At 61.7% G+C, this 57,159-nt stretch carries 48 protein-coding genes, 3 tRNA genes and 3 pseudogenes (2 of these 54 running past the window's edge); 28 read left to right on the forward strand and 26 right to left on the reverse strand.

Features of this window, described 5'->3' with window-relative positions; all coding sequences use genetic code 11:
- From BLO80_RS30725 to BLO80_RS22020, 16 genes and pseudogenes are all read left to right on the forward strand, one after another.
- Positions 1-484, forward strand: a pseudogene (locus tag BLO80_RS30725) (methyl-accepting chemotaxis protein) (its annotated part extends 44 nt beyond the left edge of the window); the annotation flags it as partial.
- A gap of 223 nt (positions 485-707) precedes the next feature.
- Complete coding sequence (locus BLO80_RS21950) at positions 708-1,154, forward strand: DUF411 domain-containing protein (protein ID WP_092330242.1); 447 nt, start codon at positions 708-710, stop codon at positions 1,152-1,154.
- Positions 1,154-1,588, forward strand: a complete 435-nt coding sequence (locus BLO80_RS21955; RefSeq protein WP_092330245.1) for a YqaA family protein — start codon at positions 1,154-1,156, stop codon at positions 1,586-1,588. Before BLO80_RS21950 ends, BLO80_RS21955 begins: the two co-directional genes overlap by 1 nt.
- 85 nt (positions 1,589-1,673) lie before the next feature.
- Complete coding sequence (locus BLO80_RS21960; protein ID WP_092330247.1) at positions 1,674-2,705, forward strand: alpha/beta fold hydrolase; 1,032 nt, start codon at positions 1,674-1,676, stop codon at positions 2,703-2,705.
- A gap of 11 nt (positions 2,706-2,716) precedes the next feature.
- Positions 2,717-3,679 carry a D-2-hydroxyacid dehydrogenase family protein gene (locus BLO80_RS21965; protein WP_092330250.1) on the forward strand — a complete coding sequence of 321 codons (963 nt, stop codon included), beginning with the start codon at positions 2,717-2,719 and terminating at the stop codon, positions 3,677-3,679.
- A 648-nt stretch (positions 3,680-4,327) separates the two neighbouring features.
- Positions 4,328-5,899 (forward strand): glycogen synthase GlgA, encoded by a 1,572-nt coding sequence (gene glgA, locus BLO80_RS21970; RefSeq protein WP_092330252.1) that lies wholly within the window; start codon positions 4,328-4,330, stop codon positions 5,897-5,899.
- A 7-nt stretch (positions 5,900-5,906) separates the two neighbouring features.
- Positions 5,907-7,709, forward strand: coding sequence for a malto-oligosyltrehalose trehalohydrolase (treZ, locus tag BLO80_RS21975; protein WP_092330255.1), 1,803 nt, complete (start codon positions 5,907-5,909; stop codon positions 7,707-7,709).
- Entirely contained in the window at positions 7,706-9,784 is a 2,079-nt protein-coding gene (gene malQ / locus BLO80_RS21980) for a 4-alpha-glucanotransferase (protein WP_092330257.1), read from the forward strand. The genes treZ and malQ overlap by 4 nt, the downstream gene beginning before the upstream one ends.
- Positions 9,781-12,567 (forward strand): malto-oligosyltrehalose synthase, encoded by a 2,787-nt coding sequence (locus BLO80_RS21985; protein ID WP_092330260.1) that lies wholly within the window; start codon positions 9,781-9,783, stop codon positions 12,565-12,567. Before malQ ends, BLO80_RS21985 begins: the two co-directional genes overlap by 4 nt.
- A gap of 20 nt (positions 12,568-12,587) precedes the next feature.
- On the forward strand, positions 12,588-12,947 hold the full coding sequence (locus BLO80_RS21990) for a DUF2934 domain-containing protein (protein WP_092330262.1): 360 nt from the start codon (positions 12,588-12,590) through the stop codon (positions 12,945-12,947).
- Between the two features lie 229 nt (positions 12,948-13,176).
- Positions 13,177-15,336 carry a glycogen debranching protein GlgX gene (gene glgX / locus BLO80_RS21995; protein ID WP_092330264.1) on the forward strand — a complete coding sequence of 720 codons (2,160 nt, stop codon included), beginning with the start codon at positions 13,177-13,179 and terminating at the stop codon, positions 15,334-15,336.
- Positions 15,337-15,585: 249 nt separating this feature from the next.
- On the forward strand, positions 15,586-16,350 hold the full coding sequence (locus BLO80_RS22000; RefSeq protein ID WP_092330267.1) for a PIG-L deacetylase family protein: 765 nt from the start codon (positions 15,586-15,588) through the stop codon (positions 16,348-16,350).
- Between the two features lie 332 nt (positions 16,351-16,682).
- Positions 16,683-17,447: an endonuclease/exonuclease/phosphatase family protein gene (locus BLO80_RS22005; RefSeq protein WP_219738694.1), complete on the forward strand. Its 765-nt coding sequence runs from the start codon at positions 16,683-16,685 to the stop codon at positions 17,445-17,447.
- Between the two features lie 181 nt (positions 17,448-17,628).
- A complete protein-coding gene (locus BLO80_RS22010) occupies positions 17,629-20,088 on the forward strand; it encodes an autotransporter family protein (RefSeq protein ID WP_092330270.1) in 2,460 nt (819 codons plus the stop codon).
- Between the two features lie 295 nt (positions 20,089-20,383).
- Positions 20,384-21,298 carry an autotransporter domain-containing protein gene (locus tag BLO80_RS22015; RefSeq protein ID WP_092330273.1) on the forward strand — a complete coding sequence of 305 codons (915 nt, stop codon included), beginning with the start codon at positions 20,384-20,386 and terminating at the stop codon, positions 21,296-21,298.
- Between the two features lie 240 nt (positions 21,299-21,538).
- Positions 21,539-23,164, forward strand: coding sequence for an NADP-dependent glyceraldehyde-3-phosphate dehydrogenase (locus BLO80_RS22020; RefSeq protein ID WP_092330276.1), 1,626 nt, complete (start codon positions 21,539-21,541; stop codon positions 23,162-23,164).
- A 15-nt stretch (positions 23,165-23,179) separates the two neighbouring features.
- Here BLO80_RS22020 and BLO80_RS22025 read toward each other — a convergent pair whose 3' ends face one another.
- On the reverse strand, positions 23,180-24,073 hold the full coding sequence (locus BLO80_RS22025; RefSeq protein ID WP_092330279.1) for a DMT family transporter: 894 nt from the start codon (positions 24,071-24,073) through the stop codon (positions 23,180-23,182).
- A gap of 133 nt (positions 24,074-24,206) precedes the next feature.
- Here BLO80_RS22025 and BLO80_RS22030 point away from each other — a divergent pair, with 133 nt between their 5' ends.
- Positions 24,207-24,644 carry an Lrp/AsnC family transcriptional regulator gene (locus BLO80_RS22030; RefSeq protein WP_003202176.1) on the forward strand — a complete coding sequence of 146 codons (438 nt, stop codon included), beginning with the start codon at positions 24,207-24,209 and terminating at the stop codon, positions 24,642-24,644.
- Positions 24,645-24,685: 41 nt separating this feature from the next.
- On the opposite strand, the gene BLO80_RS22035 is transcribed toward BLO80_RS22030, so the two are convergent.
- Positions 24,686-26,032 carry a hypothetical protein gene (locus BLO80_RS22035; RefSeq protein ID WP_092330281.1) on the reverse strand — a complete coding sequence of 449 codons (1,347 nt, stop codon included), beginning with the start codon at positions 26,030-26,032 and terminating at the stop codon, positions 24,686-24,688.
- A 383-nt stretch (positions 26,033-26,415) separates the two neighbouring features.
- Positions 26,416-27,087, reverse strand: coding sequence for a Bax inhibitor-1/YccA family protein (locus BLO80_RS22040; protein ID WP_092330284.1), 672 nt, complete (start codon positions 27,085-27,087; stop codon positions 26,416-26,418).
- Between the two features lie 124 nt (positions 27,088-27,211).
- Between BLO80_RS22040 and BLO80_RS22045 the strand changes: the two genes are divergently transcribed.
- Positions 27,212-27,299: transfer RNA gene (locus BLO80_RS22045), tRNA-Ser, on the forward strand.
- 283 nt (positions 27,300-27,582) lie between these two features.
- Here BLO80_RS22045 and BLO80_RS22050 read toward each other — a convergent pair.
- The 3 genes from BLO80_RS22050 to BLO80_RS22060 are packed head-to-tail and all read right to left on the reverse strand — an operon-like array spanning position 27,583 to position 30,365.
- Positions 27,583-28,584, reverse strand: a complete 1,002-nt coding sequence (locus BLO80_RS22050) for an NAD(P)H-quinone oxidoreductase (RefSeq protein WP_092330287.1) — start codon at positions 28,582-28,584, stop codon at positions 27,583-27,585.
- The gene (locus BLO80_RS22055; RefSeq protein WP_092330290.1) at positions 28,585-28,917 is read right to left on the reverse strand and encodes a carboxymuconolactone decarboxylase family protein; all 333 of its coding nucleotides are present in this window, start codon (positions 28,915-28,917) and stop codon (positions 28,585-28,587) included. It abuts the gene before it with no gap.
- Positions 28,918-28,928: 11 nt separating this feature from the next.
- Complete coding sequence (locus tag BLO80_RS22060; RefSeq protein ID WP_092330293.1) at positions 28,929-30,365, reverse strand: NAD-dependent succinate-semialdehyde dehydrogenase; 1,437 nt, start codon at positions 30,363-30,365, stop codon at positions 28,929-28,931.
- A gap of 221 nt (positions 30,366-30,586) precedes the next feature.
- Here BLO80_RS22060 and BLO80_RS22065 point away from each other — a divergent pair, with 221 nt between their 5' ends.
- From BLO80_RS22065 to BLO80_RS22075, 3 genes and pseudogenes are all read left to right on the forward strand, one after another.
- On the forward strand, positions 30,587-31,516 hold the full coding sequence (locus BLO80_RS22065) for a LysR family transcriptional regulator (RefSeq protein WP_092330375.1): 930 nt from the start codon (positions 30,587-30,589) through the stop codon (positions 31,514-31,516).
- Positions 31,510-31,740, forward strand: a pseudogene (locus BLO80_RS22070) (prohibitin family protein); the annotation flags it as partial. The gene BLO80_RS22065 and the pseudogene BLO80_RS22070, both read left to right, overlap by 7 nt.
- 264 nt (positions 31,741-32,004) lie before the next feature.
- Positions 32,005-32,389 (forward strand): annotated as a pseudogene (locus tag BLO80_RS22075) (DAHL domain-containing protein); the annotation flags it as partial.
- Positions 32,390-32,515: 126 nt separating this feature from the next.
- On the opposite strand, the gene BLO80_RS30360 reads toward BLO80_RS22075, so the two are convergent.
- The gene (locus BLO80_RS30360; RefSeq protein WP_092330295.1) at positions 32,516-32,707 is read right to left on the reverse strand and encodes a DUF2188 domain-containing protein; all 192 of its coding nucleotides are present in this window, start codon (positions 32,705-32,707) and stop codon (positions 32,516-32,518) included.
- Positions 32,708-32,808: 101 nt separating this feature from the next.
- Positions 32,809-33,708, reverse strand: coding sequence for a polysaccharide deacetylase family protein (locus BLO80_RS22085; protein WP_092330298.1), 900 nt, complete (start codon positions 33,706-33,708; stop codon positions 32,809-32,811).
- A gap of 239 nt (positions 33,709-33,947) precedes the next feature.
- Between BLO80_RS22085 and BLO80_RS22090 the strand changes: the two genes are divergently transcribed.
- The 3 genes from BLO80_RS22090 (at position 33,948) to BLO80_RS22100 (ending at position 35,127) form a co-directional block, all read left to right on the forward strand.
- On the forward strand, positions 33,948-34,202 hold the full coding sequence (locus BLO80_RS22090; protein WP_060742222.1) for a DUF6555 family protein: 255 nt from the start codon (positions 33,948-33,950) through the stop codon (positions 34,200-34,202).
- A gap of 150 nt (positions 34,203-34,352) precedes the next feature.
- Positions 34,353-34,583 (forward strand): hypothetical protein, encoded by a 231-nt coding sequence (locus tag BLO80_RS22095; RefSeq protein WP_092199408.1) that lies wholly within the window; start codon positions 34,353-34,355, stop codon positions 34,581-34,583.
- Positions 34,584-34,701: 118 nt separating this feature from the next.
- Complete coding sequence (locus BLO80_RS22100; protein ID WP_092330301.1) at positions 34,702-35,127, forward strand: hypothetical protein; 426 nt, start codon at positions 34,702-34,704, stop codon at positions 35,125-35,127.
- A 33-nt stretch (positions 35,128-35,160) separates the two neighbouring features.
- Here BLO80_RS22100 and BLO80_RS22105 read toward each other — a convergent pair whose 3' ends face one another.
- The gene (locus tag BLO80_RS22105) at positions 35,161-35,388 is read right to left on the reverse strand and encodes a PLD nuclease N-terminal domain-containing protein (protein WP_047698619.1); all 228 of its coding nucleotides are present in this window, start codon (positions 35,386-35,388) and stop codon (positions 35,161-35,163) included.
- An 83-nt stretch (positions 35,389-35,471) separates the two neighbouring features.
- The gene (locus BLO80_RS30730) at positions 35,472-35,801 is read right to left on the reverse strand and encodes a hypothetical protein (RefSeq protein WP_371914585.1); all 330 of its coding nucleotides are present in this window, start codon (positions 35,799-35,801) and stop codon (positions 35,472-35,474) included.
- 139 nt (positions 35,802-35,940) lie between these two features.
- On the opposite strand from BLO80_RS30730, the gene BLO80_RS22115 reads away from it, so the two are divergent.
- On the forward strand, positions 35,941-36,303 hold the full coding sequence (locus tag BLO80_RS22115; protein ID WP_092330303.1) for an NUDIX hydrolase: 363 nt from the start codon (positions 35,941-35,943) through the stop codon (positions 36,301-36,303).
- Positions 36,304-36,378: 75 nt separating this feature from the next.
- On the opposite strand, the gene BLO80_RS22120 is transcribed toward BLO80_RS22115, so the two are convergent.
- Positions 36,379-36,465 (reverse strand) — tRNA-Leu (locus tag BLO80_RS22120).
- A 193-nt stretch (positions 36,466-36,658) separates the two neighbouring features.
- Positions 36,659-36,732 (reverse strand) — tRNA-Cys (locus tag BLO80_RS22125).
- 362 nt (positions 36,733-37,094) lie between these two features.
- Between BLO80_RS22125 and BLO80_RS22130 the strand changes: the two genes are divergently transcribed.
- From BLO80_RS22130 to BLO80_RS22140, 3 genes are all read left to right on the forward strand, one after another.
- A complete protein-coding gene (locus BLO80_RS22130; RefSeq protein WP_175459537.1) occupies positions 37,095-37,916 on the forward strand; it encodes an SRPBCC family protein in 822 nt (273 codons plus the stop codon).
- Complete coding sequence (locus BLO80_RS22135; protein WP_072405698.1) at positions 37,916-39,088, forward strand: zinc-dependent alcohol dehydrogenase; 1,173 nt, start codon at positions 37,916-37,918, stop codon at positions 39,086-39,088. Before BLO80_RS22130 ends, BLO80_RS22135 begins: the two co-directional genes overlap by 1 nt.
- A 112-nt stretch (positions 39,089-39,200) precedes the next feature.
- Entirely contained in the window at positions 39,201-39,980 is a 780-nt protein-coding gene (locus BLO80_RS22140) for a TSUP family transporter (protein ID WP_092164354.1), read from the forward strand.
- Here BLO80_RS22140 and nudC read toward each other — a convergent pair.
- The 14 genes from nudC to BLO80_RS22215 all read right to left on the reverse strand — a co-directional run.
- On the reverse strand, positions 39,948-40,778 hold the full coding sequence (gene nudC, locus BLO80_RS22145) for an NAD(+) diphosphatase (RefSeq protein ID WP_092330309.1): 831 nt from the start codon (positions 40,776-40,778) through the stop codon (positions 39,948-39,950). The genes BLO80_RS22140 and nudC overlap by 33 nt on opposite strands.
- Before the next feature lie 6 nt (positions 40,779-40,784).
- A complete protein-coding gene (locus BLO80_RS22150) occupies positions 40,785-41,597 on the reverse strand; it encodes a crotonase/enoyl-CoA hydratase family protein (RefSeq protein WP_092330311.1) in 813 nt (270 codons plus the stop codon).
- Positions 41,598-41,831: 234 nt separating this feature from the next.
- Positions 41,832-43,307, reverse strand: a complete 1,476-nt coding sequence (locus BLO80_RS22155; RefSeq protein ID WP_092330314.1) for an efflux transporter outer membrane subunit — start codon at positions 43,305-43,307, stop codon at positions 41,832-41,834.
- Positions 43,304-46,408, reverse strand: coding sequence for an efflux RND transporter permease subunit (locus tag BLO80_RS22160; RefSeq protein WP_092330316.1), 3,105 nt, complete (start codon positions 46,406-46,408; stop codon positions 43,304-43,306). Before BLO80_RS22160 ends, BLO80_RS22155 begins: the two co-directional genes overlap by 4 nt.
- Before the next feature lie 178 nt (positions 46,409-46,586).
- Positions 46,587-49,682, reverse strand: a complete 3,096-nt coding sequence (locus BLO80_RS22170) for an MdtB/MuxB family multidrug efflux RND transporter permease subunit (protein ID WP_092330323.1) — start codon at positions 49,680-49,682, stop codon at positions 46,587-46,589.
- On the reverse strand, positions 49,679-50,992 hold the full coding sequence (locus BLO80_RS22175; protein WP_092330326.1) for an MdtA/MuxA family multidrug efflux RND transporter periplasmic adaptor subunit: 1,314 nt from the start codon (positions 50,990-50,992) through the stop codon (positions 49,679-49,681). The genes BLO80_RS22170 and BLO80_RS22175 overlap by 4 nt, the downstream gene beginning before the upstream one ends.
- Before the next feature lie 191 nt (positions 50,993-51,183).
- On the reverse strand, positions 51,184-51,684 hold the full coding sequence (gene tpx, locus BLO80_RS22180; RefSeq protein WP_018602018.1) for a thiol peroxidase: 501 nt from the start codon (positions 51,682-51,684) through the stop codon (positions 51,184-51,186).
- A 118-nt stretch (positions 51,685-51,802) separates the two neighbouring features.
- Positions 51,803-52,477 carry a DUF3313 domain-containing protein gene (locus BLO80_RS22185; protein ID WP_092330328.1) on the reverse strand — a complete coding sequence of 225 codons (675 nt, stop codon included), beginning with the start codon at positions 52,475-52,477 and terminating at the stop codon, positions 51,803-51,805.
- 92 nt (positions 52,478-52,569) lie between these two features.
- Positions 52,570-53,064: a hypothetical protein gene (locus BLO80_RS22190; RefSeq protein WP_092330331.1), complete on the reverse strand. Its 495-nt coding sequence runs from the start codon at positions 53,062-53,064 to the stop codon at positions 52,570-52,572.
- A 204-nt stretch (positions 53,065-53,268) separates the two neighbouring features.
- On the reverse strand, positions 53,269-54,249 hold the full coding sequence (locus BLO80_RS22195) for a LysR family transcriptional regulator (RefSeq protein ID WP_092330334.1): 981 nt from the start codon (positions 54,247-54,249) through the stop codon (positions 53,269-53,271).
- A gap of 200 nt (positions 54,250-54,449) precedes the next feature.
- Complete coding sequence (locus BLO80_RS22200; protein ID WP_092330336.1) at positions 54,450-55,394, reverse strand: peptidylprolyl isomerase; 945 nt, start codon at positions 55,392-55,394, stop codon at positions 54,450-54,452.
- Positions 55,391-55,870 carry a YbjN domain-containing protein gene (locus BLO80_RS22205; RefSeq protein ID WP_092330339.1) on the reverse strand — a complete coding sequence of 160 codons (480 nt, stop codon included), beginning with the start codon at positions 55,868-55,870 and terminating at the stop codon, positions 55,391-55,393. The genes BLO80_RS22200 and BLO80_RS22205 overlap by 4 nt, the downstream gene beginning before the upstream one ends.
- A 22-nt stretch (positions 55,871-55,892) precedes the next feature.
- Positions 55,893-56,540 carry a DNA repair protein gene (locus tag BLO80_RS22210; protein ID WP_092330342.1) on the reverse strand — a complete coding sequence of 216 codons (648 nt, stop codon included), beginning with the start codon at positions 56,538-56,540 and terminating at the stop codon, positions 55,893-55,895.
- 15 nt (positions 56,541-56,555) lie between these two features.
- On the reverse strand, positions 56,556-57,159 hold the final stretch of the coding sequence (locus BLO80_RS22215; RefSeq protein WP_092330344.1) for a putative porin. The gene runs 1,088 nt beyond the window's last position; the window shows 604 of its 1,692 coding nt (coding positions 1,089-1,692); its start codon lies beyond the right edge, outside the window; the stop codon is at positions 56,556-56,558.

Raw genomic sequence — 57,159 nt, forward strand, 5'->3', positions numbered from 1 at the left:
CGGACAGACCAACCTGCTGGCCCTCAACGCCGCCATTGAAGCCGCCCGGGCTGGCGAGCAAGGCCGTGGTTTTGCCGTGGTGGCCGACGAAGTCCGCGCCCTCGCCGCCCGCACCCAGGCCAGCACCTCGGAAATCAACGAAATGCTGACCCGCCTGACCCAAGGCGTGAGTTCGTCGGTCTCGGCCATGGAAAACACCCAGGCCAGCTGCCAGTCGGCCGCCGACGCAACCTCGCGCGTCAACTCGGGCCTGGACGAAATGGCCGGCTCGGTCAGCCAGATCAACAGCCTGAGCACCCAGATCGCCACGGCCGCCGAGCAACAAAGCGCGGTGACCGAGGAGATCAATCGCAGCATGGTGCAAATCCGCCACATGGTCGAGGAACTGGTGGAAAGTGGCCTGGCCAGCGAAACCAACACCCGGCAACTGCTGGAAGCCAACACACGGGTGAATGAGATCATGGGGCGGTTCAAGGTTCGCTAAAAACTCACCATCCCCCTGTGGGAGCGAGCTTGCTCGCGATAGCGTCGGATCAGTTGCAAGGTTGTGACTGACAAACCGCTATCGCGAGCAAGCACGCTCCCACAGGACTGTACTCGCCCTCCCAACCTGACAATTCTGTAATCCCTGCCTCAGCCCCCTGTCAGCTCGTGCTCGCCACTCTCTGTTATCCTTGCGCCAAACCGTTCGACACGAGACCTCCTTCATGGCCAACCCCCTGCACCTGCTCGCCTTGAGCGCCCTGTTCATCACCACCCTGGCCCAGGCCGCCGAACCGGTCACCATTGATGTGCACCGTGACGCCAATTGCGGCTGCTGCAAAAAGTGGATCTCGCATTTGCAAGAAAACGGCTTCAAGGTCAACGACCATGTCGAGGCCGACATGAGTTCGGTCAAGCAACGCCTGGGCGTGGCGCCGAACCTGCGCTCCTGCCACACCGCCGAAATCAACGGCAAATTCGTCGAAGGCCATGTCCCGGCCGACCAGGTGCTGGCGCTGAGCAAGCGCGATGACTTGCTCGGCGTGGCCGCACCGGGCATGCCCATGGGCTCGCCCGGCATGGAGATGGACGGCATGAGCGACGCTTATCAAGTGATCGGCCTGAAAAAAGACGGGACCCAAACCGTAGTGGCGGATTACCCGGCCCACTGATGGGCCAAGCCTATATCGGCTTGTTCCTGGCGGCATTTGGCGCGGCGACCTTGCTGCCGCTGCAATCGGAGGCCTTGCTGGTCGGTCTGCTGCTCGGCGAGCGCCACGCTGTCTGGTTGTTGCTGGGGGTCGCCACGCTCGGCAACGTCCTGGGTTCGCTGGTGAACTGGTGGCTGGGCACACGCCTGGAACACTTCAAGGACCGACGCTGGTTTCCGGTCAGCCCGACGCACCTGGACAAGGCTCGCATGCATTACCAGCGCTTCGGCCGCTGGTCGCTGCTGCTCAGTTGGTTGCCGATCATCGGCGATCCGTTGACCCTGGTGGCCGGGGTGATGGGTGAGCCGTGGCGCCGCTTCCTGCTGATCGTGACCGTTGCCAAAGGCTTGCGCTATGGCGTTCTCGCCCTGGCCACGCTGGGCTGGATGGGTTGAACATTCAGGCCGTTCGGTTGCCTGTGGTTAATGTCGCCATAATCGGGTCGCGCCAGGATCGGCGGCGGCCACAAGGAGATTGACCATGTCCCGAACCCCCACGCGCTGGTTGCCCAGCCTCTTGCTCAGCGCCGCCCTGCCCCTGCTCGCCCAGGCCGCCACTCCGCCGGAAGGCCCGGCCTACGGCGCCCAGTTGGAGGGCTTCGAATACCCCTATACCCTCAAGCACTTCGCCTTCCAGTCCCAGGGCCAATCGTTGCAGATGGGCTATATGGACGTGCCGGCCCAAGGCAAGGTCAATGGCCGCACCGTGATGCTGATGCACGGCAAGAATTTCTGCGCCGCCACCTGGGGCGATTCGATCAAGGTGCTGAGCGAAGCCGGCTACCGGGTCATCGCCGCGGACCAGGTGGGCTTCTGCACATCGAGCAAACCCGAGCATTACCAGTACAGCTTCCAGCAACTGGCGACCAACACCCAGGCCTTGCTCAAGACCCTCGGTGTACAGAAAGCCATCGTCCTCGGCCATTCCACCGGCGGCATGCTCGCCACCCGTTACGCCTTGCAGTTCCCCGATCAGGTCGAGCGCCTGGCGATGGTCAATCCCATTGGCCTGGAAGACTGGAAAGCCTTGGGCGTGCCCTACCGCACCGTGGACCAATGGTACGCCCGTGAGCTGAAAGTCACCGCCGAGGGCATTCGCAATTACGAGCGCACGACCTATTACGCCGGCCGCTGGAAACCTGAGTTCGACCGCTGGGTGGACATGCTCGCCGGTTTGAACAAGGGCCCGGGTCATACACAAGTGGCGTGGAACTCGGCGCTGATCTACGACATGATCTTCACCCAGCCGGTCTATTACGAGTTCAAGGACCTGACCGTACCCACCCTGTTGTTGATCGGTACCTCCGACACCACCGCCATCGGCAGCGACATCGCGCCGCCGGCGGTAAAGGCCAAGCTGGGCCGCTACGAGGTATTGGGCAAGCAGACCGCCGGGCTGATTCCCCGCTCGACCCTGGTGGAGTTCCCCAATCTGGGGCATGCCCCGCAGATGGAAGAGCCGGATCGGTTCCACAAGGCCCTGCTGGGCTGGCTGGACAAACCCATTCACTGACGAGGTGTTCCATGACGGTGCAAATAGCAGTCATAGACGATTGGCAAGATGTGGCAGGCAGTGTGGTGGATTGGTCGGTGCTGGACAGCGTCGGCCACGTGACCTTCCTCCACGACTATCCCGCCGACCGTGACACCCTCGCCGAACGCTTGCAGCGCTTCGAGGTGATCTGCGTGATGCGCGAACGCACGGTGTTCGACGAAGGCCTGCTGCGCCGCTTGCCCAATCTCAAGCTACTGCTCACCGGCGGCATGCGCAATGCCGCCCTGGACCTGAAGGCCGCCGCCGAGCTGGGCATCCAAGTGTGTGGCACCGACAGCTACAAGCATGCCGCGCCCGAACTGACCTGGGCGCTGATCATGGCCCTGGTCCGCAATCTGGTGCAGGAAGCCAACGCCTTGCGCGCCGGCCTGTGGCAGCAAGGCCTGGGCGGCGACCTGCACGGCAAGACACTGGCGCTCCTCGGCCTGGGCAGCATCGGTACACGGGTGGCACAGTTCGGCCAGGCGTTCGGCATGCGGGTCATCGCCTGGAGCCAGAACCTCAGCGCCGAACGGGCCGCCGAAGTGGGCGTGACCTACGTCAGCAAGCAGGCGTTGTTCGAACAGGCCGACATTCTCTCGATCCACCTGGTGCTCGGCGAACGCACCCGCGGCCTGGTGGATGCCCAGGCGCTGGGCTGGATGAAACCCGAAGCGCTGCTGGTCAACACCTCCCGCGGGCCAATCGTCGATGAAACCGCCCTGATCGAGGCCCTCCAGCAGCGGCGCCTGGCCGGCGCCGCCCTGGACGTCTTCGCCCAGGAGCCCCTGCCTCTGGCCCATCCGTTCCGCACCCTGGAGAACGTGCTGGCCACACCTCACGTGGGTTATGTCAGCCGACAGAATTACCAGCAGTTCTATTCCCAGATGATCGAAGACCTGCTGGCCTGGACGGCGGGCCAGCCGATTCGGTTGCTAACGCCGGCGGGCTGAACTCTACCCAAATACTCAGGACAACTCCTTCTGTGGAAGCGGGCTTGCTCGCGAATGCGGTGTATCCGTCGGGCAAATGTGTGACTGACAGACCGCATTCGCGAGCAAGCCCGCTCCCACGAAGCTGCGTGTTTCGAGCGCCCATAGCTGGCATCAAAACGCCATCGCTCCACCCGCCCTCCAATAGTGCATCGCGCCATTCCATCGCGCACGCCAATGAACCAACGCCCTCCCCCTACACTTTTTCCTTTGCAGGAAACTGCACTTCGTCGGTGCGTACTCCCCTTCGTCGTGTAAGACATTGCCGCTAAAAAACGTGATTGTCGGACAATGCGACGAACCGAGGCGCACCGCTCTAGGATATGACCTAGACTGCCAAACCGGGGAGAAAACCGACCGGTCATCCGGACGAAAAAAAGTCGAAACTTTTCGCAACGGCGACAGGTCAGGTTAGAGGTAGGGCAACAGCGACTGGTGCAGTCCTTGCACTGGTCATTGCAACAGCTCCTTCAGCTGATTCGCTTCGTCGCGTTTGGGTAGCCGTTCGCTTTCCTTGCGTAGCGCTTGTGCGCCTGGCCGCAGGATTCGGCCAATGAAACAACAGCTCTGGCGCGTGCCGGAAACAGATCGAGAAAATGGGAGATATTTATGATCAGTGCTGCCTTGGAACCACAACAAGTCCGTTCTCAATTACCGCCGGCGGCCGGATCGCCGACGGCCCCGGTGCTGGTCACCGGCGGCAAGGCACTGCTCCCTGTCGTTCGACAGAATCCCAATCGCAAGAAAGTCTTGTTCGTCACCTCGGAAATCGCCGACCTGGTCAAGACCGGCGGCCTGGGCGATGTGTCCTCGGCACTGCCTCGGGCCATGGCGGGGCTGCATGATGTCCGGGTGCTGATCCCTGGCTATCCGCAAGTGATGAACAGCGGCAATCCGATCCACATCGTCGGCGAACTGGGTGGCCACGCAGCCCTGCCGCCCTGCAAGATCGGGCGCATGGACATGGCCGACGGCCTGGTGATCTACGTACTGATCTGCCCGGAACTGTTTGCCCGCGAAGGCTCTCCCTACGGCGCCAACAACGGTCGCGACTGGCCGGACAACCACATTCGCTTCGCCCGCCTGGGCCTGGCCGCCGCCGACATCGCCGCCAACCTGGCGCAGATCCACTGGTGCCCGGACCTGGTCCACGCCCACGACTGGCCAGCCGGGTTGGCGCCAGCCTACATGCACTGGCGCGGGCAACGCACCCCGACCCTGTTTACCATCCACAACCTGGCGTACCAGGGCGTGGTCAGCCTGGCGTCCTGCCCGGAACTGGGCATCCCCGAGCACGCCCTGCAACAGGAAGGCATGGAGTTCTACGGCAAACTGTCGTTCCTCAAGGCCGGGATGGCCTACTCCAGCCATATCACCACTGTCAGCGCCACCTATGCCCAGGAGATCACCACCCCTGAGTTTGGTTGCGGACTCGACGGTTTCCTGGCTGCCAAGACCCAACAAGGCTTGCTCAGCGGCATCCCCAACGGCATCGATGAAAGCTGGGATTCGGCCACCGACACCCACCTGTTCCGTCAGTTCTCCATGGGCGACTGGGAAGGCAAGGCCGTCAACGCCAGCCATGTGCGTGAACTGTTTGGCCTCGACGACTCCACTGGCCCGCTGTTCGCCGTGGTTTCGCGCCTGGTCTACCAGAAAGGCCTGGACCTGACCGAAGCGGTCGCCGAGTTCATCGTCGAATCCGGCGGCCAGATCGCCATCATCGGCCGCGGCGAACCGGAGGAAGAACAGGCCATGCGCGAACTGGCACTGCGCTTCCCCGGCCGCATCGGCGTGCGCATCGGCTTCAACGAAACCGATGCCCGGCGGATGTTCGCCGGCAGCGATTTCCTGCTGATGCCGTCGCGCTACGAACCCTGTGGCTTGAGCCAGATGTACGCCCAACGTTTCGGCTCGCTGCCGGTGGCGCGCAATACCGGAGGCCTGGCGGACACCATCGAAGATGGCGTCACCGGTTTCCTGTTCGATGAGTCCACCGTGGAGAGCTACCAGCAGGCCTTGAGCCGGGCCTTCAAGGTCTTCGAGTTCCCCGACCTGCTCAACGCCATGCGCTGCCGGGCCATGTCGGCACCGTTCAACTGGCGCCAGGCCGTGGAACCCTACGCCGAACTCTACGAACAGCTGGTGGCGAAGTCACTGGGAAAATCGGCCAGACAATGAGGTAACAATGACGTCAAGGACGCCTGATACATGGACCCACGGGGCGGTCACGCTGGACGACGAGCACACCCGCTTCGCCCTCTGGGCCCCGGATGCCTTTTTTGTCAGTGTCGAACTCGACACTGGAGAGTCAATACCGCTACTGCCCCAAGCCGACGGCTGGTTCATGATCCAGACCCGTTGCCCCGCCGGCACCCGCTACCGCTACAACATCGATGGCGAGCTGGAGGTGCCGGACCCGGCCTCTCGCGCCCAGGCCGGCGACATCGACCGTCACAGCGTGGTGGTCGACCCCCATGCCTACCCGTGGCGGCACACCCAATGGTGTGGCCGTCCCTGGCACGAAGCCGTCATCTACGAATTGCACGTGGGCGCCCTGGGCGGTTTCAACGGTGTCGAACAGCATTTGGCCCGCCTGGCGGGGCTGGGCGTCACCGCCATCGAGCTGATGCCACTGGCGCAGTTTCCCGGCGATCGCAACTGGGGCTACGACGGAGTCCTGCCCTACGCGCCCCAAGCCTCCTACGGCACGCCTGAACAGCTCAAGCATCTGATCGACAGCGCCCACGGCCATGGGCTGTCCGTCATCCTGGACGTGGTCTACAACCACTTCGGCCCCGACGGCAACTACCTGCATCGCTATGCCAAGGGCTTCTTCCGCGAAGACAAGCACACGCCCTGGGGCGCGGCGATCGATTTCCGTCGCCGCGAAGTGCGGGACTTCTTCATCGACAATGCGCTCATGTGGCTGTTGGAATACCGCTTCGACGGCCTGCGCCTCGACGCGGTACACGCCATCGAAGACCCGGACTTTCTCCAGGAGCTGGCAGCCAGGGTGCGCGAACAGGTGGACCCGAGCCGGCATGTCTGGCTGACCGTGGAAAACGAGCACAACCAGGCCAGCCTGCTGGAACAGGGCTACGACGCCCAGTGGAACGACGATGGCCACAATGCCTTGCACGTGCTGCTGACTGGCGAGACCGACGCCTACTACGCCGACTATGCCGAGCAGCCGACGGAACAACTGGCACGGTGCCTGAGCCAGGGTTTTGTCTTCCAGGGCCACACCAATCGCCACGGCGAATCCCGGGGCGAACCCAGCGGTCACCTGCCACCGAGCGCATTCGTGCTGTTCCTGCAGAATCATGACCAGGTCGGCAACCGTGCCCTGGGCGAACGCCTGCATCAGCTCGCCCCGCCCCAGGCCTTGCAAGCGGCGACCGTCTTGTTGCTGTTGTCACCGATGATTCCGCTGCTGTTCATGGGCGATGAGGTGGCCGCCGAACAACCGTTCCTGTTCTTTACCAGTCATCACGGCGAACTGGCAGAACTCGTGCGCGAAGGCCGACGCAACGAGTTCAAGGCGTTCAGTGCCTTTGCCGATCCGCAGAAGCGCGAGCGGATTCCCGACCCCAACGCGGCCAGCACCTTCGAGGTTTCACGGCCAAGCCTGGAATCGCAACGCGCGGAGCAGCAGGCCAGCGAGGCGCTGTATCGCCAACTGCTGAAAATCCGCCGTGAAGAGATCGTCCCGCGCTTGCCCGGTGCCCAGGCCCTGGGGGCCGATGTGCTGGGCCATGGTGCCGTCAGCGCACGCTGGCGACTGGGCGATGGCAGTGTGTTGCGCATCGACCTGAACCTTGGCGACCAGCCCGTCGCACACCAAGCCCCGGAAGAGGCACGCATTCTTTTCGAACATCCGCAGCAGGTCGTGGGTCTGTTGCAACAGGGCGTCCTTGCCCCCCACAGCGCGCTGGTCAGTCTGACGCAGGCGACAACCTTGCCCAACATCACTGGAGAGCGCCTATGAGCGATGCGCAACTGGAAATCCTCGCCAGCCGAGCGGGCCTGGCGGTGGATTGGATCGATGCCAATGGCCGGGCCCAGAAAGTCTCGGCGGCAGTCTTGCGCTCGGTCCTCACGGGCCTCGGCCACCCAGCTGGAAGTGCCCAGGAAATCGACGCCAGCCTGCTGCAGTTGCAGAAAGATCAACAGAACCATCAACTGCCACCGCTGATCACCGCCGATGTCGGGGCCAGCCTGGACTTGAGCCGCTACTTCGAGGCCGGGACACCCTGCGAAATCAAACTCGAAGACGGCGCGACGCTGAATCTGAACCTCGATGCCGACGGCAAGCTGCCGGGCATGGTCCCGGTGGGTTATCAGCACGTCAACATCCGGGGCCAGCATTTCACCCTGGCCGTCGCACCTGCTCGCTGCTACAGCGTGGCCGATGCGGTGGACGACCCGACGCCCCGAGCCTGGGGCTTGAGCGCGCAACTGTATGCCCTGCGACGCCCCCGGGACGGCGGTTTCGGTGATACCCAGGCCCTGGAGGAACTGGTGCGGGTGGCCGGCGAACGCGGCGCCGACGCCGTTGCCATCAGCCCGATGCACGCGATGTTCAGCAGCGACACCGGGCGCTACAGCCCTTACTCGCCGTCCAGCCGACTGTTCCTCAACAGCCTGTACGCCGCCCCCGGCACCATCCTCGGCGAACGCGCCCTGCGCACCGCCATTGACGCCACCGGCTTGACCAACCAACTGCGCAACCTGGAAGAGCAGCCGCTGATCGACTGGCCAGTCGCCGCCCAGGCCAAGCAGAAAATCCTCCGCGCCCTGTACGACGGGTTCAGCCAGGGCTCGCACCCGCTGCATGAAGACTTCAGCAGTTTCCGCCACACCAGCGGCGAAGCCCTGGAAAACCATTGCCGCTTCGAAGCCTTGCAGGCCGAACGCGCCGCCCGGGGCGAAAGCCTCGACTGGCGGCAGTGGCCGGAAGAATGGCGCGATCCGCGCAGCGCGGTCCTGGCCCATTTCGCCGAAGAAAATGCCGACGAAATCGGTTTCTACGCCTTTTGCCAATGGTTGATCGCCCGCTGCCTGGAACGCGCCCAGAGCGCAGCCAAATCCAGCGGCATGGGCATCGGCCTGATCGCCGATCTGGCGGTAGGTGCCGATGGCGCTGGCAGCCAGGCCTGGAGCCGGCAGGATGAACTGCTCGCCTCGTTGACCGTGGGCGCACCGCCGGACATTCTCAATCGTTCCGGCCAAGGCTGGGGCATTTCGGCGTTCTCCCCGGAAGGCCTGGTGCGCAACGGCTTTCGCGCCTTCATTGAAATGCTGCGGGCCAACTTTGCCCACGCCGGTGGCTTGCGCATCGATCACGTCATGGGCTTGCAACGGCTCTGGGTGATTCCCAACGACGCCCCACCCAGCGACGGTGCCTATCTGTATTACCCGGTAGACGACCTGTTGCGCTTGCTGGCACTGGAATCCCATCGGCACCAGGCCATCGTACTGGGCGAAGACCTCGGTACCGTGCCGGATGGCTTGCGGGACAAACTCAGCGCCCGCTCGATCCTCGGCATGCGCGTGCTGTTGTTCGAACAGGACAACACCCACTTCAAACCCATCCTCGACTGGCCGGACAACGCCCTGGCCACCACCAGCACCCATGACTTGCCGACGCTCAACGGCTGGTGGCACGGTCACGACATCGACTGGAACGCCCGGCTGGACCTGATCGACTCCCACACCGAAATGGACTGGCGCAAACACCGCGAGCGCGAACGCGAAGGTCTGCGCCAAGTGCTGAATCAGGATCCGCAGAATTTCCGCGAAGAACACCGCGAGACCGATCAGGTGCTGGATGCCAGCGTGCGCTTCCTCGGCCACACCCGCGCACCGCTGGTGTTGCTGCCACTCGAAGATGCCCTGGGGATCGAGGAGCAGGCCAACCTGCCCGGCACCATCGATACCCATCCCAATTGGCGCCGCCGCCTGGCCCAACAGAGCCAGGCGTTGCTGGATCACCCGGACGCCGCCCGGCGTCTGGAAATACTCGCCTGCGCGCGACTTCAGGCGAACGAGCGTGACCGATGAAACAGCCATTGATCCAACCTCTGCGGGCAACATTGCGCCTGCAGTTCCATAAAGGCTTCACCCTGGACGATGCCATACCCCAGGTGCCGTACTTCGCCGCGTTGGGCATCAGCCACATTTATGCCTCTCCGCTGCTCAAGGCCCGGGCCGGTTCCATGCACGGCTACGACGTGGTCGATCCAACCCTGGTCAACCCCGAGCTGGGTGGCGAAGCCGCGCTCAAGCGCCTGGTTGCAGTCTTGCGCGAGCACCGGATGGGCTTGATCCTCGACATCGTCTCCAATCACATGGCCGTCGGCGGCAATGACAATCCCTGGTGGCTGGACCTGCTGGAATGGGGTCGACTCAGCCCCTACGGCGAGTTCTTCGATATCCAGTGGCATTCCCCCGACCCGCTGATGGAAGGCCAGTTGTTGCTGCCGTTCCTGGGCAGCGACTACGGCGTGGCCTTGCAGGAAGGCACCTTGCGACTTCGCTTCGATGCCACCGATGGCAGCTTCTACGTCGAACACTATGAACACCGCTTCCCGATTTGCCCGATGCACTACGGCGAGCTGCTCAAACCCGCCGAAACCCTGCCCGTCGAACAGGCCGAATCACTCAAGACCCTGGCTGAGCGCTTCACCACGTTGAATTACCAGACCGATGCCCACGCCCTCGCCCGCCCGCTGCAAACGGAGTTGCGGGACCTGGCGGCACACGCCGGCATCCTGGCCGCCATCGAGGCCAACCTGGCTGGCTACGACTCTACCCGGCCCCAGGGTTTCGAACGCCTGCATCAATTGCTGGAGCGCCAGAGCTACCGGCTCGCCAGCTGGCGCACCGCGGCGGACGACATCAATTGGCGGCGCTTTTTCGATGTCAATGAATTGGGCGGGCTGCGGGTCGAGCGTCCGGCGGTATTCGAAGCCACCCATGCCAAGATCTTCGAATTGATCGGCGAAGGGTTGGTGGATGGGCTGCGGATCGATCACATCGACGGTCTTGCCGACCCTCGTGGCTACTGCCGCAAATTGCGCCGACGCGTGAATTCGCTGTCGCCGACCCGACACCTGCCGATTTTCGTCGAAAAGATCCTCGGCGATGGCGAGACGTTGCGGCGGGACTGGAACATCGACGGCAGTACCGGTTACGAGTTCATGAACCAGGTCTCGCTGTTGCAGCATGACCCGGCCGGTGCCGCCCCCCTTGCCGAATTCTGGAGCCGGCACAGTGAGCGGCCGGCGCACTTCATCGAAGAAGCCCGCCTGGCTCGCCAGCAGATACTCAATGGCTCCTTGGCCGGGGATTTCGAAAGCGTTGCCCAGGCCCTGCTGCAAGTGTCCCGGGACGATGTGATGACCCGCGACCTGACCCTGGGCGCGATTCGGCGGGCCTTGCAGGAGCTGATCGTGCATTTCCCGGTGTATCGCACCTACATCACGCCGTTGGGACGCTCCGCCGAAGACGAGGTGTTTTTCAACCAGGCCCTGGAAGGCGCCCGGCAGACCCTCGGCGAAGCCGACTGGCCGGTGCTCGACTGCCTGGCCGGTTGGCTCGGTGGCATGCCTTGGCGGCAACGCCCCCGCGGCAGCCAGCGCAAACGCCTGCGCCACGCTTGCGTACGCTTCCAGCAACTGACCTCGCCGGCCGCCGCCAAGGCCGTGGAGGACACCGCCCTCTATCGCTCGGCGGTGCTGCTGTCGCGCAATGACGTAGGCTATGACACCGAGCGTTTCAGCGCCCCGGCGCAGGCGTTCCACCAAGTGTGCGCCGAACGCCTCGAGCATTTTCCCGACAACCTGATGACCACTGCCACCCACGACCACAAGCGCGGCGAAGACACCCGCGCCAGGCTGGCCGTGCTCAGCGAGCGCGCCGACTGGTACACCGCCTGCGTGGAGCAATGGCGCATCCTCTCGCCTTCGCTACACAGCGACCCGGCGGCGCCCTCGGCCGGTGATGAATTGATCCTGTACCAGGCGTTGCTCGGCAGTTGGCCGCTGGACCTCGACCTCCAGGACCACCAGGCGCTGGCCGCCTACAACGAGCGCCTGTGGCAATGGCAACGCAAGGCCCTGCGCGAAGCCAAGTTGCAAAGCAGCTGGGCGGCGGTCAACGACGCTTATGAGCAAGCCACCCAGATGTTCCTCGAACGCCTGCTGCTGGGCGATGAGGGGCTGCCCTTGCGTAGCGCCATCGCCGAGGCGGTCCAAGCCGTCGCGCCGGCGGGCGCCCTCAACAGTCTGGCGCAAACTTTGCTGCGCATGACCGTACCCGGCGTACCGGACTTGTACCAAGGCAACGAGTTCTGGGACTTCAGCCTGGTGGACCCGGACAACCGCCGCCCGGTGGATTTCCAGGCACGCCGCGAAGCGATGCAGGCCGACAACACCCCAGCCGCGTTGGTACGCGATTGGCGTGACGGCCGGATCAAACAGGCATTGATCGCCCGGACACTGGCCGTGCGAGCCGAGTATCCGCAGCTGTGGCGCCAGGGCCGCTACCAACCGCTGGAAGTGCTCGGTGAGCAGGCCCATCGGGTACTGGCCTTCATGCGTGAGGACTCGCAACATCGAGCGATCGTTGTCGTACCTGTCCATGCGGCGCATTTGCTGGAAAACAGTGCCGTGCCGCTGGTGGCTGCGTCGGATTGGGGCGATACCCGCGTATCGTTACCGTTCGCCGCCAAGGATGAAAAACTGAAGGGACTTTTTTCAAGCGCAACAGTCACACCCCAAAGGGAGCTGCTGATCAGCACCGCGCTGGGGAATTTCCCGGTCAATGTCTTTATCCAACCTTGAGTTGAATCAGGAGCACTGCGATGAGTACCGACGATAAACGCATTCGCGAATTCGCCTATCAGATCTGGGAGTCCGAAGGTAAGCCTGCCGGGCAGGAAAAACGCCACTGGGAGATGGCGCGCAAACTGGCCGAAGCCGAAGCGCTGGCGCCGAGCAAGCCACCCAAGGCCGCGAGTAAATCGGCGGCCAGCAAGACCGATGGCGCCAAGCCTGCCGCAACCAAGGGCACCGCGGCCACGGCCAAGACCGCCGCGAAAAACACCACGCCCAAGGCCAAGCCCGCGGCCAAGCCTTCCGCGGCGACCGCAGCGGTCGTGCCACCGGCGAACAAGGCCGCTGACAAAAAACCTCGGGCACCGCGCAAGCCGCCGGCGGTTTGATTAGTCCTATCGATCTCCTCGTCAGCTGGGAGCAAGGCTTGCTCGCGAAACAGGCGCCTCGATGTCCGGAGGAACCCATCGCTTCGTCGCGGGCCAGCCTTGCTCTCCCAAAGAAGCAACTCTGTTCCACGTAACGGGATAAATACCCCTCGCCACAGGTGAAGGGTCATGCCATCCCTTTCGAGTGAACCGCATCGCTGTATCTGTCTGTTTTTTTGCAGGAGCAACTATGACCCGTCCAAACAAAACCACGCCGCCGCCCGTTATCGAGGCTTCGCGGATTCGTGAAGGGCTGCCTTTTCCACTGGGTGCAACCTGGGATGGCCTCGGGGTCAACTTCGCGCTGTTTTCAGCCAATGCCACCAAGGTCGAACTGTGCATTTTCGATGATGCCGGCGAAGTCGAACTCGAACGCATCGAGCTGCCGGAGTACACCGACGAGATTTACCACGGTTATCTGCCGGATGCCCACCCGGGATTGATCTATGGCTACCGGGTCTATGGCCCCTATGATCCGGCGAACGGCCATCGCTTCAACCCGAACAAGCTGCTGATCGACCCCTACGCCAAACAACTGGTCGGTCAATTGAAGTGGTCCGAAGCCCTGTTCGGCTACACCATCGGCCACCCCGACGGCGACCTCAGTTTCGATGAGCGCGACAGCGCCCCGTTCGTGCCCAAGTGCAAAGTCATCGACCCCGCGCACACCTGGGGCCACGACCAGCGCGTCAGCGTGCCGTGGGACAAGACCATCCTGTATGAAACCCACGTGCGCGGCCTCACCATGCGTCACCCGTCGGTGCCCGAGAACCTGCGCGGTACGTTCGCCGGGCTCATGGTCGACGATGTGCTGGAGCATATCCGCAAGCTGGGTGTCTCTTCGGTGGAACTGCTGCCCATCCATGCCTTCGTCAATGACCAGCACTTGCTGCACAAAGGCATGACCAATTACTGGGGCTACAACAGCATTGCCTTCTTCGCGCCCGACCCGCGCTACCTGGCCAGCGGCAAGATCGCCGAGTTCAAGGAGATGGTCGCCCACCTGCACGAGGCCAACCTGGAAGTCATCCTCGACGTGGTCTACAACCACACCGCCGAGGGCAACGAACAGGGCCCCACCCTGTCCATGCGCGGCATCGATAACGCCTCCTACTACCGGCTGATGCCCGACGACAAGCGCTACTACATCAACGACTCCGGAACCGGCAACACCCTGGACCTGAGCCATCCCTGCGTGCTGCAGATGGTCACCGACTCCCTGCGCTACTGGGCCACGGAAATGCATGTCGATGGCTTCCGCTTCGACCTGGCAACCATTCTCGGCCGTTACCATGACGGTTTCGACGAGCGCCACAGCTTCCTCGTCGCCTGCCGCCAGGATCCGGTACTGCGCCAGGTGAAAATGATCGCCGAGCCTTGGGACTGTGGCCCCGGGGGCTACCAGGTAGGACACTTCCCGCCGGGCTGGGTCGAGTGGAACGACAAGTTCCGCGACACGGTACGGGCCTTCTGGAAGGGCGATGACGGCCAGCTCGCCGATTTTGCCAGCCGAATGACCGCCTCGGGCGAGATGTTCAACCAGCGTGGCCGGCGGCCGTATGCCTCGGTGAACTTCGTCACTGCCCACGACGGTTTCACCTTGCATGACCTGGTGTCGTACAACGACAAGCACAACGAAGCCAACGACGAGAACAATCAGGACGGCAGCAATAACAACCTGTCCTGGAACCATGGCGTCGAAGGCCCGACGGATGATCCGGAGATCAATGCGCTACGCCATCGGCAGATGCGCAACTTCTTCGCCACCCTGCTGCTGGCCCAGGGCACGCCGATGATCGTCGCCGGCGACGAGTTTGCCCGTACCCAGCACGGCAACAACAACGCCTATTGCCAGGACAGTGAGATCGGCTGGGTCAACTGGGACCTGAGCGAGGATGGCGCGACGCTGCTCAAGTTCGTCAAGCGCCTGATCAAGTTGCGCCTGACCTACCCGATCCTGCGACGCGGACGCTTCCTGGTGGGTAATTACAACGAGGACATCGGCGTCAAGGACGTGACTTGGCTGGCCCCGGACGGCAGCGAAATGACCATCGAACAATGGCAGGACAGCCATGGTCGCTGCCTCGGCATGCTGATGGACGGCCGCGCCCAGGAAACCGGTATTCGGCGCAAAGGGGGCGATGCGACGCTGCTGCTGGTGGTCAACGCGCATCATGACATCGTCAATTTCCGCTTGCCGGAGGTCCCGGAGGGGAGTTTCTGGACCTGTATGGTCGACACCAACCAGCCGACCGTTCGTGGGCAGGAGCGCTTCGATTTCGATTCCGAATACTCCGTCACCGGACGCTCGCTGCTGCTGTTCGAGCTGCAACGCGAAGAAGAGGATTGAAATACCTGCTGTAAACAGCCATGGGGAACCGCAAGGACGCGGTTTTTTATTCCCACCGTCCAGTTTCAAGAAAAAAATGCAGCTCAGATGCACATGTCACGAGACGGATCGGCTGACATGGTCAATACTTCCCCTGCGGTAGTCTCCAGGATTCGGAGCGCTGTAAATCGCAGTCATGCCCCATCGGTGCCATCGGACAATAGGCCCGGTGCATGGCTGAAAGATTGAATACACACAAGGATGTCGCTTATGAAGCCCGCCTCTCGCCTGCCTGGCCGGCAGCACCCGCAAATCTGGAACAGTGCCGCGCAACTGGCCGATATTCCGATCATCAGTACCCAGACACTCATTCCCGCCGGCGCTCGCGCCGTCATCCTTGCCCCGCACCCAGGCGATGAGATCGGGGCCTGTGGCGGATTGCTGCAGTTGCTGAACAACCTGGACCAGCCCATGTTGCTGATCTCGGTCACCGATGGCGCCCTCGCCCACCCCGGCTCACCGCTGTGGAACGACGAACGCCTGCGCGCGCACCGCCCTCACCCCCAGGAAAGCGTCGACGCCCTGCATCGCCTGGGCATCGCTGCCCATGGCCTGCAATGGGTGCGCGGCGGTTTCCCGGAAAAAAACCTGGCCGAACATGAAACCGAACTGGTCACGTTTATTGCCCGTCACCTGCACCCCGGTGACGTGGTGTTCAGCACCTGGCGCCAGGACGGCGACAGCGACCACGACACTGTCGGACGCGCTGGAGCCCTGGCCGCCGACAGGATCGGAGTGGCGTTCAACGAGCTGCCGGTATGGGCCTGGCACTGGCCGGTCCGCGAGCAGAATAAAATCCCCTGGCACCGGGCCCGCAAACTGCGCCTCGACGTCTGGACCACCGCCCGCAAGCGTCACGCCATGCACGCCTACGTCAGCCAACTCAGCGGCGAACCGGCGAGCGGCATCGCCCCACTGTTGCCCAGGGTCATCCTTGACCGGATGGGCTTGCCCTATGAGATTGTCTTCATCTGAACGCCTGCCTGCAGGAACTGGACTTGTTCGCGATGGCGGTGGTTCAGATACACCGCTATCGCGAGCAAGCTCGCTCCCACATTGGATGTTTGGGAATGCAACCTCTGCGTGCGCCCCCCTGTGGGAGCAAGGCTTGCCCGCGATGGCGGTGGTACATTCAGTGATGATGTTGGATGTGCCGACGTCTCCGCGAGCAAGCCCGCTCCCACAATGGATCGGTGGGGACACGAAAAATCCGGAACTGCCTGTGCCTTGGATCAGTCGCATGAACAAGTACGTCTGATTCAGGAGTGAACGTGACTCAAGATCCCGATTGGCGAGCTGTCGAACCCATGCCATCGGACGCGCCTGCGGCGGTTCATCGGCTGCGGGTCCTGACGGTCAACACTCACAAGGGCTTCACCGCCCTCAACCGGCGCTTCATCCTGCCCGAATTGCGCGAAGCGGTACGCAGTACCGGCGCCGATCTGGTGTTCCTGCAAGAAGTGCTCGGCGAACATGACCGCCACGCGTCACGCTACGACAACTGGCCCCAGACGTCCCAGTACGAATTCCTCGCCGACAGCATGTGGAGCGACTTCGCCTATGGCCGTAATGCGGTCTACCCCGATGGCCACCATGGCAACGCCTTGCTTTCCAAGTACCCGATCCGCCAGTTCCGCAATCTCGATGTGTCCATCACCGGCCCCGAGCGGCGCGGGTTGTTGCATTGCGTGCTGGATGTGCCAGGCCACGCCGCGGTCCACGGGATCTGCGTGCATTTGAGCCTGTTGGAAAGCCATCGCCAGCTGCAGCTCAAACTGCTCTGCCAATTGCTCGATTCGCTGCCCGAGGACGCCCCGGTGATCATTGCCGGTGACTTCAACGACTGGCAACTGCGCGGCAACCTCGCCCTCGCTCGCCGAGGTTACTTGCACGAAGCCTTCGAGCACCACCTGGGCCGCCCCGCCAGGACCTATCCGGCCCGCTTCCCGCTGTTGCGCCTGGACCGCATCTACCTGCGCAACGCCAGCAGTCATTCCCCGCAAATACTGGGCAACAAGCCCTGGACCCACCTGAGCGATCATCTGCCGCTTTCGGTGGAAGTGCATTTGTAGAGCGCGCCTTCCCCTACGCTTTCTGTCCGTGGACCTGTAAGTTCTGACAGTAGCGACGCCCTTTATTCGTTGCTAGCGTGCCATTCCATACAGCGAGCGTTGCCAGGCCCTGTGTGCCATCTGTTGCGCAACCGATGCTGAAACGGCATCCATGGGGATGCCGATTGCAGAGGGATAGCACATGATTCGGCACGATAAAGGATTCAATCGGCTGTTCAACGCCTTGTGGGTATCGGCCCCCTTCCTGTTACCCGCACCCGCCGCCATGGCGGCTTGCACGCTGGCGCCAACCGCAGGCGATGACACCTATGTCTGCGACAGCGGCACCAGTCCCGGGCTGACGGACCTTTCAGGTAACAACCGCCTGACCATGCCCGCCAACGGCAGTGGCATCATTACCGGCGATGTCACGTTCGGCGCCGGCGTCGATACCCTCGAGATCAACGCCAACGGCGTGATTGACGGTGATGTCGAGCAAGGCTCGGAAGCCGACTCTTTCGTCATGAACGGCGGCAGGATCCTCTCCCTGGCCCAAGGCGACGGCCTCGATCAATTCCTGATGACCGGTGGCACCATCGTCGATGCGTTCGAAGACGGCGACATCGCCAGAATGACGGGCGGTACCATTGGCCGGGTCGACATGAAGCTCGATGACAACGTTTTCGACATGTCCGGCGGCAACATCATCGGCAACCTGGTGACCGGTTTCGGCCAGGACACCATCATCCTCTCCGCGGGACGCATCGGCGGCAATGTCAGTGTCAGCGGCGGCAACGACAGCATTACCGTCAGCGGTGGCGAAATCCTCGGCGAGGTCCGGGCCAGTGCCGGCGATGACCAGTTTCAGTGGAGCGGCGGACTCATTCACTCGGCCATCCTGATGGGTGACGGCAGCGACACGGCGCTGTTGAGCAACCTCGATGAAACCGGGCTGAGCATCACCCCCAGCGTGAATGGCGGATTGGGTCAGGACGTCCTGACCTTTGAAGGCAGCACCTCCAGCACCGGCGCCCGTTACCTCAATTGGGAAACGGTCAACCTCACCCAAGGCTCGCAACTGGACCTCAACGACACACTGACCTTGGGTGACAGCGCCACCGGCTCCGGGACGCTCAACATCGAGAGCGGCAGCACGCTGACAGCGACCCAAGGCGTCATCGCCCCTTTTACTGCCGGTCAACTGGCGACACTCAATAACGCCGGCACGATAGACCTTACCCAGGGCAACACCCGCACCAACGACACGCTTACCGTCCAGGGCAATTACGTCGGCGACAATGGCCAGTTGCATGTGCAAACGGCCGTCGGCGCCGATGGCTCCGCCAGCGACAAACTGGTGGTCAATGGCGGGACGCTCACCGGCAATACCGCTATCACGGTCACGAACCTGGGCGGTACGGGTGCACTGACGACCCAGGATGGCATCGAAGTGGTCCAGGCTCAAGGCGGCGCGGTCAGTAACGTCAATGCCTTTTCGCTGGCGCAGTCCGTCTCGGCCGGTGCGTTCGACTACCGTCTGTTCAAGGGTGGCGTGAGCGGCAACCCAGACAACTGGTACCTGCGCTCCACCGTGGTTGCCGGGCCGGTAGCGGCGCCCATCCCGACGGCGCCTCCCGCGCCGGGCGCGCCCCCCGTCCCGACGCTGCCGCCCTTGCCAACCGCAGTGCCCGGTGCGGCCCCCATCCCGTTGTATCGCCCGGAAGTGCCGACTTGGTCGGTACTGCCTCCGGCGGCGGCGCAATTGACGTTGATGGCCCTCGGTACGTTCCATGACCGTCAGGGTGACCAGCGCCTGCTCACGGAAACCGGCGCATTCGGCGCGGGTTGGGGCCGGGTCTATGGCGTAGACCTGGATAAAACCTGGGCCGGTACGGTGACGCCGCAGTTCGATGGGTCGATCAAGGGCTTCCAGGTGGGCAACGATCTGTACAGCTCGCGTCTGTCCGGCGGCCAGACCCAGCGCATCGGCTTCTTCGTCGGGCACACGGAATTGAACGGCGATGTCAAAGGCTTCAACCTGGGGTTCGAAGGCCGGCACGCCGGCAAGATAGAACTCGACGGCGACAGCTACGGGCTCTACTGGACGCTCACCGACCCCAACGGCGGCTATGTCGACACCGTGGTGATGGGCACGCGATTGAATGGCGACAACCGTTCCGAGCGCGGCCTGAAAATCGACAATCGCGGGCACGCCTTGACCGCTTCGGCAGAGACCGGCTATCCCTTCAAGGTGACCACTGACTGGGACTTTGAACCCCAGGCCCAGATCATCTACCAAAAGGTATCCCTGGATACGCAAAACGATGGGGTCTCCAAGGTCGAATTCGATTCCGACGGTGCCTGGACCGGCCGCCTCGGTGCGCGCCTCAAGGGCCGCTACCAGGTCAGCGGCATGCCCGTGGAACCGTACTTGCGCGCCAATCTCTGGCATACGTTTTCCGGCACCGATTCGGTGATATTCGACGACAGCGAACGGGTCGAGACCCAACAACGCGCCTCCACCGGTGACCTCGGGATTGGCGTCACCGTGAGCCTGGCGCCCACCGTCGCCCTGTACGCCGGCGCGAACTACAGCCAAAACCTGGACAGCAACCAGCAACACAGTGTCATGGGGAACGTCGGTTTGCGGATCAGTTGGTAGGCAGGGTCTACGCCAGAGGTTTGACGCCCGAATAGCCACCACAATAACCAATTGAAATCAGCGCTTTATTAGCGCTGATTTCACCATGCCATTCATCGTTCATTTTCTTGACGCACCGCCATCAGTCTTCTTGACTACACCATACTACCCCCGGAAATACAGTCAGGGGCAGGCCTCTGGAACCCGTCAAGACGGGCCGCCAGAGGCTTGCCCCAATCCATTCGGTCGCCCCTCATTCGGGGTAGGAGAGACGCCAAAAAAGCGAGAAATGCATGCGATTGCAAGGCAGGCCCCCATGAGAACCTCCCTCCGTCCACAAGCGTTCACCACCACTTTCCATACCGTCTCGACATCGTTGCTGCTGCTTTCATCCATGGAGGTCCAGGCCTGGCCTGCCGAGGAGAGCCTGCAACCCTGGTACGATCGAACGTCATCCACCCGCCTCGATACCGCACTTGTTGGAAGCGAACCTTCTTCCGGCAAAAGCCCCGCCCTGTTCACATTGCGCCACGGCGACGGCCATACCCAGCGCATGGGACTGATCAGTGGCCAACACCAGATCGTTTCAACCGGCGGCGGCCTGCTGGTGATGCCCGCGCTGGCCGACCCGGACAAAGATGCCCTCAACCTGAAAGGTTCGAGCCTCGGCGCCTATTGGAGCCTGACCGGTCCCGCGGGCTGGCACGTCGACCTGAGCGCCAGCGGCGGCCGGGTCAACGGCTACAGCCGCATCGAACAAGGCCAGCGTCAGGCCACCGAAGGCCATGCGGTGACGCTGTCGGTCGAAGGTGGCTTCCCTATTGGCATCAGCACCCACTGGGTGGTCGAACCCCAAGCGCAGCTGATCAATCAGCGCGTCACCCTCGATACGCCAAATGCCGGAAGCGGCTCCGGCGACGAACTGAGCAGTTGGAGCGGCCGCGTTGGCGCACGCCTCAAAGGTAACTACCAAGTCAACGGCCTCGGTGTGGAGCCTTACCTGCGAACCAACCTGTGGCACACCGTCCAGGACGCCAGCACGGTGTCCCTGGATAAGGTCGACAAGATCAGCAGCAGTCGAAAATCCTCCACCGTCGAAGTCGGCCTGGGCCTGGTGGCCCGGGTCACGCCAGCGGTAAGCCTGTATGTCAGCGCCGATTACAGCAGTGACGTCGACGATAACGACCTCAACGGCATCATTACCAGCATGGGGGTGCGGATGCGCTGGTGATCCCGGAGCTGTAGGAGCTGTCGAGTGCAACGAGGCTGCGATCTTTTGATCTTTCGCTTGAGACTCAAGTGTCTAGGGAAAGATCGCAGCCTCGCTTCGCTCGGCAGCTCCTACAACGTCGTCCGGCGCAAGCAATCTGCCGCCACTTAAAAAACACCTCCATTAAGGCGTATAACGCTAAAAGCGTTCCATGCCTGCAAGCCGCCCGCCCATGGCTCATTTCATTGATGGAGTAACGACATGACCACAGCCCCCTTCCTCGCCAACCTGTTTCCCGGTGCCGCCGACATCCCCGACGCCTACCGCCTCGAAGGTCGGATCGAGCAACGCGAATACCTGGTCGACGGTGTCCTGGAAACCTGGCAAGGGCCACTGGCCGTCGTCCGCAGCCCCGTCTACCTGACCGGCGAGCTGGGTGATGAACAAGTGATTCTCGGCAGCACGCCCCTGCTGGATGCCGAGACCGCCCTCACCGCCCTGGACGCCGCCGTCCGGGCTTACGATCGCGGCCAGGGCCAGTGGCCGACGATGCGCGTCGCCGAGCGCATCCGCCATGTGGAAACCTTTCTGGCGCGCATGCGCGAGCAGCGCGAGGCCGTGGTCAAGTTGCTGATGTGGGAGATCGGCAAAAATCTCAAGGACTCCCAGAAGGAATTCGACCGCACCTGCGACTACATCGTCGACACCATCAATGCCCTCAAGGAACTGGACCGCCGCTCCAGCCGGTTCGAGCTGGAACAGGACACCCTCGGGCAGATCCGCCGCGTGCCCCTGGGCGTGGCCTTGTGCATGGGCCCCTACAACTATCCGCTGAACGAAACCTTCACCACGCTGATCCCGGCCTTGATCATGGGCAACACCGTCGTGTTCAAGCCGGCCAAGCTCGGTGTGCTGCTGGTGCGGCCGCTGCTCGAAGCCTTCCGCGACAGCTTCCCGGCGGGTGTGATCAACGTGATCTACGGCAGCGGCCGGGAAACCGTCAGCGCGCTGATGGCCAGCGGCAAGATCGACATCTTCGCCTTCATTGGCACCAACAAGGCCGCCAGCGACCTGAAGAAACTCCACCCGCGCCCGCACCGCTTGCGTGCCGCCCTGGGGCTGGATGCGAAGAATCCCGGGCTGGTGCTGCCGGACGTGGACCTGGACAACGCGGTCAGCGAGGCGTTGACCGGCTCGCTGTCCTTCAACGGCCAACGCTGCACGGCGCTGAAAATCCTGTTTGTCCATGAAGACGTGGCACCGGCATTCATCGAGAAATTCAACGCCAGGCTGGCCGGCCTGAAACCCGGCATGCCGTGGGAAGAGGGTGTGGCGCTGACGCCATTGCCCGAGGCGGGCAAGGTCGACTACCTGCATTCACTGGTCGCCGATGCGGTCGCCAAGGGTGCGGAGGTGAAGAATGTCCACGGTGGCGAGTCACGCAACTCATTCTTCTATCCGGCGGTGCTGTACCCGGTGAACACGGCGATGCGGGTCTACCACGAAGAACAGTTCGGCCCGGTCGTGCCCATCGTGCCGTACCGCGACCTCAATACCGTGATCGATTACGTACTGGAGTCCGACTTCGGCCAGCAGCTCAGCATTTTCGGCACCGACCCGGCACAAATCGGCAAGCTGGTGGACACCTTCGCCAATCAGGTCGGCCGCATCAACATCAACGCCCAGTGCCAGCGTGGCCCGGACACCTTCCCGTTCAATGGCCGGAAGAACTCGGCCGAGGGCACCTTGTCCGTCCACGATGCGCTGCGCACCTTTTCCATCCGCACGCTGGTGGCGACCAAGTTCCAGGAGAGCAACAAGGCGTTGATCAGCGACATCATCCGTGAGCGGGATTCCAACTTCCTGACCACGGACTACATCTTCTGAGCCACGCCCGGTGGGCTACGACAGGGCTGGGCGACGCCACTTGATGCCCCAGCCCTGTTGCATGCCGGCAGCCGCCAGCAGGATCGCCGCCACCCCCAGCCACTGCAGCGGTTCGAGGCGATGGCCGAAGGCGAACCAGTCGACGAAGATCGCCGCGATGGGATAGATGAACGACAGCGCCCCGGTCAACGCGGTCGGCAACCGTTGGATGGCGCTGTACAGCAGCACGTACATCACGCCGGTATGCACCATGCCCAGGGTCAACAGGCTGGCCCAGGCCTGGGTGTGTTGCGGTAACGCCGAGAAGTTCGCCCAGGGCGCCAGCAGCAACACGCCGGTGCTGACCTGGATCAAGGCGATCAGATGGGGTGGCGTGCCCGTCAGGCGCTTGATGATCAACGCCGCGACGGCGTACAACAACGCAGCCCCCAACGCCAACGCAATGCCCAGCAGATAGTCACCGCCGCCCTGCCCTTGCTCACCATGGGCACTGACGATGGCCAGCATTCCGAGAAACGACACCGCCAGCCAGAACAGTTTTTGCGCGGTGATCTTCTCCCCCAGGAACAACGCCGCCAGCCCTACCAACATGAACGGCTGGACGTTATACACCGCTGTGCCGATGGCGATCGAAGCACGGGCGTAAGAGGCAAATAACAACACCCAGTTACCGACGATCGCCACTCCACTGAGCACCGCCAGCAGGAGGGTGGCACGGGTGAGGATGCCGGGCCGCAAAAAGCCGAAACCGGCGCAGATCAGCAGCAAAGTCACGGCGCCGAACACGCAGCGCCAGAACACCACATCCAGCACCGGCAAACCGGAAACCAGCACGAACCACCCAATGGTTCCGGAGATCAGCATGGCGGCGGTCATTTCCAGCGAACCGCGGCGTAAGGTCTTGTCCATCTTCAGGCTCCTTCAGCAAGTGGGCACAGTATGCCGAGCAGACCGGGGCCTTCTCCATGGCTTGAAAAAGGCTAAACTGCGTTTCGACCTTTTTTATCAAGGCAACTTCATGCATTCGCCTAATGGAGCTGAAATGACTGACGACATTGACCAGATCCTCATCAGCGCCCTGATGGAAGATTCCCGACGCTCCCTCAAGGCCTTGGCAAACCTCAGCGGCCTGTCCTCCCCCAGTGTCGCCGAACGTCTTCGCCGGCTCGAGGAACGCGGCGTGCTCAGGGGCTACACCGTCGAGGTGGACCCCAAGTGCTTCGGCTATCAACTCCAGGCCATCGTGCGCATCCGCCCGCTGCCAGGGCAGTTGCAGGAAGTGGAGCGGCAGATCCAGGCCATCGCTGAATTCACCGAATGCGACAAGGTTACCGGCGACGACTGCTTCATCGCGCGCCTGCATGTGCGCTCGATGGAACAGCTGGATACCTTGCTGGACAAGCTCAATGTCCACGCCGAGACCAATACGGCCATTGTCAAGAAGACCCCGGTCAAGCGGCGGTTGCCGCCGATGGCGTGAGTGGAAACCGGCCTCGGGTCGTCCGAGGCCGGGAAAGAGGGTTATTCGAGCTCTTCCAACTCGGGACTGCGCTGCACTTTGTGTACTTGTTCCTCAGGCGCGTTGCTCGCTTTGATCAACCTGAGCGTCTGGAGCTTGGTGCAAGCATTGACGCCATCGGCATAGACGCCGCTGTGGTTGCACTTCCAGTCATAGAAATTGGCCAGGGCTCCGGACAATTGCAGACTGTAGTCCGTGCTTTGCGTGCCCGGGCTGAACGGTTGACCGGCCGGAATGTTCTGGAACCATTGCATCCAGACATCGCCTCCCACAGGTGGCGGGTTGGCCTGGAACGTCGGGTTCATGATCGCCAATTGCTGGTACTCGGCGGTCATGTGGCAACTCAGGCAGGACGCCTGGGGGTTGTCCACCGGCCCATTGAGTCGCCCGTTCCAACCCAGGTGGGTCGGTGGCAGTTCCTGGGTGGCGTTGATCGCGGTCTGTTTCAGGGCCGGGTTGATCTTGGTGACCACCGGCTTGGGGTTGGTGAAGTCGTTGCCGGTTTCCTGGGGATCATTGCCCCACATGATCCCCACCGGCACCAGATTGTTCCAGTTCGCCTTGCCGGTCTTGGCGCCGTTGTATTGGAACGTGCCGAACAGCCAGCCGGTATCGCTCACGCGGGTGTCGCGCACGGCAATGTCCATCTGAATCAGCGCCACCTTGGTGACGGACCGTTTTGTCGAGCTGAAGGTTTCGGTGGTGTAGGCTTTCCAGAGCAACGGATTGGCCAGGAACGGCACCGTCTTGACGTCTATATCGGCGAACAGCGCCTTGCAGACCACCGTGCCGTTGGCAAAGCTCTTGGGTTTGGAGGTATGGCTTGGGTCTGGATTATCCGGGTCCTTCCAGACCTGGCCGATGGTGTAGGCCCCTATGTCGTTATAGATACCCACCGCGTAGGTCTGCCCGCTCTCGGTTTGCGTACTTGCCAGTTGCCCGGGTTGAATCGGTGCCTCCTTGGTCAGCCCGCTGATGCCTTCACGACCGTTGGGACCGTAATGCTGCCAAGGCATGTGATACCACCGGCGAATCTTGTTGTTCTGTACCTTCCAGCCGATTTCAGTATTGCCTTCCAAACAGTATTTCTTCACTTCCTCCATGTACGGGCGCCAGGTTTCGAAGTCATTGGAAAATGTCTTGGGCAAATGTTGGAAGAATGCCGGTACCGACGATGCGCCCGGGGCCACCTTCGGATAGTCCTGGCTGAGCTGGAACGGCGCTCCGGCGTATGCACTCTTGGGCGGGGCGTAGCCGAAATCGGGGAAGACTCCGGCATGGACGCTAGCGGTGGACAATGCCCCCGTCAGGGCCAGCCACGCAATGATCTTTCCTTGAGGCTGCTTCATCAATATCTCCTTATAGGGAAGCGTCTGCTATCGCATCGGATTCCTGGCCGATGTGCAGGGCCTCCTTCTGTTATCAGGCTGCAGCACGATGCCCAAGCCTGCTCACGGTCCTGCGGAGTCGCCTTGATAGCCTCCCGATCCCACCGAACGGCCACGACCAGACCGGGCTCGGTAGCCGAATACGTGATGGGGGAACTTCAGGTAGGTAACCAAGCGATCCACTTCTTGCCTCCCATGGCAATACGCTTCCATTTCCATAGGTGTAGATCATTTATTCAAAGGTGCCATCTGTTTCAGATTTTTTGTTGGCCATTGGCCACAACTCGAAACACGGGCGAAAAAAAGCCCGCCGAAGCGGGCTTTTTCGTTCATCGCGGATGCGATCAGTCGTCGCGACCCATCAGGCCGAACAGCTGCAGCAGGCTGACGAACAGGTTGTAGATCGATACATACAGGCTGACAGTCGCCATGATGTAGTTGCGCTCGCCGCCGTGGATGATGGCGCTGGTCTGATACAGGATGCAGACCGACGAAAACAGCACGAAGCCGGCGCTGATCGCCAGTTGCAGGCCGCTGATCTGGAAGAAGAAGCTGGCCAGCACGGCCCCCATCAGGACGAAGAAACCTGCGGTGATGAAACCGCCGAGGAAACTCATGTCCTTGCGGGAAATCAGCACGTAGGCCGACAGGCCACCAAATACCAGGGCGGTCATGGCAAAGGCCGAGCTGACCACTTCGGCGCCGCCCTGCATTTGCAGGTAGCGATTGAGGATCGGGCCGAGCAGGAAGCCCATGAAGCCGGTCAGGGCGAAAGCCGACACCAGGCCCCAGGCCGAATTACGGAGTTTGTTGGTGAGGAAGAAAAGACCATAGAAACCGATCAGCACGACGAAAATGTTCGGGTAACCCACCCGCATCTGTTGTGCGACGTAGGCCATCACACCGCTGAAAGCGAGTGTGAGTGCCAGCAGGCCATAAGTGTTGCGCAGGACGCGGCTAACCTCTAGCTGCTCAGCCTGCACGCTGTTGTTCACTGCGTAATCCTGTTCGCGCATGGCGACACTCCTCCGGTTTTGAAACATTCAGTGGCAAGGATCATAACAGACGCTCTGTAACAAGCTACGTAGAGAGTTTGACAGTGTGTTTCATTCCGGTATTATGGCGCCCGCAACGCAATACGGAGGTGTGGCCGAGTGGTTTAAGGCAACGGTCTTGAAAACCGTCGACTGTAACAGGTCCATGAGTTCGAATCCCATCGCCTCCGCCATATTTGATACGACAAAGCCCTGATTATTCAGGGCTTTGTCGTTTCTGGCATTCAAGAATCCGGACCACCATTGTGACTCCGAAGCGCGATCCCTGCCCTTTACTGTGAATCTGGCCGCAGTTGAGCGGTCGTAGGCGCGCCTATTTGAAGAGGTAAAGAGCTCCTCAGCCCCAAATTGCTGGCACAGAATGGTTCACGTTAAGTAAGCTTTTGGCCGAAAGCGGTCAGTCGTGATCGTCGGCTATCGGCCAATCGCTGCCTGCCACGATTAGCCTGGCCAGCCTTAAAGCAAGTCTTCAGGCTGCATCGTCAAAATGATTTTTCCGACGTTTTCAGAAGACTCCATGCGGCGGTGAGCATCGGCAGCCCGTGATAGTGCAAACGTGCTGTCGACAACAGGCTCAAGGCCTGCGGCACCCTCGAAGCGATCAAGCCAGTGTTCGCGGAAGCGCTTGATCATGGCGTGCTTCTCCGGCTGCGTGCGCGACTTCATCACCGTACCGATGATTTGCACATGGCGGTAAAGAATGTCCTCTAACGCAACGGTCACGTTGCCACCTCCGCCAAGGATGCCGACCTGCACCAGGCGGCCACCCTGAGCAAGGGAGGCGATGTTGCGGGCGAAATAGGGCTCACCGATAAAGTCGATGATCACATCGACGCCGCGACCCTGGGTTTTGTCGGCGATCACCTCAGCGAAATCCTTCGTCTTGTAGTCGATCGCCACATCAGCGCCCAAATGCTCGACACGCGCCAACTTGCTGCCTTCGGTCGTCGCATACACCGTGGCGCCTGTAGCGTAAGCCAACTGCACCGCGGCAGACCCGACGCCGCCCGCAGCCGCGTGAATCAACACCGAATCACCGGCCTTGAGGCGGGCCAGGTGCATCATCGCTTCATGGGCCGTGACGAAGACCTCGGGTATTGCCGCCGCGTGTACATAGTCAAGCTGCGCGGGGATGTGCATGGCCATGCGGTAATCGATGCGTGCCAGCTCGGCGTAGGCGCCGCCTCCGACCACGCCCATGACTCGATCACCTACCTCGAATCCCGTCACCGCGCTACCTGTCTCGATCACTTCACCGGCGATTTCCAGGCCGATGATCAACGAGTCACCGAAATTCGGATGGCCGTACCCACCGGTCCGGTGCGTCAGATCCGCACGGTTCACCCCGGCGGCGTAGACACGTACCAGCAGGTCGTCCGAACGGACGTCAGGAGTGGCAACGTCTGCGAGTTCAAGAACGTCTGGCGCACCAAATTCTCTGATGTTGATGGCTTTCATTCAGTTGTTCTCCGTGTCGCTGAACGTGGCGTTGGCGATAGCAGACGCGGTGATGGCGCCAGGGAAGCCCACGTAGAAAGCCAGGTGCGTGATCGCTGCCGCGAGTTCGTCTTGGGTTACACCGTTGCCGGCCGCCCGGCGTAAGTGAGCAGGCAACTCTTCCGAGTGACCACCGGCAATCAATGCCGCCACGGTGATCAGGCTACGCTCACGCGGGGACAGCGCCGGGTCACTCCAGATCTGCGGATAAAGCATCGAGTCGACGAATTGCGACAGCTTCGGCGTGAACGCGCGCGCTGCTTCGCGAGGACTGTTGAAGTTGAGCTTGGACATGGGCGAGTTCCTTAAACCTGGCTGATGAATTTGTGAGTGAGATAGTGCTCGATGCCTTCAATGCCACCTTCGGAGCCGTGACCGCTTTCTTTCATGCCGCCGAACGGGAGCTCGGTCGCGACGATGCGGTATTGATTGATTCCGATCATCCCGGCCTCCAATCCGTCAGCGACATCAATGGCCGTGCGCGCGCTGGAGGTGAACGCGTAGGCCGAAAGTCCGTAGGGCAGGCGGTTGGCTTCTTTCAGTCCATCATTCAGCTCATCGAATGGCATCAGCACGGCGATGGGGCCAAAGGGTTCTTCGTGCATGACGCGGGCGTTCATCGGCACATCCGCCAAAACCGTTGGCTGGAAGAAGTAGCCTTCACCTGACAAGGCTTCGCCACCGACCAATACCCGTGCACCTTTCTCGACGGCATCGGCGACTAGTTCTTCCATCTTCGCCAATTGCCTTGGGTTGGCCAACGGTCCGACTTGAGTGTCCGGGTGCAGGCCGTCACCTATCCTCAGGGCTTGGGTCGCAGCGACAAAGTGATCGACAAATGCTTGATAGGCGCCACGCTGTATCAGAAACCGAGTGGATGAAATGCACACCTGCCCAGTCCCGCGAAACCGGTTCGCAACACCTTCGATGGCGGCTTTTTCAATGTCGGCATCTTCGAACACCAGTACCGGTCCGTGCCCACCCAGCTCAAGGGTGATGGGCTTCACGCCTTCGGCAGCTCGTGCAGACAGCAGGCGGCCGATGGGCACCGAACCGGTGAAGGTCACTTTGCGAATGATCGGTGAGGCGATCAGATGGCTAGACACTTGATCCGGTACGCCAAAGACCACTTGCAGCACACCCTTGGGCAACCCTGCATCGTCGAGTGCACGCGCCAGGGCCAACGCTGTGGAGGGGCTTTCCTCACCGGGTTTGATAATGACGCTGCAACCGGCGGCCAGCGCCGCCGATAGTTTGCGTGCCGGGGTAATGGCCGGGAAATTCCACGGTGTGAATGCGGCAACTGGCCCGATTGCCTGGCGTTTGACCAGTTGCAAAACGCCTGGACGATTGGCCGGGACCACACGGCCATCGATACGCCGAGCGCTTTCGGCGAACCATTCGAAATACTCCGCCGCGCGGGTCACTTCATCCAGGCTTTCACCCAGCGGCTTGCCTTCCTCCAGGGTCATCTGTGCGGCAATCTGGGGTGCACGTTCAAGGATCAGGTCGGCGGCACGCTTCAGGATTTTTGCGCGTTGGTCAGGCACGGTCTGGCGCCATTGCTCGAAGCTCAGACGTGTCACTTCAAGGGCGTGATCAAGGTCGCTCGCGGTGGCGAGTGGGACGCGTCCGATTTCCCGGCCGGTTGCCGGGTTGACGACAGCGGCGGTATCGCGCCCTTCGGTACTGATCCATTCACCACCGATGAAAAGATAAAGCGGGTTGTAGGAAGTCTTCATGATGTGGCCTTCAGTTGGTTGTCAGAGATTCGTAAGAAACCCGGCGCCTGTTCAGGCGGCCTGTGCAACCAAGTCTATGGAAGGAGCGCCCCTTGATTTAGTCGGGCCGAAGGGAATCATTGTTGTCGCCAGAGGTAATATCGAGCCGCAGGCCGAACGTGTAGCATCCGGAAAAAATGCGCGCTATCACGGGTGAGCGTCAGATCTATAGGAAGGTCGCGATGGATAAGCTTTCGAACATGTCGGTGTACATAAAGGTTGTCGAGATGGGCAGTTTCACGGCCGTGGCCAATCATCTGGACTCCACAGTCGGTAATGTATCGCGTGCTGTATCTGCGCTGGAAAACGTGCTCGATACACGCCTGTTGCAACGCTCGACCCGACGTCTTTCGGTCACCGATGCAGGGCGACGGTTCTATGAGCGCTGCACGAAAATCCTGGCTGATCTGGAAAGTGCCGAAGCCGAAGCCAGCAATGCGGCGCTACAGCCGAGGGGAACACTGCGCGTGCATTGCGTTCCCGGGCTGGCTCGGCATCTGGTCACGGGGGCCGTGCTGGAGTACCGCCGGGAGTTCCCGGAGGTGACTGTGGACTTATTACTCTCGCAACGCATGCCTAACCTGTTGGAAGACCAACTGGACGTCTCGATTCTGATCGCCCGTGCGCTACCCGATTCGGCGTATGTCAGCAAAAAGATCGGTGTCAGCCATTGTGTGCTGGTGGCGTCGCCAGACTACCTAGCCCGGCATGCGGCCCCCGAAACGCCCGAAGACTTGCGTGATCATCAGTGTCTGCTGCTGGGTACCGTGGACTATGTGCGGGATGAGTGGCAACTCAAGAGCAGAGCGGGGGACGCGACATTTGTCCCGACGGGGCCAAGTTTCAGCGTCAACGATATGGATGCGATGGCGCTTGCCATTCGAGAGGGCGCGGGGATTGGTTTGTTGGCCGGGTTTACAGCCATCGACGATTTGCGTTCCGGCAAGCTAGTGCGGGTTTTGCCTGACTACCATACCTATGAGCGCAACGTGTACGCCGTCTATACCTCCCGGCAGTTTGTCGATGCAAAAATCACCCGGTTTATTGAAACGCTGAATGATCGGGTTGGCAGTCAGCTGGCAGCCACGGCCAAAGAACTTATCGACGGGTGACCCAGGCCCAGGCGGAAGCCGATTCGCAAGTGGCCCAGGCCAAGGCAGACGCACTGGCAACCGAGCTGCGCGGCAAAGCCGAAGCCGAGGCCATCAAGGCGCGGGCCCAGGCCCTGGCCAGCAACCAGAACCTGATGGAGCTGACCAAGGCCGAGCGCTGGAATGGCGTACTGCCCACCACCGTGCTGCCGAACAGCGCCATGCCCTTCATCGACATCAAGTGACACCCCAGGCGCGGCCTCCCTGGCCGCGCCAGCTCCATCCCGGAGCGCCCCCGAGCAAGCGTCGCCCCTCTCTAGCGCTACACTGCCAATGAACCCGACGTTCATCGTTAGCAGGGAGCTCAACGTGTACCCAGGCAAAAGCAGACCGACACGCACCACCGTACGACGATTACCTCGCCTCCCCTTCGGCTCAAGCCTTGAGCAACTCCCTCCTCCCGGCAATTCACCGACGCATTCGATTAGCATCCTGGACAGGAGAGTCGCGTGACCACTCTTATCAAGAAATATAAATGGCCTGCCCTGTTGGCCGTCGCGCTTATTGTGTTCTCCGCACTGATATTCTTTTTGATCAAGTCATACACGTACGACTCATCGACCTACTTCGAGTCCCGCGATTTCATTCGTCAACTCAAACAATCCGATGCGAACTGGAACGGCAAGGTCCTGAGGAAAAAGATCGGCATCAACAACAACCTGTCACTGGCCCCGCCCCCCCGAGGCCGACAGTCGCTGGCAGCAGTTGGGACGACTCAACAACTCCGGCCCCTTGGCGGCGCTTTGGGCGTCCCGCCGCCAGGGTTATTTGGATGCCGTCAAGAACAAGACCTTGCTGGTGGAGCAATTCGAACAACACAACGCCCGTCTGCGCGCACAATGGACACACTTTGATGGGCGCCCTGGAAAAACTGTGGGAGCGAGCTTGCTCGCGATAGCGGTGTGGCTGTCACCCAGATTTTGAATGCACTGACCGCATCGCGAGCAAGCTCGCCCCCGCCTATTTCGTATTCCCAGGCCGAACGCTACGGCTTCTCCGGGTCGGCAATGCCGCCGCGTAGGCCAGCGCTTCCTCGCGGGAAGCAAAGGAGCCCAAACGGTCAGCCTGGGTACAGACTCGCCATGGGCCACTGTTTACGCTGAGCACGTCATAACCGTTGATGTGCATTTTCGTCATCATCGCAGTACTCATGATCACCTCCGACTTTAACAAGGGTGCATCACCTACCATACACGCTGATGACCCAAGGCTGCCGACCGGACGTCGCGAAGCCGACTGCACCCGTGATGCTCTCAGTGGGAATCCGAATCCCACAGCCAGTCCCACAAGCCCGGCAAATGCACGGGCTCTGCACTGTGATCGACCGTCCGGGCCAAAGCCGCTCGCTCCAATGCCTGATGGTCATCGTAGAACGGCTTGGCGGCGGTCCTCATGCCGGTCGCCTTGGCGCTATCGACCAGGATCTGCAGGTATTCGCGGGCATGTCGGGCGGTATAACGATTGATGTCGTGAAAGGTCACCACCACCGGGATGACCCCATCCACCGCTGGCAGTTGCCCGGCGGCGATGCGCTCGCGCACTTCGGAGAGTTGTCGGGTCAGGTTGATCCGCCGCCGAGGGCTCATCGTGATGCCCCAGACCTTGCCGTCGTTGGCGCTCAGGTCAGTCAACAGGATGTGCAGGCCATGTTGTCGGTAGGCCGCTGCGGTACGCCTGTCGAAACTCCAGAAAGGCGGCCTGACCAGGGACGGTGCCGCGCCGGTCATGGCGGCGATATCACTCCCGCCGCGGGTGAGCGATTGCTCCAGCTCATCAGGGCTCAGGAACCGATGATTGGTGTGCCAGTAGGTCGCCGTATGGAAACCCAGCACATGGCCTTCCTGCTGCTGCCGACGCATCACCGAGCGGCCGATATCACTGCCGCCGCCCCGCGGCCCGCGGGTCTGCAGAAAAAACACAGCCTTGATGCCGGGCTGTATCGGGTTGTCTGCGAGCGCGTCCAGCACTTGCAGGCTAGGGTTCCAGAAAGACGATGCACTGGGTCCATCGTCGAATGTCAGCAGGAAACGGATCGGGGGTTGTTCGAGCAAGCGTTGTTCGGTTTGCGGCGTCAGTTCGATGGGGGCACCAATGCAGCCCGATAAACCGATGGCGAGGGCTGCGATGGACAGGACCCTGGCGATTTTTTTCATGTTTTGCCTTTAGTTGATGCCGCGTTGCTTCGCCTTTGATCCCTGGCCGACGGTGTTGAAGCCCACGTTGGAGAAGGGTAACCGGGTTTGGTTCCTTGCAGTAACAATGGCCGTTCGCAAAATGTGTTATCGCCCCCGTGCTTGAGCTTGAGCGGTATTAATTTGACCGTCTGGAAATTCGATGGAATTTTCCCAATGCCTTTGCATCCATCCGTATAGGACTATATTAGGGAGGATTTATGGGCGGGCCATCGCTTTACATCATTGACTACATACTCCATGGCGAACCCAAGTCATTCATTATTCGTGCAGAAGTGATGAATAACTCCGAGGCTTGGCATTGGGCCAGTTGCGACGCGGGCGTTGGGCGTATACCGAAATTCGGCAGGGAGAAGGTCAAGCGGGTTTCCAAGCCCCTGGCGGAGAAATACGGCATTACCGATGTACGCTGGCGGGCGAGCGTCGCGCCGACCTGGGTCAAGGAGTCCGGCTGAAATAATGTGTACGTTTCCGGCGCGCCGGTTGTCTGGCCGGGCGCCGGATTCTTCGACAGATCCGAAACAACTCAACTACGCTTAAACCACAGCATGACCCGCCCCTGGCGGGTTTCGTGCTGCCTCATCAACCCTGAATGGAGGTGCGACATGTCCGAAAAAGAGTCCATCACCACCCTGCTCACCCTGCTGGAGTCACGTCAGGCCAGGCTCACGGCAGCCTGCAAGGAAATCGCCGATTGGGTCGACCACCAAGGTGGGCACCCTACCGCGGTGCGTATCCGCGACCGGCTCGCCGACATCGACAAAGACGCTCCGTCGATCCAGAGCGCGCTGACGTCACTCAAGCCCGCTGAACCACCGCTGCCCAAGTTCCGCTGACACGCTACGTCAGAGGTTTCCCTTGAGCTCTACCGGTTGAAAAACCGATGGAACGCGGCCATTTTTTGCGCCTCGAAATGGATAGGCACCGGTGCAAAAGCCGCAGAGGGAAAATCACATGAATACCAGAATCCTGCTATTGATCGCTTGTGCGAGCCCCGCCACCGTCATGGCCCAAGGCTGCGACGTCACCACCCAATCCCAGAGCCAGTCGGTCCCGGTGATCGAAAGCCATAGCTGCTACGAATACAAAGGCATGCCCGCCGAAACCCTGGATTGGTCTTGCAGCAATGAAACCAAGGGAACCCTCAGCACCCAAAAGCGTAAAGTCGAGCGTTGTGCCGAGGGATATGTGGCGACCTGCCAGGCCAGGCTGACCCAGGAAGCGTTGGCCAACCCGCGCTCGACCAGCAAAGACAAGCACGGTGGATCGGCCAACCTTCCCGATAATGCCAAAGTGAATTGGTATTACTACGATGTCGAGCAGCTACAGCAGGCCCAGGAAGACTGCGAAAGCACCGGCGGCGAGTGGAAAAGACAGTGACAGGCCAGCATGTGCGACGCAGCTTGTTCGTTCCTAGCCCTTGCTGTGCTCCGGTGATGACGGCCCCTCCTTGATGCCACGGGGCCCGGCTACGCCCCAGATGATCAGCCCCAACACCGGCAGGATGATCAGCAGCAGCGCCCAGCCGGCCTTGGTCCCGGCCGACTTGTCGCTTCGAAAGACACTGACGATCGCCCATAGATCCACGAGCAGCAACAGCACCGCGACAGCGATCCAGAAGTAACTGGCTAATTCAGACATGGCCTAATCCTCTTGTCGGTTTAAAGATTAGGCACAGCCGCTCAGGCGCCGTTCAAAGAATTTCGCCCATGGCGCGTGCGGCACTACCCCCGCTCATTCAGATAAGCGACCCACCGTTCATAGGCTTCATGTTGACGCTGAACCGCCTCATCCCAAGTCGATCCGCTCATTTGATGGACGCATATGAGCTTCATCATTTCCGCTGTCGCCATATCGAGTTCCACCAGGAGTTCATGGGATTTGATCTTGAAGTCTTCAACGGTGGTCATCTGCCTGTCCTTCCCCCTACCGGGAGCAGCCATTGCACCCAACATGGATTCTTTTTTTCGAAGCTGATTCCCTTTGAGGCGATAGCCGGTCGAAAGCCGGGCGCTGACGGTAAGGAAGATCGACTGAAGCGATGACAGACTCAAATGAACTCAGTGTTTTCCACCCCGTGGTGGTCATACGGACAGGACCCTGAATAATCGATATTTGAACGAGCGACTGATGCCAGGCTCAAATATTGCAGATATATTTCAGTTTAATGACAGTCACGGATCGAACACCACCATGAAAATTCGAGCGACCGTCATCTGCGAAGACAATCGCCACGTCCTGCTGGTTCGCAAAGCCAATAGCCGCTGGGCGCTTCCCGGCGGTACCGTCGAACGGGGGGAAACCCATGCGGGGGCGGCCATCCGGGAACTGGCAGAGGAAACTGGCCTGGACGTCGAGAACCTGCTCTACCTGATGCGAATCAATGATGGGCAAACCGAGCATCACGTGTTCGAAGCGTCAGTCCGCGACTCGACGGCGGCCCGGCCACAGAATGAAATCAGCGATTGCCTCTGGCACCCGTTGGATGCCATTGCCCAACTGCAAATGAAAAAGGGCATGCGGGATATTCTCGAGGCGTTTCGCCGGCGATTGTGATGGGTCGGTACAAGCGGGTAACCGAAACGAACAAGGGTTTGCATTAGCTTTCGCCCGCAAACCCTTGATTTTAGATGGTGCCCGAAGCCGGAATCGAACCGGCACGCCCTTACGAGCGGGGGATTTTAAGTCCCATGCGTCTACCAGTTTCGCCATTCGGGCGGTAGCGCGATTAGCCATGGGAACCGTCGGCAAATCCAATGGCCGAAGTCCTGGCTGGTGCAGCAAGAGGGGGAATATATACATCCCTCCCCTGTGAAGCAAGGTCGCTTATGCCCTTTTCAAGACAAAACCTTTCAATGCTTCGAAAATAAAAAAGCTCCGTAAATCATAGATCTACAGAGCTTTTTAAAAGTGGAGGCCGAAGTCGGAATCGAACCGGCGTAGGTGGATTTGCAATCCACTGCATAACCATTTTGCTATTCGGCCTCAAGACGCTCGATGCGATGCAGCCACATCAACCGCGGTACAAACCTGATCAGGAAACAAGCCACTTGCTCAGCGCTATCTCCTTGAAAACATTGAGATTTTTTACGTCCCAGTGCGTTCGATGGGCGCAATTATGTACTCATTTGCCTAGGCTGACAACCCCTTGATTTCAAAAAAAATTCGTCGAACGATCAGCTTTTCCTCCCCTGGCCAAACCAGCCAGCGAATCCCGGACCGCCCTGGCAAACGCTTGAACTGCAGCGCCATGATTCGCCTCATCGGAAAGCTCGCACGTCGACGGAACAACCGCACCTCCCCCCGGCTCATTCCTTATGTCGCCCCTGGAGAATGAGGAAACCATCATGTCTGAACGACCCAAACTGGTTGCGAGCCGGGCAGCGGTGCCGACCCCGTCGCATCCCAATCTCGGCACGCCGGAGCGTGCGGTGTCTTTGCTGGCCGGCACGCTATTGATCGCCAATGGACTGCGCCAGGGCGGGCTCCAGGGTTGGCCGCAGGTGCTGTTGGGTGCCTGTGCCGCCTGGCGCGGTTATTCAGGCACATGCAGGATCAAGCGCGCGCTGACCCACACCCCCTTCGAACAAGCTTTCGAACAGGATCGAGACTGGGACGGCAGCAAGGTGATCTCTCGTAGCATTACCGTGGGTAAACCAAGGGAAGCGGTCTTCGCGTTCTGTCGCAACCCGGGTAATCTCGGTGCGTTGCTGCCCTGGGTCGATGCAATCGAACAGACCGGTGAACGCACCTATCGCTGGGTCGCCCACGGGCCGATGGATAAGACCCTGCATTGCGACATCGAACAGGACGAACCCAAGGACGGCCGAAAGCTGCATTGGACGGCCGCTCGGGATACACGATTCAAGCATGACATCCAGATGCACTTCACTGATGCACCGGCCGGCCGAGGCACGCAACTCAAGGTCATCGTCGCCTGCCAGACGCTCCCCGGTGCTGCGGGATATGCCCTGGCAGCCGCTCTTTCGAAGTTCTCGGACAAAGCCTTGTTGCACCTGCTGCGCAGCATCAAGCAACAACTGGAAACCGGCGAGGTGGCCACTCATCGAATGCACGCCCCCGGCACCAAGGATTTCTTGTTCGTCCATCCGGCCACCAATACCCCTCAAACACCGACCCACCAGCCGTCCACTGGAGGTAACGCCTGATGCGTGCATTGACTTGGCAAGGCCCGAACAAGCTACAAGTTGAAACCGTCGATGACCCGTCCATCATCAATCCCCGCGACGCTATCGTCCGGGTGAAGATGTCGTCGGTGTGTGGGTCAGACCTGCATCTGTTGGGGGGCTACGTACCGACTATGCAGGCCGGCGATATCATTGGCCATGAATTCATGGGTGAAGTCGTGGAGATCGGCTCAGCCGTCAGTTCATTGCGCAAAGGCGACCGGGTCGTCACGGTGTCGATCCTGGGTTGCGGCGAGTGCGAACATTGCAGGCGCTCGGATTTTTCCTGCTGCGACAACTCCAACCCCAATCCCAGCGCCACGGATATCGCCTACGGCCAACCGGCATGCGGGATTATCGGCTACAGCCATGCGTTTGGCGGCTATGCAGGCAGTCATGCGACCTATATTCGCGTGCCGTTTGCCGACGTCAACCTGTTCAAGATTCCCGAAGGCATCCGCGACGAGCAGGCGGTCTTCGTCTCCGACGCGGTGCCCACCGGTTATTTCGCCGCCGATAACGCCAATATCCAACGGGGCGACACCGTGGCGGTATGGGGGTGCGGCGGGGTCGGGTTGATGGCGATGTCCAGTGCCTATTTGCTGGGGGCCGAACGAGTGATTGCCATCGACCGCCTGCCTGATCGCTTGCAACTGGCCGAAGAAAAGACCGGCGCCATCGCCCTCAACTATGAAACCACGGACGTGCATGCCGCCTTGCTGGAGCTCACCGGCGGCCGGGGCCCGGATCGCTGCATCGACTGTGTGGGCATGGAGGCCCATGGTACAGAGGTCGACTATCTCTACGACAAGACCAAGCAAATGCTGCGTCTGCATACCGAGCGCGGGACGGTGCTGCGCCAGTCGATCCGAGCCTGCCGCAAAGGCGGCACGGTCTCGGTGGTCGGCGTCTATGGCGGTCTGCTGGACAAATTTCCCATGGGGGCCATCGTCAATAAAGCCTTGACCTTGCGCTCCGGCCAACAGCCCGGACAGCGTTACGTGGAACGATTGTTCGAGCACATCCAGAAAGGTGAACTGGACCCCTCCTACCTGCTGACTCATCCAATGGGGCTCGAACAGTCGGTGGAAGGTTATGCAATGTTCAAGGAGAAGACACAGAATTGTGTGCGGGCAGTGTTTCGGCCTGAGTGATTGCGCTGTTTGCAGGGCTGCGCACACACCAGCAGTCGCAGCCCTGCACCATTATGGGTAACATACCGGCCTTCCCGCAGCCCTTCTGCGACCTGCCCAATAAGCCCATTCCATGCCTTTCGAACTCAGCGTTGACCTCACTACCCTCGCTATCCTTGCCGTTGTCGCTTTCATTGCCGGCTTCATCGATGCCATTGCCGGTGGCGGTGGGCTGCTGACCACGCCGGCGCTGCTGACTGCAGGTTTGCCGCCTCATCTGGTCCTGGGGACCAACAAACTCAGCTCGACCTTCGGCTCGGCGACAGCCAGCTTCACCTTCTACAAGCGCAAGCTGTTCCACCCGAGGCAATGGACCCACGCCCTCGTCGGCACTCTGGTCGGGGCCCTGACCGGTGCCATCGTCGCCCATTACCTGCCTGCCGAGTGGCTGAACAAGATGCTGCCAGTGATCGTCTTCGCCTGCGGCCTGTACCTGTTGTTTGGCGGCACGCCCAAGGCACCGCTGGACAGCGACGCACCGATCAAGAAGACATGGCAGTCGTCCCAGGGTTTCAGCCTGGGTTTCTATGACGGCGTGGCCGGGCCCGGTACCGGTGCGTTCTGGACGGTCAGCAGCCTGCTGCTCTACCCCATCGACCTGGTGAAGGCCAGTGGCGTGGCACGCAGCATGAATTTCGTCAGCAACATCGCGGCGCTGTCGGTGTTCGTCTTTTCCGGACAGGTGGATTGGGTCATCGGCCTGAGCATGGGCCTGTCGGTGATGATCGGCGCGTTCTTCGGCGCTCGCACCGCCATCAGCGGCGGCGCGAAGTTCATCCGACCGGTGTTCATCACCGTGGTGCTGGGCTTGACCGTGCGCCTAGCCTGGCAACACTGGTTCAGCGTGGCCTAAGCGCCGCGCCACATAAAGGTCGATCAGGTAGCGAGCGATCGAGCGCGAGGCCGGCAACGGTGGCAGGTCGTGGACGTTGAACCATTGGGCGTCCTCGATTTCATCTTCCTGGGGCACGATGTCGCCGCCGGCATATTCAGCGTGAAAACCGAGCATCATCGAATGGGGGAACGGCCAGCACTGGCTGCCCATGTACTGGATGTTCTTCACTTCGATACTGACTTCTTCACGCACCTCCCGCACCAGGCAATCCTCGGCCGACTCGCCGGGCTCGGCAAACCCCGCCAGGGTGCTGTAGACGCCCGTGACGAAACGCGGCGAACGGGCCAGCAGGACTTCATCGCCGCGGGTAATCAACACGATCATGCTCGGTGAAATCCGCGGGTAATGACGCAGGTCACAGGCGTCGCAATACATGGCCCGTTCCAACGAAATCTGGCTCATGCGCTTGCCGCAACTGCCACAGAAGCGATGCTCCCGGGCCCAGGTGCCGATCTGTGCCGCATAGCCCAACACCTTGTACAGCGTGTGGTCGCCCTCGAGCATGAACGCCCGCAGGCCTTTCCAGTGGCAGCCAGGAATATCCAGCGGGCTGTGCAACTCCAACAGGTAGACCGGCTCGCCATCCAGGTGACCGATGCCGTGTTCGGCGAGGATCGACAGGTCTTGGCGCTTGAGCCACTCGCGGGGGAACAGCGCGCCGTTGTCGTCGAACAGAAAGCCTTCCGGGCTACGGGCCACGGCCCAGCCGCCGGGAAGATCGGTATCGAGTACTGCGGTGGTCCAGCGTGAAGTCATGGTCAGTCAATCCAGAAATTCGGGTTTCTGTTTGCTCATATGGGCGGCCATGGCCACGCGCAGGTCGGTCGATTGCAGCATGGCGGCGTTCCAGGTGGCGACGTATTCCAGGCCGTCGTCGATGCGGTGGTCGCGCATGTAGCTGATCATTGCCTTGGTGCCGGTCACGGCGATCGGCGACTTGGCGGCGATTTCCCGGGCAATGCCCAGCACGCCGTCGAGCAGGCTGGCGGTGTCGCTGTAGACGCGATTGACCAGGCCGATGCTGCGCGCTTCTTCGGCACCGAAGGTGCGCCCCGTATAAGCGAGTTCACGCAGCATGCCGTCCCCGATGATCCGGGGCAAGCGTTGCAATGTGCCAACATCGGCAGCCATGCCGATATCGATTTCCTTGATGGAGAACTGGGCGTCCTCGGCGGCATAACGCATGTCGCACGCGGCGATCAGGTCAATGGCACCGCCCAGGCAATAGCCTTGAATGGCCGCGAGCACCGGCTTGCGGCAATTGTCCACGGCGTTGAACGAGGCTTGCAGTTGCAGGATCTTGCGCCGCAGCAGGCGCGCATTGCGTCCCACGTCCTTGCCCAACTCGTTGGCCACACCGGCCAGCATCATCAGGTCGATGCCGGAGGAAAAATGCTTGCCGGCACCGCTGAGCACCACCACCCGCGCCTCATCGGTGTCATCGATCCATTGGAAGATCTCAATGATCTCGCGCCAGAAATCAACGTTCATCGCATTGATTTTTTCCGGGCGACTGATCTGCACATGGGCGATGTTGTCGGCAAGTTCGACGTTGAACGCTTGGTATTTCGACATGGCAGTGATCCTTTACCGGCTGAAAAGAGGCCTGAACTATACCAAGCCATCGCGACAGGACGTAGGCAGTGCATCGGCCAAAAGCGGGACTTACAGCGCCCCCCTGTGAGAGCGAGCTTGCTCGCGATAGCGGTGGGTCAGCTTGCAGCGATGGCGAATGTACCGCCGTTATCGCGAGCAAGCTCGCTCCCACAGGAACTTTCGATGCACACAACCCCCTTCGAAATACCTGCGCTACTCGCCCGCCTGTAGCTGCCCATCCCAACCACCGCCCAACGCCGCAATCAGTTGCACGCTGGCAATCAAGCGGCTCTGTTGCAGGCTCAGCATGCTGCGCTCGTTGCTCAACGCGGTGGCCTGGACGGTGACCACGTCGAGGTAGGCAATCAATCCGGCCCGGTACTGGTTCTGCGTCAGGCGCAGGGATTCCCGGGCGGCGTCCAGGGCTTCCTGGCGTACGCGGGCTTCGTCTTCCAGCACCTTGAGCTGGATCATGTAGTTTTCCACCTCGCGCAAGCCATCGAGCACGGTCTGACGATAGGTGGCGACGGTCTGGTCATACGCCGCGACGGTGCGGTCGACTTCCGCCGACCGCTGGCCGCCATCGAACAGCGTCATCGCCAGTTGCGGCCCTACCGACCAGAAGCGGTTCGGCACGCTCACCCAATTGTCGTAGGTACTGCTGCTGTAGCCGCCACTGAGGCTCAGGGTCAAGTCCGGGTAATACGCGGCCTTGGCGACGCCGATGTTGGCATTGGCGGCCATCACCGAGCGCTCTGCCGAAGCGATGTCCGGCCGGCGCTCGAGCAGTTGCGAGGGCAGCGCCACCGGGATCTGCGGCAATGCCGGGATGTCCTGGACCTCGGCCAGGTTGAACTCCGCCGGCGGCAGGCCGATGAGCACGGCGATGGCGTTTTCGAACTGGGCTCGCTGCCAGATCAGGTCAATCAGGTCGCCCTGGGTGGTCTTGAGCTGGTTTTGCGCCTGGGCCACCGCGTCCTTGCCGGAGACCCCGGCACGGTACTGATTTTCGGTCATTTTCAGCGAGCGCTGATAGTTGTCGACGGTGGTCTGCAACAAACGCTTCTGTTCATCGATCACCCGCAATTGCAAGTAGTTCTGCACCAGCTCCGATTGCTGGCTCAGGCGCATCGCCGCCAGGTCGGCGAAACTGGCTTGCGCGCTCGCCTCGTCGGCTTCCAGGGTGCGGCGCAACTTGCCCCACACGTCCGCCTCCCAGCTGACGCCAGCCTGGGCGTTGTAGGTGTCGCGAATGCCGCTGGACGAACTGCTCAGGCTCGAACTGCTGCTGCCGGTGCCCTGGCTGGAGCGCGTCTTGCCAACGGTCAGGTCTACGGTGGGGAAAAACGCGCCACGGGCATTGCGCACCAGTGCCCGGGCCTGCCGGTACTGGGCTTCGGCCTGGGCCACGGTCTGGTTGGAGGCGTTGAGCTTGTCCACCAGGCTGTTGAGTTGCGTATCGCCGTAGAGCTCCCACCAGGCGCCCCGGGCCAGGGCATCGCTGGGGTTCGCCTGGCGCCAGCCCTGGGCCTCCTTGTACTGCACCGGGGCGGCTGCCGCGGGGCGCTGGTAATCCGGGCCGACGGCGCAGGCGCTGAGCATCGCCACGCACAGCACCAGGCTCAGCACCCGCGAGCCACGGGCGGTCGCCAGCGTTGCGGCAAGATTGAAAGGCGGACGGTCGGTCATAGCGGAGTTTCCAGGGCAGCATCGGTGCGCACGCCACGCCAGCGGTTGAAGCGATGGCGCAGCTTGTCGAGGTAAAGGTAAACCACCGGCGTGGTGTAGAGCGTCAGCACCTGGCTGAACACCAGCCCGCCGATGATGGTCAGGCCTAGCGGCTGGCGCATTTCCGCGCCCTCGGCGGCGCCGAGCAGCAGCGGCAAGGCACCCAGGATCGCCGCCAACGTGGTCATCAGGATTGGCCGCAATCGCAGCAGGCAAGCGCTGCGGATCGACTCCAGCGGCGTCTGCCCGGCACGTTCCAGTTGCAGCGCCAGATCGATCATCAGGATGGCGTTTTTCTTCACCACGCCGATCAGCAGGAACAGCCCCAACAGCGAGATCAGGCTGAACTCGCCGCCCAGTGCGTAGATCGACAACAAGGCGCCGACCCCGGCCGATGGCAAGGTGGACAGGATGGTCAGCGGATGAATATAGCTTTCATACAGCACGCCCAGCACCAGGTACACCGCCAGCAACGCGCCGAGAATCATGAACGGCTGGCTCTTCTGGGTGGCGGCGAACGCGTCGGCGGTGCCGGCCATTTTCGCGATGACATCCTCGGGCAAGCCAACTTTGGCAAGGGCCCGTTCGATGGCGGCGGTGCCCTGCTCCACCGTCACGCCTTCGGCCATGTCGAAGGAGATGCCTTCGGAAGCGAACTGGCCCTCGTGGCTGACCCGGTCGTCCTCCAAGCTGTTTTCATAATGAGCAATGGCCGACAGTGGCACCCTCGCCCCGTCGGCGGTAATCACCTGGACCTGTTCGAGGGTCTTGGGGTCCTGGGCATACTTGGGATTGACCTCCATCACCACCTGATATTGGTTGAGGCTGTCGTAGATGGTGGAAATCTGCCGCTGGCTGTAAGCGTTGTTCAACACGGTGGTAACCATGTCCATGTCGATGCCCAGGCGCTTGGCCTGGTCGCGGTCCACCACCAGCGTCACCTGCTGGGCGCCGCCGCCGTCACGGGCGTCGATGGCGGTCAGTTCCGGCAGCGCGCGGAAGGCCGCCACCACCTTGGGATACCACATGCGCAGGGAAGCCAGGTCACCACTTTGGAGGATGTAGGCATATTGCGAGGTGGTCTGCTCGCGGCCACCGCCAAATTGCAGGTCCTGGTCAGCCATCAGCATCAATTGGCCACCGGGGACCTTGGGCATTTCCTTGCGCAGGCGTTCGATGACTTTCTGCGCGGAAATCCCGCGCTCCTTGATCGGTTTGAGACGCACCAGCATGAAGGCATTGTTGGTGCCGTTGTTGCCACCGATGAAACCGGCGACGCTCTGCACCGCCTCATCCTTGAGCACGGCGCGGCGGAAGATTTCCATCTTCGGCTGCATCACGTTGAACGACAGCCCGTCGTCGCCGCGCACGAAACCGATCAGTTGGCCGGTGTCCTGCTGTGGCATGAAGGTTTTCGGCACCACCACGTACAGCGCGAAGTTCACGCCGATGGTCACCAGCAGGCTGAGCAAGGTCAGGCGTCGATGGCGCAGCACCCAGTCCAGGCTGATGGCGTAACCACGGACCATCCGCTCGTTGAGCCCCTGGCTCCAGCGCTGCAAGCGGTTTTCCTGCCCCGGTACGTGAGGCTTGAGCCAGCGGGCGCAGAGCATCGGCGTGAGCGTCAGCGAGACCACCAGCGAAACCACGATGGAGGCCGCCAGGGTGATGGAGAATTCGCGGAACAGGCTCTCGATGATGCCGCCCATGAACAGGATCGACAGGAATACCGCCACCAGCGAGACGTTCATCGACAGCAACGTAAAGCCGACTTCTTCGGCGCCCAGATAGGCGGCTTTCATCGGTGGCACGCCTTCGTCGATGTGCCGGGAAATGTTCTCCAGCACCACGATGGCGTCGTCCACCACCAACCCGGTCGCCAGGATCAACGCCATCAGCGACAGGTTGTTCAAGGAGAAGCCGTACAGGTACATCACCGCAAACGTGCCCACCAGCGACACCGGTACCGCCAGGGTCGGGATCAGGGAGGCGCGGAAGTTGCCGAGGAACAGGAACACGACCAGCACCACCAGGGCCACGGCGATCAGCAAGGTCATTTCCGCTTCATGCAGGGTGGCCTTGATCACCGGCGAACGGTCCATCGCCAGGTTCAGCTTGACGCTGGCCGGCAGCACCGCCTGCAACGCCGGCAGTTGCGCCTTGATTTCGTTGACCGTCTCGATGATGTTGGCCCCGGCCTGGCGGTTGATCACCAGCAGCACGGCGGCATCGTTGTTGAAGAAACCGCTGTTGTAGCGATCCTCGACGCTGTCGGTGACTTTCGCCACGTCCTTGAGCCGCAGGACCGAGCCGTCCTGGTAGCGGATGATCAGCGTTTCGTAGTCCTTGGCCTTCTCCAACTGGTCGTTGGCCTGGACCTGCCACATGCGCCGGTCGTCCTCCACCGAACCCTTGGGCCGGCGTACGTTGCTGTCGGCGATGGCGGTGCGCACATCGTCCAGGGCCACGCCGTACTGATTGAGCAACTGTGGCTCCAGTTCGATGCGCACCGCTGGCAACGAACTGCCGCCGATCTGCACCTCGCCGACGCCCGACACCTGGGACAGGCTCTGGGACAGGATGGTGGACGCCAGGTCGTAGAGCTGGCCTTTTTCCAATACATCCGAGGTCAGCGACAGCACCATGATCGGCGCCTGGGACGGGTTGACCTTCTTGTAAGTGGGCATGCTGCGCATGCCACTGGGCAACAGGTTGCGCGACGCGTTGATGGCCGCCTGCACTTCCCGGGCGGCGCCGTTGATGTCACGGTCCAGGTCGAATTGCAGGATGACCCGCGTAGAACCCTGGCTGGAACGGCTGCTCATGGTGTTGACCCCGGCGATCGCGCCGAAGGAACGCTCCAGGGGCGTTGCCACTGTCGAAGCCATCACCTCGGGGCTGGCCCCTGGCAGGTTGGCCTGGACCACGATCACCGGAAAATCCATCTGCGGCAGCGGCGAAACCGGCAGCAGGCCGAAGCACACGCCACCGAGCAGCATGATGGCGAAGCTCAGGAGCATGGTCGCTACGGGGCGGCGGATGAAGGGGCCGGAGAGGTTCATCGGCCGCCGCTCCGAGCTTCAGACCGAAGACCGAAAAGAATGACCGGGCTCTTGTGGCGAGGGAGCTTGCTCCCGCTTGAGTGCGCAGCGCTCACAAAAGGGGCCGCTGCGCAGCCCAGCGGGAGCAAGCTCCCTCGCCACGGGAAGCCCGTTCCGCCCAGGTTTTCGGGCGCTGCTGTCATACCCGCACCTCTTTCCCTTCAGGCCTGGCAAACCGGCGGCCCAGGCGATCGAAATACAGGTAGATCACCGGCGTGGTGAACAACGTCAGGACCTGGCTCACCAACAACCCGCCCACCATCACCAAGCCCAGGGGCTGGCGCAATTCGGCACCGGAACCGGTGGCGAACATCAGCGGTATGGCACCGAACAACGCCGCCAGGGTGGTCATCAGGATCGGGCGGAAGCGCAGCAACGCCGCCTGGTAGATCGCCGTCTGCGGGTCCATGCCCTGGTTGCGCTCCGCGTCGAGGGCGAAGTCGATCATCATGATCGCGTTCTTCTTGACGATGCCGATCAGCAGGATGATGCCGATGATCGCGATCATGCCCAGGTCATTGCCGCTGAGGATCAACGCCAGCAAGGCGCCAATGGCCGCCGAGGGCAAGGTGGAAAGGATGGTGATCGGATGGATGTAGCTTTCGTACAGCACACCCAGGACGATGTACATGGTCACCACCGCCGCCAGGATCAGCAGCAAGGTACTCGACAACGACGCCTGGAACGCCTCGGCCGCGCCTTGGAATTCGGTCTGCACGCCCACCGGCATGCCGATGTCCCGCTGGACCTTTTCGATCACCTCCACCGCATGCCCGAGGGCCACGCCCGGCGCGAGGTTGAACGACATCATCACCGCTGGAAACTGGCCGATGTGGGCAATCGCCAATTGCGCCTGGCGCTCTTCGACCCGGGCCAGGCTCGACAACCGCACCTGCCCGCCATCGGTGGTCTTGACGTGAACCTGGTCCAGCGCCTGCGGCCCGAGCCGCTCCCCGGCCTGGGCCTGCAACACCACGCGGTACTGGCTGGCCTGGGTGTAGATGGTGGAGATCTGCCGCTGGCCGAAGGCGTCATACAGCGCATCGGTGATGTTCGACACCGAGACGCCCAGGCGTGAAGCCGCGTCGCGGTCGATCACCAAGTAGACCTGCAAGCCCTTGTCCTGCAGGTCGCTGGCCACATCGGTCAGCTCCGGCTGGCGGCCCAGGGCCTCGACCAGGCGCCCGCTCCAGAGGCTGAGCAACTCGGCGTCCGGCGATGACAGGCTGAACTGGTATTGGGTACGGCTGACCCGGTCTTCGATGGTCAGGTCCTGCACCGGCTGCATGAACAGGCGAATGCCCACCAGTCGATCCAGCTGTGGCTGCAAGCGGGCAATGATCTCGGTGGCGCTGTCATCCCGTTCGCTGTGGGGCTTGAGGTTGATCAGCAGGCGACCGCTGTTGAGCGTAGCGTTGTCGCCGTCCACGCCGATGTAGGACGACAGGCTCTGCACCGCCGGGTCGGCGAGGATCACCTTGGCCAACTGCTGCTGGCGCTCGCTCATGGCGGCAAAGGAGATCGATTGCGGCGCCTCGGAAATGCCCTGGATCACCCCGGTGTCCTGCACCGGGAAAAAGCCCTTGGGCACGGCCAGGTACAGCACGACCGTCAGCACCAGGCTGCCCACCGCCACCAGCAGGGTCAGTGGCTGATGCTTGAGCACCCACTGCAACTTGCGCCCGTAGGCAGCGATCAACCAGTCGATCCAGGCGCCGCTGGCGCGGTAGAAACGGCCCTGCTCTGCTTCCTTGGGCTCGCGCTTGAGCAAGCGGGCGCACATCATCGGCGTCAGGGTCAGGGACACCACCAGGGAAATCAGGATCGCCACCGCCAGGGTGATGGCGAATTCGCGAAACAAGCGCCCGACCACATCGGCCATGAACAGCAGCGGGATCAGCACGGCGATCAGCGACAGGGTCAGGGAAATCAGCGTGAAGCCGATCTGCTTGGCGCCCTTGAGCGCGGCCTGCAACGGGCTGTCGCCCTCCTCGATGAAGCGGGCGATGTTCTCCAACATGACGATGGCGTCGTCCACCACAAAACCGGTGGCGATGGTCAGGGCCATCAGGGTCAGGTTATTGATGGAGAAACCGGCCAGGTACATCACGCCGAAGGTACCGATCAACGACAACGGCACGGCCACCGACGGGATGATCGTGGCACTGACGCGACGCAGGAACAGGAACGTCACCATGACCACCAGGGCGATGGCAATCAGCAATTCATGCTGCACGTCGGTGACCGAAGCACGGATGGTCTGGGTGCGGTCGGTCAGCACGGTGACGTCCAGGCCGGCCGGCAGGTTGTCGGTGATGCTCGGCAGCAAGGCCTTGATCCGGTCCACCACCTCGATGACATTGGCCCCCGGCTGGCGCTGGATGTTCAGCAGCACGGCCTGGTTTTCGTTGGCCCAGGCGGCAAGGCGTTCGTTTTCGGCCCCGTCGACGATCTGTGCAACATCCTTGAGCCGCAACGGCGCACCATTGGCGTAGGCCAGGATCAGCTCGGCGTAGTCCTTGGGCGAGGTCAGCTGGTCGTTGGCGTCGAGCATCGAGACCCGGGTCGGGCCGTCGAAGTTGCCCTTGGGCTGGTTGACGTTGGAAGCCCCGATCAACGTGCGCACATCCGCCAGGTTCAGGCCGTTGGCCGCCAGGGCCTCGGGGTTGACCTTGATTCGCACGGCCTGGCGCTGGCCACCGGCGATGGTGACCATGCCGACGCCGCTGATCTGGGCGATTTTCTGCGCCATGCGGGTGTCCACCAAGTCATTGAGCTTGGGCAGCAGCATGGTCTTGGAGGTGATCGCCAGGGTCAGCACCGGGGTGTCGGCCGGATTGACCTTGTTGTACACCGGCGGCGCCGGCAGGTCCTTAGGCAGCAGATTGGTGGCCGCATTGATCGCGGCCTGCACCTGCTGCTCGGCGACATCCATGTTGATGTCCAGGTTGAAGCGCAAGGTGATCACCGACGCGCCGCCGGAACTGGTGGAGGCCATTTGCGTCAGGCCCGGCATCTGCCCGAACTGCCGCTCCAGGGGCGCGGTGACCGCACTGGTCATCACATCGGGGCTGGCGCCCGGGTACAGGGTCATCACGCGGATGGTCGGGTAGTCGACCTGGGGCAATGCCGACACCGGCAGCAACCGGTAGGCGATCAGGCCGGCGAGGATGATCGCCAGCATGCTCAGGGTGGTGGCGACCGGGCGAAGAATGAACAGCCGCGAGAGATTCATGCGCCGCCCTTGTTCGCCTTGTCGGCCTCAACCGGCTCAGGCACCGCCGCAGACTTGCCCTGCAAGTGCTCGGTCGGCGTGGTGGGCACCTCCTGGCTGTCGTTGACCACCTCCACTTCGCTGCCTTCCTTCAGGCGATCGGTGCCTTCGAGCACCACCCGGTCGCCAGCGGCCAGGCCTTCGGTGACCACGGTGTTCGTGCCGTCGCTGGCCCCGATCTTCAGCTTCTTGATGGTGACCTTCTTGTCGCCCTCCAGGGCGTAGACGAAGGTGCCATTGGTGCCGAACTGGATGGCCGCCGTCGGCGCCAGGACCACGCCTTTGAGGGTGTCGGCCAGCAGGTGGACGTTGACGAACTGATTGGGGAACAGCGACTGGTCGCGGTTCTCGTAGCGAGCCTTGAACTTCAAGGTGCCGGTGGTGACATCGATCTGGTTGTCCAGGCTTTGCAACACGCCACTGGCCTGGCGCTTCACGTCACCCCGGTCCCAGGCTTCGACGGGCAGCTTCGCCCCGCTGCGATAACGGGTGAGCACGGTGTCGAGGTTGTTCTCCGGCAAGGTGAACACGACGCTGATGGGTTGAGTCTGGGTAATGACCGCCAGGGCCGTGCTGTCGTTGGCCGCCACCAGGTTGCCGATGTCCAGTTGGCGCAAGCCCACGCGGCCGGTAATCGGCGCGCGGATCCTGGTGAATTCCAGGTTGAGCTTGGCGTCGTTGACCGCCGCCTGATTGGTCTTGACCGTGCCCTGGTACTGGCCCACCAAGGCCGCGGCGGTGTCGAGGGTCTGCTTGGCAATACTGTCTTCGGCGTACAGGCCGCGATACCGCTCAAGGTCGACCTGGGCATTTTTCAGTTGGGCCTGGTTCTGCAACAGCGTGCCTTCGGCCTGGAGCAAGGCGTTCTGGTACGGACGTGGGTCGATCTCGGCCAGCAAGTCCCCAGCCTTGACCATTTGCCCCTCTTCGAAGGCGATCTTGACCAGTTCGCCACCCACGCGGCTACGCACGTTGATGGTGTTGAGGGCCGTGACCGTACCCAGCGCCTTGAAGTACAGCGGGAAATCCCCGGTCACCGCCGGCGCCACCCGCACCGGAATCGGCCCCGTCGCCCCACCGAACCCCGGCCGCATGCCACCCGAGCGTCCCACGTGCCCCGTCGCGGCCTTGTCCCCCGCCCCCGGCTTCTGGGCCGAACCATTGGGCCAGAACTTCCAGGCCAGCGCCGCGACGGCCAACAGGACGAACAGGCCGAACAGCCAGCGACGGGAATTGCGGGAAACAGACGATTGCATGGAGTGATCAACCATTGGGCGCGTGGACTTCTTTTACGGGAGGCTGAACGATAAGCACTGACGGGTATTTAGCAAAGCGCCTTTACCGGCAATTTACGTTGGGCTTACCTTTCAAATAGTCGGCTAAGACCTTGAAGCACAAAAGAAAACGGCCTGGACAGGGCCAGACCGTTAACAATTGTAATAAATACCTTATTTCATTCCACTTATTTCAGAACAGCCAGGGCCGCGTCGTAGTTCGGCTCTTCGGCGATTTCCTTGACCAGTTCGCTGTGCAGCACAGTGTCGTTTTCATCCAGCACGACCACGGCACGGGCGGTCAGACCTTTCAATGGACCGTCGGCAATCGCCACGCCGTAGTCCTGGATGAACTCGGCACCGCGCAGCGTGGACAGGTTCTGGACATTTTCCAGGCCTTCGGCACCGCAGAAGCGCGCCTGGGCAAATGGCAGGTCGGCGGAAATGCACAGCACCACGGTGTTGTTCAGTTCGTTGGCCTGAGCGTTGAATTTGCGCACGGAGGTGGCGCAGGTCGGCGTGTCGACGCTTGGGAAAATGTTCAGCACTTTGCGCTTGCCGGCGAAGTCCTTCAGGGAAACGTCCGACAGATTGCCGGCGACCAGGGAAAAGGCTGGTGCCTTGGAACCGGCTTGTGGCAACTGACCGTTGACTTGGACCGGGTTGCCTTTGAGGGTGACTTGAGCCATGAACGGATTCCTTCTGACAGTTTGAAAATGGTGAGGCCGGAGTTAACCACGAAATGCTCGCGCGACCTATGGGCGGACATAAAAAGACGTGGCGTCGACACCCCGGCGACGGTAAGGGTTATTTGGCCTTGAGCTGCAGAAACGACTGATGCAAATCCGACGCCCAGCCATCAATGACCCCTTTGACATCATCGGGCTTCATGACCTGGGATTCGTTGGACAGCGGCTTGCCCGTGCCCTTGCGCACCACCTGGGCGACCACCGCGTTGTTGCCTCCGTCGAGAAAAACCGCTTCGGTGCCCAAGGTGGTTTCCTGGTCGCGAATACCGCTGGCGGTGCTGACAGCGGCCGCCACCAGCGCAATCGGGACCACCTCATACGGTTTCAAGCCTTCGGTCTTGCTACTGACAGCCGTGATCGCCGCCCGTATCACCAATACACCTGGCCCTGGGACGGTCGCCAGGGGCAAGGACTTGCCCGCCTCCCGCATGAGGGCCTGATCGTAATACGCGGTGATGCCCGACAGCGTGGCCTGGGGGATCTTCACGGTCGGCTGCGGCTTGGGATAAAGCTGCGTCGGCTCGATATAGAGGCTGGTGTACTTGTTCAGATCGATCTTCGGATCGACCCAACGCATGACCTCGGCCCCCGACGGCGACTTCTCTTCCTTGAGCCGGCTGTAATCCCCCAGGAACCCGGAATATTCATCCGGCTGGGTGACTTTGCTCGAACAACCCGCCAAGACGAGCGAGGCTATGCAGATGCTGCCAATCATCATCGACGCGAACTTCATGCTGTCACTCCTGTAAGCCACACGAGGCGGGGCCGGAACTACAGGTATAGCCAATGGGCAGTTTTTTGCCTGCCCTGAAAAGAACAAGTGATTCAGCCGCGCTCGCGAGGTATCAAGCTCTGTAATTGTTGTGCGAGGAAGTTTGCATCGAAGGCAAACGTGTCGGGGTCCTTCAACCCATTGGTCCGGCGCCATTGCCATTGCGTCGATGGCGGCTGGCACACCAGGGAAATGCTGCCGTGACGGGTCGCGGCCAAGCCGATGATCGACAAAGAAACCAAGCCGCCCACCCCCATCACATCCGGCACGAACTCCACCGGTTTACCGGTAATGGCCAAGGTCAGTTTTTCAGTCTTGAAAGCGGATGTTTCTACCGGAACGTTCGATCCGTGGGCCACATACGTCTCACGGCTCAGTTCCAGCAAGCCGAGCGCCATGACCGGCGCCAGCCATTGTTCGATTTGCCCGTACAGCGCCTTGATCTGTTGCGCCCAAACCGCCGACTGGGCCTGGTGCAGTTGTTTCTTGTGCGCTTCGCTGTCGGCGTAGTGACGAAGCATCTCGCCCAGTTGCTGTACATCGTCCATGGGCCGATCCTCGGTTAGGGAGTGCTGCGAAGCTGGATGATGACAGGTCCAAGACGCTGGCGTACGTAAAAGCCACTTTACCTGCGTGGCTGATCCTTCAGCGCAGCCGCGCCATGGCGAGGGTGTCCGCCGGCATTGATGTCGAATGAACGACCGCTATCGCGAGCGAGCTCGCTCCCACAGAGAGGCTACTTCCTGCGTCGGTCAGGCCTGGAACCAATCCCGCCGCTCATCCAGGGTGTGGTGGATCAGTTCACACAGCATCTGCACCTCCGGCGAGCCTTCGGCCTGGGCATTGACGGCCATCCACAAGTACCGTTGCATCGACAGGCCGAACACTTGCGGCAACGCCACCAGGCCTCGGTCGAAGCGGCTCATGTACTGCGGCAACAGACCGATGCAGGCGCCGCAGCGAATCATTTCCAGCATCAGTTCGTAGGATTGCACCTGCACCACGCCGGCCCGGCGTTGTTCGATCAAGGCGTTCCACGGTGCGAAGCCGTCCACGTGTCGGTCCGCCTGCCATTGCACCAGCCTGTAATCGTTCAGATCGTCCAGGCAGTCCGGGCGCGTGGCCGGGCGTGAGTAGCGCTTGGCGATGTGCGGTACATAGTCCAGCCGCGCCAGTCGATCCGCGGGCAACGTGGCGAAACTCGGCCCCGGCCCCAACGTGTGGGCATCACTCAACCACAGCACCAGGTCGGCGCTGACGGCTTGCAGCGCCAGGTCACTGTCCAGGGTGATGATCTGCAGCCGCACGCTGGCGTTGCGTCGCAGCAATGAAATCAGGTCACGGCCCAGGATGTCATGCAGTATCGACTCGGCCACGGCCAGGCGAATCAAGGGTTGATCGTTCAAGGGCGGCGCGCTTTCGTGGGCCAGGCTGATCAAGCGCGCCTGCAACTGCCGGCCCTCGCGGCTGAGGGTCAAGGCGCTGCCCTGGAAGCTGAACAGCGAACGCTGCAGGCGCGCCTCCAATTGCGCCAACTGCTTGCGCAGCCAGGTCGCCTTGACGTTGAGGCTGCGGGCCGCTTGCATGAAGCAGCCGCAACGGGCACTGACCAGGAAGCACTGCGCTACCTGCGGCTCGATACCGCCGGCCATGGCCAGCCACGGGTCGGGGGCACGCAACGGTGTGCGGTATGCGGTGACAGCCTGGCGTCCTGCGGGCTCGATGAAGGTCATGGGTGACTCCCTGTCGGTTGTACGAAGTGGCGAGGGGATTTATCCCCGTGGGTCGCGAAGCGGCCCCCTTGGCTTGAAATCCATCAGGTCTGACACTGAAGGATATTGATAGGGGCTGCTACGCAGCCCAACGGGGATAAATCCCCTCGCCACACATAAATCCTCTTGCCACAAAGTGTTCACATCAAACAAAGCCTGGGCTAGAGCCCCTCCTCCAGCACCTTGCTCAACTGCGCGCCATCGATGCTCAACGTCGCCGTGTCGAGCATGCCGTCCAGGTACGCCTTGGCGATCTGTTCCTGGCGCTGGGCACGCAAGGCCTGGGTCAGGCGCTCGCGGACTTCGTCCAGGGTCGCCTCTCGGGCCGGTTGTTGCTCGGTGAGCTTGATGACATGGAACCCTGCCGGGCTCTGCACCGGGTCCGATACCGCGCCGACCTTCAAGCGTGCCACGGCCTCGCGCACCGGCGGCACCAGTTGCTGCAACGGCTGATAACCACTGTCACCGCCGCGCTCGGCACTGGTGCGGTCCTGGGAAAAACGACTGGCCAGGGCGCCGAACTCAGCGGGTGAGGCCTGGGCTTTCTTGCTCAACTCCAGCGCTTGCCGGCGTACCGCTTCCACGGTTTGCGGCTCGCTGGCTGCCAGGAAAATCTGGCTGACACGGTACAATGCCGGCGCGGTCCAGTTGGCTTTCCCGGCCTCGTAAGCCTGTTTCAACTCGTCTTCACTGGGATAGCCGGCCGGCACCTGACTGACCGACTGCAAGTAATCGCGAAACACAATCTGCTCGGCCGCCGCTCGTGTCTGCCGCTCCACCTCGGGCCGCTGGCGCCAACCCTGGGCATCGGCCTGCTCCAACACGGCTTTTTCCGCCAGGCGAGCACGGATCCAGCCCTCCAGCGCAGCCCGATTACTCCGCATTTGCTGACGAACCTCGGGCGCCAGTGCGGCCAGCAAGGTCTTGAGCTCTTCGGGGCTGACCTGCTGGTTGCCCAATCGGGCCAAACTCGGCGAGTCGGCCGACACAACGCTGGCGGTCTGCACCGCGGCGACCGGATCGCTGCCCGGCCGCAGGCCCAGCACCAGCGCCACGGCGATCAGCCCCAGCGCCGCGGCGCTGATGACGAAGGTCGGCTTTTTCACGATGCGACGGCCTCCTCCAAGGGCGCCTCGACGGGCTCGGCCGGGTTTTGCGCCCGCGCCGCGTTCTGGCTGTACTCACGCAGGTAGACAATGAATTCCTGCAACAGGCGATCCCACAGTTCCAGGTGACTGCGCAAATGATCGGTACTCACGCCCGCCGCAACCACGACGTCCATTTCCATCACCAGGAATTCGCCTTGCAACGACAACCGGGCAAAACGTCGCGAGGCGTTCCACCGTTCTGCCAACCCGTCCGGCAATTGGCCTTGCACCCGCAAGGCACAGCTGAAGGTGAAGTCCAGGTATTGGCCCGCCGTCGCCGCCGGATTGCCGAATCGCACGGCAAAGCCGATGCCCTGGCTGGCACTGAGCAGTTGCACAATGCCGTTCTGCTCGGTTTCGTTGACCCGATAACCCGCGGCCTGCAACCACTCGGTCAGGGATTTCGCACCGACGTTTTCAATCATTGAGGTCATGTTCGATTCATCCTTGTTCTGTTCAGTGAGTGATCGAGGCCTGGGGCGCATCGAAACGGTTCTTGTAGAGATCATCGCCGAACCCTTGGGCCAGCTCTTCGAAACGCACCCGGGCCTTGGCCGCGAACGGCTGGCGGATCTTCACGATGTCGGTGACATCGATGGTTTCGTAGGCATGCAGCAGCGTCTTGGCGACTTCGTACATCTGCTGATTCTTGACCGAACATTGCTGCACTTGTGTGTCACGCTCGGTCAATTGCGCCTCCAGACGCGCGCGCTCGGCCTCTTTGCCGCGAGCCAGGACCAGCAGTTCGTCGTAGGCTTTCTTGAACTTGCCCATTTGCTCGTTGCTGGCCGCCACCTGGGCCTGGGCCTGGCTTTGCAGGTTTTGCTGATGCCCGGCCAGTTGCTCATTCAGGGCCTGGACCTTGCTCAATTGCGTGGTCAATTGCTTGATTTGCGCCTGGGCCTCCTTGGCCTGGCTCTCCGCGGCCTGCCGGGCGGCACTGGCCTGGGCCTGTTCGCTTTGCAGGGTTTGCAACTGGGCGGTGGTGCTGCGCAGTTGCGCCCGCAAGCGTTCTTCCAGGCCCTCGCCGTGGGCGCCGCCGCTCAGAAGCAGGCCCAGCACCAGTAACGCGGCCGGACATTGGTAGATGGCACGCCTTTTCATGAGACCTCCCTGCGCTTAGAAGCGCGTGTTGATTTCAAGCTGCAAGACATCGATGTCGTACGGCGCGCCGTACACCGCTTCGGAACTCAACCAACGACCGGTGGCGAAGACGTTGCTCGCCAGGCCATAGTTGCCGCCCAGGAAATAACCCTTGGCGTTGGTGCCACCCAGATGGAATGACGAATCGTTGAAGCCGTCCGGCAAGGCGTCCGGCTGGATGTACTTGTAGCCGGCGAACAGGTTCCAGTCGCCTTCGCGCTTGAGTTCCAGGGAGTTGCCAAGGGTGAACTGGAGCATCCAGGCGTTGGCGCCGCTTTCCACCTCGCCATCGCTGTCCAGGTTGTTGGCGAACTGCCCCGCGGAGCGCTTGCGCATCTCGCCTTCGTCGTAGCCCAGGTTGTGGACGTAGTGGGCCTGGCTGCGCAGTTTCAGGTCTTCGGGCAGATCGGCGTCCCACGCGAAGTTCAGGTCCAGCAGGTTGAACTCCGAGGCCAGGCCGACGTATTGCGGCTGTGGCGTGGTCGACGGGTTGAGGGGGTTGGGCGTGATGTCGCGCAGCAGGAACACGGTGTTGCCCTTCTGCATGAACGCCACCCGCGAACCGTCGCTGTCACAGCCT

Origin of the sequence: Pseudomonas sp. NFACC56-3 (assembly GCF_900100025.1) — a bacterium.
Lineage (GTDB): Bacteria > Pseudomonadota > Gammaproteobacteria > Pseudomonadales > Pseudomonadaceae > Aquipseudomonas > Aquipseudomonas fluorescens_AA.

What these genes read in the sequence shown, in the direction of transcription:
- BLO80_RS22205 (WP_092330339.1), bottom strand. Translation starts at nt 55,870, where the DNA reads ATGACCTCAATGATTGAAAACGTCGGTGCGAAATCCCTGACCGAGTGG.
- BLO80_RS22050 (WP_092330287.1), bottom strand. Translation starts at nt 28,584, where the DNA reads ATGAAAGCCATCAACATCAGAGAATTTGGTGCGCCAGACGTTCTTGAA.
- BLO80_RS21985 (WP_092330260.1), top strand. Translation starts at nt 9,781, where the DNA reads ATGAAACAGCCATTGATCCAACCTCTGCGGGCAACATTGCGCCTGCAG.
- BLO80_RS21990 (WP_092330262.1), top strand. Translation starts at nt 12,588, where the DNA reads ATGAGTACCGACGATAAACGCATTCGCGAATTCGCCTATCAGATCTGG.
- BLO80_RS22035 (WP_092330281.1), bottom strand. Translation starts at nt 26,032, where the DNA reads ATGAAGCAGCCTCAAGGAAAGATCATTGCGTGGCTGGCCCTGACGGGG.
- BLO80_RS22030 (WP_003202176.1), top strand. Translation starts at nt 24,207, where the DNA reads ATGACTGACGACATTGACCAGATCCTCATCAGCGCCCTGATGGAAGAT.
- BLO80_RS21960 (WP_092330247.1), top strand. Translation starts at nt 1,674, where the DNA reads ATGTCCCGAACCCCCACGCGCTGGTTGCCCAGCCTCTTGCTCAGCGCC.
- BLO80_RS22060 (WP_092330293.1), bottom strand. Translation starts at nt 30,365, where the DNA reads ATGAAGACTTCCTACAACCCGCTTTATCTTTTCATCGGTGGTGAATGG.
- malQ (WP_092330257.1), top strand. Translation starts at nt 7,706, where the DNA reads ATGAGCGATGCGCAACTGGAAATCCTCGCCAGCCGAGCGGGCCTGGCG.
- BLO80_RS22170 (WP_092330323.1), bottom strand. Translation starts at nt 49,682, where the DNA reads ATGAATCTCTCGCGGCTGTTCATTCTTCGCCCGGTCGCCACCACCCTG.
- BLO80_RS22020 (WP_092330276.1), top strand. Translation starts at nt 21,539, where the DNA reads ATGACCACAGCCCCCTTCCTCGCCAACCTGTTTCCCGGTGCCGCCGAC.
- BLO80_RS21950 (WP_092330242.1), top strand. Translation starts at nt 708, where the DNA reads ATGGCCAACCCCCTGCACCTGCTCGCCTTGAGCGCCCTGTTCATCACC.
- BLO80_RS22115 (WP_092330303.1), top strand. Translation starts at nt 35,941, where the DNA reads ATGAAAATTCGAGCGACCGTCATCTGCGAAGACAATCGCCACGTCCTG.
- BLO80_RS22085 (WP_092330298.1), bottom strand. Translation starts at nt 33,708, where the DNA reads ATGAAAAAAATCGCCAGGGTCCTGTCCATCGCAGCCCTCGCCATCGGT.
- BLO80_RS22055 (WP_092330290.1), bottom strand. Translation starts at nt 28,917, where the DNA reads ATGTCCAAGCTCAACTTCAACAGTCCTCGCGAAGCAGCGCGCGCGTTC.
- BLO80_RS22065 (WP_092330375.1), top strand. Translation starts at nt 30,587, where the DNA reads ATGGATAAGCTTTCGAACATGTCGGTGTACATAAAGGTTGTCGAGATG.
- treZ (WP_092330255.1), top strand. Translation starts at nt 5,907, where the DNA reads ATGACGTCAAGGACGCCTGATACATGGACCCACGGGGCGGTCACGCTG.
- BLO80_RS22175 (WP_092330326.1), bottom strand. Translation starts at nt 50,992, where the DNA reads ATGGTTGATCACTCCATGCAATCGTCTGTTTCCCGCAATTCCCGTCGC.
- BLO80_RS22000 (WP_092330267.1), top strand. Translation starts at nt 15,586, where the DNA reads ATGAAGCCCGCCTCTCGCCTGCCTGGCCGGCAGCACCCGCAAATCTGG.
- BLO80_RS22160 (WP_092330316.1), bottom strand. Translation starts at nt 46,408, where the DNA reads ATGAACCTCTCCGGCCCCTTCATCCGCCGCCCCGTAGCGACCATGCTC.
- BLO80_RS22105 (WP_047698619.1), bottom strand. Translation starts at nt 35,388, where the DNA reads ATGTCTGAATTAGCCAGTTACTTCTGGATCGCTGTCGCGGTGCTGTTG.
- BLO80_RS22090 (WP_060742222.1), top strand. Translation starts at nt 33,948, where the DNA reads ATGGGCGGGCCATCGCTTTACATCATTGACTACATACTCCATGGCGAA.
- nudC (WP_092330309.1), bottom strand. Translation starts at nt 40,778, where the DNA reads ATGACTTCACGCTGGACCACCGCAGTACTCGATACCGATCTTCCCGGC.
- BLO80_RS22210 (WP_092330342.1), bottom strand. Translation starts at nt 56,540, where the DNA reads ATGAAAAGGCGTGCCATCTACCAATGTCCGGCCGCGTTACTGGTGCTG.
- BLO80_RS22195 (WP_092330334.1), bottom strand. Translation starts at nt 54,249, where the DNA reads ATGACCTTCATCGAGCCCGCAGGACGCCAGGCTGTCACCGCATACCGC.
- BLO80_RS22095 (WP_092199408.1), top strand. Translation starts at nt 34,353, where the DNA reads ATGTCCGAAAAAGAGTCCATCACCACCCTGCTCACCCTGCTGGAGTCA.
- BLO80_RS22015 (WP_092330273.1), top strand. Translation starts at nt 20,384, where the DNA reads ATGAGAACCTCCCTCCGTCCACAAGCGTTCACCACCACTTTCCATACC.
- BLO80_RS22010 (WP_092330270.1), top strand. Translation starts at nt 17,629, where the DNA reads ATGATTCGGCACGATAAAGGATTCAATCGGCTGTTCAACGCCTTGTGG.
- BLO80_RS21965 (WP_092330250.1), top strand. Translation starts at nt 2,717, where the DNA reads ATGACGGTGCAAATAGCAGTCATAGACGATTGGCAAGATGTGGCAGGC.
- BLO80_RS21955 (WP_092330245.1), top strand. Translation starts at nt 1,154, where the DNA reads ATGGGCCAAGCCTATATCGGCTTGTTCCTGGCGGCATTTGGCGCGGCG.
- BLO80_RS22150 (WP_092330311.1), bottom strand. Translation starts at nt 41,597, where the DNA reads ATGTCGAAATACCAAGCGTTCAACGTCGAACTTGCCGACAACATCGCC.
- BLO80_RS22005 (WP_219738694.1), top strand. Translation starts at nt 16,683, where the DNA reads ATGCCATCGGACGCGCCTGCGGCGGTTCATCGGCTGCGGGTCCTGACG.
- BLO80_RS22185 (WP_092330328.1), bottom strand. Translation starts at nt 52,477, where the DNA reads ATGAAGTTCGCGTCGATGATGATTGGCAGCATCTGCATAGCCTCGCTC.
- BLO80_RS22025 (WP_092330279.1), bottom strand. Translation starts at nt 24,073, where the DNA reads ATGGACAAGACCTTACGCCGCGGTTCGCTGGAAATGACCGCCGCCATG.
- BLO80_RS22190 (WP_092330331.1), bottom strand. Translation starts at nt 53,064, where the DNA reads ATGGACGATGTACAGCAACTGGGCGAGATGCTTCGTCACTACGCCGAC.
- BLO80_RS22100 (WP_092330301.1), top strand. Translation starts at nt 34,702, where the DNA reads ATGAATACCAGAATCCTGCTATTGATCGCTTGTGCGAGCCCCGCCACC.
- BLO80_RS22155 (WP_092330314.1), bottom strand. Translation starts at nt 43,307, where the DNA reads ATGACCGACCGTCCGCCTTTCAATCTTGCCGCAACGCTGGCGACCGCC.
- BLO80_RS22140 (WP_092164354.1), top strand. Translation starts at nt 39,201, where the DNA reads ATGCCTTTCGAACTCAGCGTTGACCTCACTACCCTCGCTATCCTTGCC.
- BLO80_RS22130 (WP_175459537.1), top strand. Translation starts at nt 37,095, where the DNA reads ATGTCTGAACGACCCAAACTGGTTGCGAGCCGGGCAGCGGTGCCGACC.
- glgX (WP_092330264.1), top strand. Translation starts at nt 13,177, where the DNA reads ATGACCCGTCCAAACAAAACCACGCCGCCGCCCGTTATCGAGGCTTCG.
- BLO80_RS30360 (WP_092330295.1), bottom strand. Translation starts at nt 32,707, where the DNA reads ATGAGTACTGCGATGATGACGAAAATGCACATCAACGGTTATGACGTG.
- BLO80_RS22135 (WP_072405698.1), top strand. Translation starts at nt 37,916, where the DNA reads ATGCGTGCATTGACTTGGCAAGGCCCGAACAAGCTACAAGTTGAAACC.
- BLO80_RS22040 (WP_092330284.1), bottom strand. Translation starts at nt 27,087, where the DNA reads ATGCGCGAACAGGATTACGCAGTGAACAACAGCGTGCAGGCTGAGCAG.
- tpx (WP_018602018.1), bottom strand. Translation starts at nt 51,684, where the DNA reads ATGGCTCAAGTCACCCTCAAAGGCAACCCGGTCCAAGTCAACGGTCAG.
- glgA (WP_092330252.1), top strand. Translation starts at nt 4,328, where the DNA reads ATGATCAGTGCTGCCTTGGAACCACAACAAGTCCGTTCTCAATTACCG.